The 57671-nt window shown below is 44.4% G+C and carries 50 protein-coding genes, 1 rRNA gene and 2 pseudogenes (1 of these 53 running past the window's edge); 36 read left to right on the top strand and 17 right to left on the bottom strand.

Annotation, left to right across the window (positions count from 1 at the left end; translation table 11 throughout):
• Both ileS and NBH03_RS06970 read left to right on the top strand, forming a co-directional pair.
• On the top strand, positions 1 to 1284 hold the 3' portion of the coding sequence (gene ileS, locus NBH03_RS06975) for an isoleucine--tRNA ligase (RefSeq protein WP_015514958.1). Its footprint begins 1866 nt before the window's first position; 1284 of the gene's 3150 nt are visible here — the last part of the coding sequence; the start codon falls outside the window, past its left edge; the stop codon is at positions 1282 to 1284.
• Positions 1285 to 3759 carry a glycogen/starch/alpha-glucan phosphorylase gene (locus tag NBH03_RS06970; protein WP_015514959.1) on the top strand — a complete coding sequence of 825 codons (2475 nt, stop codon included), beginning with the start codon at positions 1285 to 1287 and terminating at the stop codon, positions 3757 to 3759. It abuts the gene before it with no gap.
• Between the two features lie 77 nt (positions 3760 to 3836).
• On the opposite strand, the gene NBH03_RS06965 is transcribed toward NBH03_RS06970, so the two are convergent.
• The 3 genes from NBH03_RS06965 to NBH03_RS06955 are packed head-to-tail and all read right to left on the bottom strand — an operon-like array spanning position 3837 to position 4453.
• A complete protein-coding gene (locus NBH03_RS06965) occupies positions 3837 to 4055 on the bottom strand; it encodes a hypothetical protein (protein WP_250798506.1) in 219 nt (72 codons plus the stop codon).
• 28 nt (positions 4056 to 4083) lie between these two features.
• A complete protein-coding gene (locus NBH03_RS06960) occupies positions 4084 to 4257 on the bottom strand; it encodes a hypothetical protein (RefSeq protein WP_250798504.1) in 174 nt (57 codons plus the stop codon).
• A gap of 34 nt (positions 4258 to 4291) precedes the next feature.
• On the bottom strand, positions 4292 to 4453 hold the full coding sequence (locus NBH03_RS06955; protein ID WP_250798500.1) for a hypothetical protein: 162 nt from the start codon (positions 4451 to 4453) through the stop codon (positions 4292 to 4294).
• 443 nt (positions 4454 to 4896) lie between these two features.
• Here NBH03_RS06955 and NBH03_RS06950 point away from each other — a divergent pair, with 443 nt between their 5' ends.
• The 14 genes from NBH03_RS06950 to NBH03_RS06885 all read left to right on the top strand — a co-directional run bounded on the left by NBH03_RS06950 (position 4897) and on the right by NBH03_RS06885 (position 21252).
• A complete protein-coding gene (locus NBH03_RS06950; RefSeq protein ID WP_250798495.1) occupies positions 4897 to 6150 on the top strand; it encodes an AfsR/SARP family transcriptional regulator in 1254 nt (417 codons plus the stop codon).
• Complete coding sequence (locus tag NBH03_RS06945) at positions 6138 to 6575, top strand: hypothetical protein (RefSeq protein ID WP_117528344.1); 438 nt, start codon at positions 6138 to 6140, stop codon at positions 6573 to 6575. Before NBH03_RS06950 ends, NBH03_RS06945 begins: the two co-directional genes overlap by 13 nt.
• 437 nt (positions 6576 to 7012) lie before the next feature.
• Positions 7013 to 7210, top strand: coding sequence for a hypothetical protein (locus NBH03_RS06940; RefSeq protein WP_215690351.1), 198 nt, complete (start codon positions 7013 to 7015; stop codon positions 7208 to 7210).
• Entirely contained in the window at positions 7203 to 11729 is a 4527-nt protein-coding gene (locus tag NBH03_RS06935) for a DUF7604 domain-containing protein (RefSeq protein WP_250798487.1), read from the top strand. Before NBH03_RS06940 ends, NBH03_RS06935 begins: the two co-directional genes overlap by 8 nt.
• Positions 11730 to 11826: 97 nt before the next feature.
• Positions 11827 to 13251 carry a SpaA isopeptide-forming pilin-related protein gene (locus NBH03_RS06930; RefSeq protein ID WP_250798483.1) on the top strand — a complete coding sequence of 475 codons (1425 nt, stop codon included), beginning with the start codon at positions 11827 to 11829 and terminating at the stop codon, positions 13249 to 13251.
• Between the two features lie 138 nt (positions 13252 to 13389).
• Positions 13390 to 14337, top strand: a complete 948-nt coding sequence (locus NBH03_RS06925) for a class C sortase (protein ID WP_250798481.1) — start codon at positions 13390 to 13392, stop codon at positions 14335 to 14337.
• Positions 14338 to 14343: 6 nt separating this feature from the next.
• Positions 14344 to 15219: a class C sortase gene (locus NBH03_RS06920; RefSeq protein ID WP_250798478.1), complete on the top strand. Its 876-nt coding sequence runs from the start codon at positions 14344 to 14346 to the stop codon at positions 15217 to 15219.
• 30 nt (positions 15220 to 15249) lie between these two features.
• Entirely contained in the window at positions 15250 to 16236 is a 987-nt protein-coding gene (locus NBH03_RS06915; RefSeq protein WP_250798475.1) for a DUF5979 domain-containing protein, read from the top strand.
• Between the two features lie 16 nt (positions 16237 to 16252).
• Positions 16253 to 16771, top strand: coding sequence for a hypothetical protein (locus NBH03_RS06910; protein ID WP_015514968.1), 519 nt, complete (start codon positions 16253 to 16255; stop codon positions 16769 to 16771).
• A 13-nt stretch (positions 16772 to 16784) separates the two neighbouring features.
• The gene (locus NBH03_RS06905; RefSeq protein ID WP_250798471.1) at positions 16785 to 17531 is read left to right on the top strand and encodes a hypothetical protein; all 747 of its coding nucleotides are present in this window, start codon (positions 16785 to 16787) and stop codon (positions 17529 to 17531) included.
• 15 nt (positions 17532 to 17546) lie between these two features.
• Entirely contained in the window at positions 17547 to 18341 is a 795-nt protein-coding gene (locus NBH03_RS06900; protein WP_250798468.1) for a hypothetical protein, read from the top strand.
• A gap of 1 nt (position 18342) precedes the next feature.
• Entirely contained in the window at positions 18343 to 19365 is a 1023-nt protein-coding gene (locus tag NBH03_RS06895) for a MucBP domain-containing protein (RefSeq protein WP_250798466.1), read from the top strand.
• Positions 19366 to 19446: 81 nt separating this feature from the next.
• The gene (locus NBH03_RS06890) at positions 19447 to 19977 is read left to right on the top strand and encodes a signal peptidase I (RefSeq protein ID WP_250798463.1); all 531 of its coding nucleotides are present in this window, start codon (positions 19447 to 19449) and stop codon (positions 19975 to 19977) included.
• A 207-nt stretch (positions 19978 to 20184) separates the two neighbouring features.
• A complete protein-coding gene (locus NBH03_RS06885) occupies positions 20185 to 21252 on the top strand; it encodes a PDDEXK nuclease domain-containing protein (RefSeq protein WP_250798461.1) in 1068 nt (355 codons plus the stop codon).
• Between the two features lie 89 nt (positions 21253 to 21341).
• Here the strand turns inward: NBH03_RS06885 and NBH03_RS06880 are convergent, their stop codons facing one another.
• From NBH03_RS06880 to NBH03_RS06840, 9 genes and pseudogenes are all read right to left on the bottom strand, one after another.
• On the bottom strand, positions 21342 to 22397 hold the full coding sequence (locus tag NBH03_RS06880) for a type IV pilus twitching motility protein PilT (protein ID WP_250798459.1): 1056 nt from the start codon (positions 22395 to 22397) through the stop codon (positions 21342 to 21344).
• 28 nt (positions 22398 to 22425) lie between these two features.
• Positions 22426 to 23028 (bottom strand): hypothetical protein, encoded by a 603-nt coding sequence (locus NBH03_RS06875; RefSeq protein ID WP_250798454.1) that lies wholly within the window; start codon positions 23026 to 23028, stop codon positions 22426 to 22428.
• The gene (locus tag NBH03_RS06870) at positions 23025 to 23492 is read right to left on the bottom strand and encodes a hypothetical protein (RefSeq protein ID WP_250798452.1); all 468 of its coding nucleotides are present in this window, start codon (positions 23490 to 23492) and stop codon (positions 23025 to 23027) included. Before NBH03_RS06870 ends, NBH03_RS06875 begins: the two co-directional genes overlap by 4 nt.
• Positions 23493 to 23522: 30 nt before the next feature.
• Entirely contained in the window at positions 23523 to 24008 is a 486-nt protein-coding gene (locus NBH03_RS06865; protein WP_250798448.1) for a DUF4860 domain-containing protein, read from the bottom strand.
• Positions 24005 to 24340: a hypothetical protein gene (locus NBH03_RS06860; RefSeq protein WP_015514977.1), complete on the bottom strand. Its 336-nt coding sequence runs from the start codon at positions 24338 to 24340 to the stop codon at positions 24005 to 24007. The genes NBH03_RS06865 and NBH03_RS06860 overlap by 4 nt, the downstream gene beginning before the upstream one ends.
• Before the next feature lie 16 nt (positions 24341 to 24356).
• Complete coding sequence (locus tag NBH03_RS06855) at positions 24357 to 25409, bottom strand: type II secretion system F family protein (protein WP_250798442.1); 1053 nt, start codon at positions 25407 to 25409, stop codon at positions 24357 to 24359.
• A 70-nt stretch (positions 25410 to 25479) separates the two neighbouring features.
• Complete coding sequence (locus NBH03_RS06850) at positions 25480 to 26514, bottom strand: transglutaminase-like domain-containing protein (protein WP_250798441.1); 1035 nt, start codon at positions 26512 to 26514, stop codon at positions 25480 to 25482.
• Positions 26515 to 26689: 175 nt separating this feature from the next.
• Positions 26690 to 27852 (bottom strand): annotated as a pseudogene (locus NBH03_RS16200) (RNA-guided endonuclease InsQ/TnpB family protein).
• Positions 27800 to 28462, bottom strand: a complete 663-nt coding sequence (locus NBH03_RS06840; RefSeq protein WP_250798436.1) for an IS607 family transposase — start codon at positions 28460 to 28462, stop codon at positions 27800 to 27802. Before NBH03_RS06840 ends, NBH03_RS16200 begins: the two are co-directional and overlap by 53 nt.
• Before the next feature lie 355 nt (positions 28463 to 28817).
• Here NBH03_RS06840 and asnS point away from each other — a divergent pair, with 355 nt between their 5' ends.
• Both asnS and NBH03_RS06830 read left to right on the top strand, forming a co-directional pair.
• Positions 28818 to 30212, top strand: coding sequence for an asparagine--tRNA ligase (gene asnS / locus NBH03_RS06835; protein WP_015514980.1), 1395 nt, complete (start codon positions 28818 to 28820; stop codon positions 30210 to 30212).
• A 30-nt stretch (positions 30213 to 30242) separates the two neighbouring features.
• Complete coding sequence (locus NBH03_RS06830) at positions 30243 to 31199, top strand: AEC family transporter (protein ID WP_250798431.1); 957 nt, start codon at positions 30243 to 30245, stop codon at positions 31197 to 31199.
• Between the two features lie 13 nt (positions 31200 to 31212).
• Here NBH03_RS06830 and NBH03_RS06825 read toward each other — a convergent pair whose 3' ends face one another.
• A complete protein-coding gene (locus NBH03_RS06825) occupies positions 31213 to 32025 on the bottom strand; it encodes a TMEM164 family acyltransferase (protein ID WP_250798428.1) in 813 nt (270 codons plus the stop codon).
• 440 nt (positions 32026 to 32465) lie between these two features.
• Between NBH03_RS06825 and NBH03_RS06820 the strand changes: the two genes are divergently transcribed.
• The 9 genes from NBH03_RS06820 (at position 32466) to NBH03_RS06780 (ending at position 42563) form a co-directional block, all read left to right on the top strand.
• Positions 32466 to 33464: an ABC transporter ATP-binding protein gene (locus tag NBH03_RS06820; RefSeq protein WP_215690417.1), complete on the top strand. Its 999-nt coding sequence runs from the start codon at positions 32466 to 32468 to the stop codon at positions 33462 to 33464.
• A 3-nt stretch (positions 33465 to 33467) separates the two neighbouring features.
• Positions 33468 to 34433 carry an ABC transporter ATP-binding protein gene (locus tag NBH03_RS06815; RefSeq protein ID WP_117540681.1) on the top strand — a complete coding sequence of 322 codons (966 nt, stop codon included), beginning with the start codon at positions 33468 to 33470 and terminating at the stop codon, positions 34431 to 34433.
• A 111-nt stretch (positions 34434 to 34544) separates the two neighbouring features.
• Positions 34545 to 36191 (top strand): ABC transporter substrate-binding protein, encoded by a 1647-nt coding sequence (locus NBH03_RS06810; protein WP_250798424.1) that lies wholly within the window; start codon positions 34545 to 34547, stop codon positions 36189 to 36191.
• A gap of 232 nt (positions 36192 to 36423) precedes the next feature.
• Positions 36424 to 37443: an ABC transporter permease gene (locus NBH03_RS06805; protein ID WP_227081278.1), complete on the top strand. Its 1020-nt coding sequence runs from the start codon at positions 36424 to 36426 to the stop codon at positions 37441 to 37443.
• The gene (locus NBH03_RS06800) at positions 37444 to 38280 is read left to right on the top strand and encodes an ABC transporter permease (RefSeq protein ID WP_015514988.1); all 837 of its coding nucleotides are present in this window, start codon (positions 37444 to 37446) and stop codon (positions 38278 to 38280) included.
• A 432-nt stretch (positions 38281 to 38712) separates the two neighbouring features.
• Entirely contained in the window at positions 38713 to 40152 is a 1440-nt protein-coding gene (locus NBH03_RS06795) for an FAD-dependent oxidoreductase (protein WP_250798422.1), read from the top strand.
• 94 nt (positions 40153 to 40246) lie between these two features.
• Positions 40247 to 41323 (top strand): M24 family metallopeptidase, encoded by a 1077-nt coding sequence (locus tag NBH03_RS06790; protein WP_250798418.1) that lies wholly within the window; start codon positions 40247 to 40249, stop codon positions 41321 to 41323.
• 170 nt (positions 41324 to 41493) lie between these two features.
• On the top strand, positions 41494 to 42078 hold the full coding sequence (locus NBH03_RS06785) for a peptidylprolyl isomerase (protein WP_117528730.1): 585 nt from the start codon (positions 41494 to 41496) through the stop codon (positions 42076 to 42078).
• A 38-nt stretch (positions 42079 to 42116) separates the two neighbouring features.
• A complete protein-coding gene (locus tag NBH03_RS06780) occupies positions 42117 to 42563 on the top strand; it encodes a GNAT family N-acetyltransferase (protein WP_250798417.1) in 447 nt (148 codons plus the stop codon).
• Positions 42564 to 42799: 236 nt separating this feature from the next.
• On the opposite strand, the gene NBH03_RS06775 is transcribed toward NBH03_RS06780, so the two are convergent.
• From NBH03_RS06775 to NBH03_RS16110, 3 genes and pseudogenes are all read right to left on the bottom strand, one after another.
• The gene (locus tag NBH03_RS06775; protein ID WP_250798414.1) at positions 42800 to 45040 is read right to left on the bottom strand and encodes a DNA gyrase/topoisomerase IV subunit A; all 2241 of its coding nucleotides are present in this window, start codon (positions 45038 to 45040) and stop codon (positions 42800 to 42802) included.
• An 11-nt stretch (positions 45041 to 45051) separates the two neighbouring features.
• Entirely contained in the window at positions 45052 to 46974 is a 1923-nt protein-coding gene (locus NBH03_RS06770) for a DNA gyrase/topoisomerase IV subunit B (RefSeq protein WP_250798410.1), read from the bottom strand.
• 64 nt (positions 46975 to 47038) lie between these two features.
• Positions 47039 to 47766 (bottom strand): annotated as a pseudogene (locus tag NBH03_RS16110) (KilA-N domain-containing protein).
• A gap of 231 nt (positions 47767 to 47997) precedes the next feature.
• Between NBH03_RS16110 and NBH03_RS06755 the strand changes: the two are divergent.
• From NBH03_RS06755 to NBH03_RS06735, 5 genes are all read left to right on the top strand, one after another.
• Complete coding sequence (locus NBH03_RS06755) at positions 47998 to 49077, top strand: 6-phosphofructokinase (RefSeq protein ID WP_250798406.1); 1080 nt, start codon at positions 47998 to 48000, stop codon at positions 49075 to 49077.
• A 25-nt stretch (positions 49078 to 49102) separates the two neighbouring features.
• Positions 49103 to 50689, top strand: a complete 1587-nt coding sequence (gene dnaX, locus NBH03_RS06750; RefSeq protein ID WP_250798402.1) for a DNA polymerase III subunit gamma/tau — start codon at positions 49103 to 49105, stop codon at positions 50687 to 50689.
• Positions 50690 to 50830: 141 nt separating this feature from the next.
• The gene (locus tag NBH03_RS06745) at positions 50831 to 51175 is read left to right on the top strand and encodes a YbaB/EbfC family nucleoid-associated protein (protein WP_015514996.1); all 345 of its coding nucleotides are present in this window, start codon (positions 50831 to 50833) and stop codon (positions 51173 to 51175) included.
• The gene (gene recR / locus NBH03_RS06740; protein WP_015514997.1) at positions 51175 to 51771 is read left to right on the top strand and encodes a recombination mediator RecR; all 597 of its coding nucleotides are present in this window, start codon (positions 51175 to 51177) and stop codon (positions 51769 to 51771) included. Before NBH03_RS06745 ends, recR begins: the two co-directional genes overlap by 1 nt.
• A gap of 168 nt (positions 51772 to 51939) precedes the next feature.
• On the top strand, positions 51940 to 52863 hold the full coding sequence (locus NBH03_RS06735) for an RpnC/YadD family protein (RefSeq protein WP_250798396.1): 924 nt from the start codon (positions 51940 to 51942) through the stop codon (positions 52861 to 52863).
• A gap of 76 nt (positions 52864 to 52939) precedes the next feature.
• Here the strand turns inward: NBH03_RS06735 and NBH03_RS06730 are convergent, their stop codons facing one another.
• Entirely contained in the window at positions 52940 to 53482 is a 543-nt protein-coding gene (locus NBH03_RS06730) for a DUF1256 domain-containing protein (RefSeq protein WP_250798391.1), read from the bottom strand.
• Positions 53483 to 53668: 186 nt separating this feature from the next.
• Between NBH03_RS06730 and NBH03_RS06725 the strand changes: the two genes are divergently transcribed.
• The 4 genes from NBH03_RS06725 to NBH03_RS06710 all read left to right on the top strand — a co-directional run.
• On the top strand, positions 53669 to 54838 hold the full coding sequence (locus NBH03_RS06725; protein ID WP_250798388.1) for a LysM peptidoglycan-binding domain-containing protein: 1170 nt from the start codon (positions 53669 to 53671) through the stop codon (positions 54836 to 54838).
• Between the two features lie 107 nt (positions 54839 to 54945).
• Entirely contained in the window at positions 54946 to 56076 is a 1131-nt protein-coding gene (locus tag NBH03_RS06720) for a DUF5711 family protein (RefSeq protein ID WP_250798383.1), read from the top strand.
• A gap of 55 nt (positions 56077 to 56131) precedes the next feature.
• The gene (locus NBH03_RS06715; protein ID WP_250798382.1) at positions 56132 to 56824 is read left to right on the top strand and encodes a CvpA family protein; all 693 of its coding nucleotides are present in this window, start codon (positions 56132 to 56134) and stop codon (positions 56822 to 56824) included.
• A 475-nt stretch (positions 56825 to 57299) separates the two neighbouring features.
• A 16S ribosomal RNA gene (locus NBH03_RS06710) occupies positions 57300 to 57671 on the top strand; the annotation flags it as partial.

The raw sequence follows: 57671 nt of genomic DNA, 5'->3' as shown, positions 1-57671 counted from the left end.
CGCTGGTATTTCTATTCCAACTCCGCACCATGGCTGCCGAACCGTTTCCACAAGAAAGCCGTTCTTGAAGGCCGCAGCAAGTTTATGGGAACACTGTATAATACGTATGCATTCTATGTACTGTATGCTGAGATCGACCAGTTTGATCCGATGAAATATACACTGGATTACGGCAAATTATCTGTTATGGATAAATGGCTTTTATCCAAACTGAATTCTACAGTGAAGGCCGTTGACGCCAACCTGGCTGCTTACAAGATCCCTGAAACAGCCAAAGTTCTGCAGGAATTTGTGGATGATATGAGCAACTGGTATGTCAGAAGAAGCCGTGAAAGATTCTGGGCAAAGGGCATGGAGCAGGATAAGATCAATGCTTACATGACACTTTACACAGCACTTGTTACAATCTGTAAGGCTGCTGCACCGATGATCCCATTCATGACAGAAGAAATCTACAGAAACATCGTTGTGAATGTAGATAAGAATGCGCCGGAAAGTATCCATTTCTGTGACTTCCCTGAAGTGAATGAAGAATGGATCGATACAAAGCTTGAAGAAGACATGGATCATGTTCTCCAGATCGTTGTACAGGGCCGTGCCTGCAGAAATACAGCCAACATCAAGAATAGACAGCCGATTGGCAAGATGTATGTCAAGGCTGCATTTGAACTGTCTGATTTCTACAAAGACATTATTGCAGATGAATTAAATGTCAAAGAAGTTGTCTTTACAGATGACGTCAGCGCATTTACATCTTACAGCTTTAAACCGCAGCTGCGTACAGTTGGTCCGAAATACGGCAAGAAACTGAATGCTATCAGACAGTATCTTGGCAGTGTTGATGGCAACGCAGCCATGAACGAACTGAAGACAACAGGCAAACTGACATTTGATGCAGATGGTGATCAGGTCGAACTGCTTGAAGAAGATCTGCTGATCGATGCCGCACAGATGCCGGGTTATGTTTCCGATACAGAGTACGAGACAACCGTTGTCCTTGATACTAATCTGACACCTGAACTGGTAGAAGAAGGCTTTGTCCGTGAGATCATTTCCAAGATCCAGACTATGCGTAAAGAAGCCGGATTTGAAGTAATGGATCATATTCGTGTTTATTTTGCTCAAAATGATAAGATCAAAACTCTGGTTGACAGCAACAATGCCGAAATCAAAGATGAAGTATTGGCAAATGAAATCTGCTTTGATACAATCAAGGGGTATAATAAAGAGTGGAATATCAACGGCGAAACCGTTGTGATCGGTGTAGAAAAGGAGAATGCCTGAATGAGTGATATAGCAGCAGTTGGTGAAAAGAGAGTATTCGAACCATTTGATAAAGAAGCATTTAAGAAGGAAATTCTGAACAATATCAAGTATCTGTTCAGAAAGACACCTGAAACAGCCAGCCAGCAGGAGATTTTCCAGGCGGTGGCTTATGCATCAAAGGATATGATCATTGATGAGTGGCTGAATGCCCACAAGGAATACGAGAAACAGGATGCCAAGACCGTTTATTATCTGTCTATGGAGTTCCTGATGGGCCGTGCCCTGGGCAACAATCTGATCAATCTCTGCTGTTATAAAGAAGTGGCAGAAGTCCTTCAGGAGATGGGACTGGATATCAATGTCGTGGAAGACCAGGAGCCGGATGCGGCTCTTGGCAATGGCGGCCTTGGTCGTCTGGCGGCCTGCTTCATTGAATCCCTGTCCACATTGAATTATCCGGCTTACGGCTGTACTATTCGTTATAAATACGGTATGTTCAAGCAGCAGATCGTGAACGGCGAGCAGGTAGAGATCCCGGATGACTGGCTCAAGAACGGCAATCCATTTGAGATTAAGCGTCCGGAATATTCTCAGGAGATCAAATTCGGCGGTTATGTCAGAATTGAATACAATGAGAAACTTGGGCGCAATGTGTATGTTCAGGACGGCTATCAGTCTGTCATGGCTGTGCCTTATGATCTGCCGGTTGTGGGATACAACAACGGTATTGTCAATTCCCTGAGAATCTGGGATGCAGAGCCGCTGGTACAGTTCAATCTGGATTCCTTTGACAAGGGTGATTATCAGAAAGCGGTTGAACAGGAGAATCTGGCCAAGAGTATTGTTGAAGTCCTTTACCCGAATGATAATCATTACAGTGGTAAGGAACTGCGTCTGAAACAGCAGTATTTCTTCGTATCAGCCAGCCTGCAGCAGGTGATCAAGAAGTTTAAGGCAACACATGATGACATCCATCAGCTGCCGGATAAGGTTGTTTTCCAGCTGAATGATACCCATCCGACGGTTACTGTGCCTGAATTGATGCGTATTTTGATCGATGAGGAGAATCTGGAATGGGATGATGCATGGGATATCACATCAAGATGTTGTGCTTATACGAACCACACCATCATGGCTGAAGCCCTTGAAAAATGGCCGGTTGACCTGTTTATGCGTCTGCTGCCGAGAGTTTATCAGATCGTGGAAGAGATTAACCGTCGTTTCCTGATCCAGGTTGAAGAGAAGTATCCGAACCAGTATGATAAGATCCGCAATATGGCGATCCTCTATGAAGGTCAGGTGCGTATGGCGAATATGGCGATCATTGCAGGCTTCTCTGTCAATGGTGTAGCCAGACTGCATACACAGATCCTGGAAGAAAGAGAACTGCATGATTTCTATGAGATGATGCCTGAGAAGTTCAACAACAAGACAAACGGTATCACTCAGAGACGTTTCCTGCTTCATGCGAATCCGCTGCTGGCACAGTGGGTAACAGATAAGCTTGGTACAGACGAATGGATCACGAATCTGCCATTGCTGAAAGGCCTGGCTCCGCTGGCGGATGATTCCAGAGCCCGCAAGGAATTCCAGGAGATCAAGTATCAGAATAAGCTGCGTCTGGCCAAATATATCAAAGAGCATAATGGTATCGATATCAATCCGGATTCCATTTTTGATGTACAGGTCAAGCGTCTGCATGAATATAAACGTCAGCTGATGAATATTATGCACATTATGTATCTGTACAATCAGCTGAAAGACAATCCGGATATGAAGTTCTATCCGACAACATTTATCTTCGGTGCCAAGGCTGCAGCCGGCTATAAGACAGCCAAACAGACTATCAAACTGATCAATGCTGTTGCGGATGTGATCAACAATGATCCGGCTGTCAATGACAAGATGAAAGTTGTCTTCATTGAGAACTACTGTGTGTCCAATGCAGAGATCATCTTTGCAGCCAGCAACGTTTCAGAGCAGATTTCAACAGCCAGCAAGGAAGCTTCCGGTACAGGCAACATGAAATTCATGCTGAACGGTGCCATTACACTGGGTACAATGGACGGCGCCAACGTGGAGATCGTTGAGGAAGTCGGCAGCGAGAATGCCTTTATCTTCGGTATGAGCTCCGATGAAGTTATGGGCTATGAAGCCAACGGCGGTTATAATCCGAGAGAGATCTATGAGCAGGATGCAGATATCCGCAGAGTCATGGATCAGATGGTGGACGGCACATATTCCAATGGCGATACAGAGACTTTCCGTGAACTGTTCAATTCTCTGATCAACCAGGATGTTTACTTCATTCTGAAAGACTTCAGATCTTATGCCGAGGCACGTGCGAAGATCAATGAAGCTTACAGAGACAGCAAGGCCTGGAACAGAATGGCCATTCTCAATACGGCATGCTCCGGCAAGTTCTCCTCTGACAGAACCATTGAAGAGTATGTAAGAGATATCTGGCATCTGAAGAAAGTATTCGTGAAATAAATATTCAACTATTAAATCCCTGCCAAAGCAGTCCAAAGACTGAGTTGGCAGGGATTTGTATTAGGGTTAAGTGTGCTTTAGAGTGCGCGGATGGCTTCTTCAGTAAGTCCGGTTTCAGCGGCAATCTGTGCGATTGGTGTATGCCTTGCTAATAATTGGTAAGCAGAAATGATACGGTCTTTCTCGGCAAGTTTTTCTGTAAGTTCTTTGGCATGCTTGGCGTTTAGTTCTTTAGTAACTTCTTTAGTAACTCTTGCGGCGGTTCTTTCTTCAATGCCTTCACCTAAATTGGACATAATATAGTTGCCTTTCTTTATTGTATAATCAGTGTAAAGATACAATGGAGTTATTGATAATCTCTTCAATTTCAGAAATGTCTTTCTTGACGATATCAGCAATTTTTTCTAATGAAAGACCATATTTGTGCATATTTAAAATAAGTTCCTTTGTGGTTTTTTCTATAGCCTTTTCTTCAATCCATTCACCTAAATTGGACATAGCATGCTCACTACTTTCTTTGTGTTTATTATAATCAGCATAAAGGTGCAAGAGATCTATTGATAATCGCTTCGATTTCTGAAGTATCTTTTTCTGTCATGTTAGCAATAAATTTTAAATCGCAGCCTTCTTTATACATTTTCAAAATGACTTTTTCAATGGCTCTTTCCTCAATGCCTTCACCTAAATTACACATATCGTTCACTCCTTCCTCTAACTCTACGCTTAATGGAATATGGTATTCGGTTTCTATGATTGCAAGTTTCTGTGTTACGGTCAATTCTGCAGATAACAAGGTGCCGATCAGGCGATGTAATTCATACTGCCCTTATTATATCCAAGAGAATTTATGGAATCAACCCAAAATGAGTATGTAATCGTGCATCAACGTTGATAGATTCATTATAAAGTAACAATAGAATCTTAACAAATATCAATGTTCGACAATTCGACGTTAAAAATCGACAAAAATAGTCAGAAAGTCGAGCAGTTTTAGGGCATTTTAACTGTACAAATATTGACAAAGACCTTAGAAAAGGGTTATCATTTTGTTATGGATGTAGGGGATAAGCTGATACGAAGATGGCGGAATACCGTGCGTTATAGATTGTATGAAGAGATCAGAGGAGTGTGGCGCGTATGAAAGACAATTTGCCGATATTGGAGGTAAAGGCCCTGGGTGGCTTTTCGATGAGATATGGAGAGAAAACGATTTCGATTGGCAGTGGGAAATCGACAAAGGCAGTGAAGCTTTTGCAGATTCTGGTATGCAGCGAGGGACGTACTGTTTCCAGAGAACGATTGTTGGATATGTTGTATGGGAATGAAGATATCACGGATGCTGCGAATAATCTGCGCGTGACTACATTTCGCCTGAAGAAGATGCTGGTGACGGCGGGGCTTCCTCAGTATGATTATATACAGATCAAGAGCGGCATGTATTCCTTTGCTGCACCGATGGAAGTGGTGCTGGATGCAGACGGGTTTGTGTCACTGTGCGACCAGGCAGATGAGACAGAGAATGCAGAAGAGAAGATCAATCTGCTGAAGAAGGCCTGTCAGTTATACGGCGGGGATTATCTTCCGGATTTTATCTGTGACGGTGTGGTCCTGGCGAAGAATTCTAATTACAAAGAGAAATATACAAATGCATTGAATACATTGTGCGAATTACTGATGGACAGAGGCGAATATGAGACAGCCATTGAAGTCTGTGAACCGGCCTGCAGAATGTATCCCTTCGATGAGTGGCAGGCTATTCAGATCGACTGCCTCATGCGCATGAAGAAATACGATGAGGCTCTGAAGGAGTATGAGAATACGGCCAAGATGTTTGTGGATGAGCTGGGGGTGTATCCGTCAGAACGAATGATGAAGCTTTTTGAGCAGATGAATGGGCGGATGAACTTCAAGACCCAGTCACTGCCGGAGATGGAGAAGCGTCTTAAGGAGACGGACAAGGGCAGTGGCGCTTATTTCTGCAGTCTTCCGGGATTCCGTGATACATACCGCCTGCTGGCCAGAATCGTAGAACGTAACGGTCAGTCCGTTTATCTGATGCTCTGCAGTATTACCAACGGCAAAGGGCAGCCGATGAAGAATGAGGAACGGCTGGATATGATGGGCAAGGAGCTGCAGGACACACTGGCGCATTGCCTGAGAAGAGGTGATTCTTATACACGGTACAGTAAGTCACAGTATTTGCTGCTCCTGGTGGGAACCAACAGAGAGAACTGCAGTCTGATTTTTGAGAGAATCCAGAAGTATTTCTCAAGAGAGCATAAGACTTGGAGTAAGTATCTGGAATATGCGGTATCATCCGTGGCGGACAGCGGATTTAATAGTGAAGATAATGAGAATAAATGGAAATGGGGCAAAACATGGGACAAATAGTAAGACAGCAGAATTTCCAGCGTTCTCCCAACCTGATCAGTATTTGCGTGGATGAGATTCGGAATGGTGAATTGTCAGGGCGTCTGTATCATTGCTACAGCGAAGAAGCCTGTCCTTTCTCAAATGTGGCTCATCTGATCGAGTTGGCAGAGAATTTATTTGACCAGATTAAGTTTCCGCAGGCATCGACACAGATGCGGACATTTACAGATAAGAGCCGGAAGACGGTACAGCCGCCTGAGAAGAAGAAATCAGCAGAAGAGCTTGAGAAGGAGCGCGGCAAAAAGGGGACGATGTTGCTGTACGTGCAGTATCGTCAGCGGTCAACCTGGCAGGGCGTGGTCAAATGGGTAGAAGGCGATCAAGAATGGAAATTCTTCAGTGAATTGGAACTTTTTAAGATTATTAATCAGGCGATACAGTAATAAAGCCAACAGAACGAATGTAATAACAGACATTGATAAGCAGAGGGTTTACTAAATCTTCTTCGACATGACAAAACGACAAAGAGGCGGACATCCGGATTGATTAAAGGATGCGCCTCTTTTTGTGTTCAGAAGGGGAAACAGGGCAATCTTCCGGATGTAAAAAAGATAGATAGAATTAGGATGATTTCAGGAATATTACGTCATGCACCCGCATATAATGGTTGAGATGACGGATCGGCCGAACATTACACAAAATATAATCGTCACAATGTCGAATAATGAAATAATCATTGGAATGTGTCGGGAAAATACATTAAGGGAAAATTAAAAAAACTGCAAAAAATGTAGTTTTGTAATGGTTGGCGTAATGGGTGATTCGCTATAATAAAACTACAATAACGGAGTAATCCAGAAAGGACGATGAAGGTACTGTCATGAAAGGAAGAGCGAAGAAAGCAGATACGTTTCTGGTCAAGATTATGGATCATGAGCATGCAACATGGCAAGGGAAAGTGACATGGATTGAAGGACAACGTGAACAGTACTTCAGAAGTGCACTGGAACTCATCAAACTGATAGATGACGCTGTTGAGAAAGAGCAGGAAATGGAAGGAGGAAATGATGTTGAGTAAGTTTAATAATAAGAAGCATAGACGATTGACAGCCTTGTTGCTGTGTGTAGCATTGATGCTTGGCAGTGTAACCTCTGTTTCCGCAGATATCTCTGCAGCAGATTCAGAGACAGAAGTTCAGAATTATGCAGAAGAGCCGACGACAGAAGCGGTTTCCTATGGGGCACCGGAGGCTCAGACAGAAGTTCAGGAAGGGACACCTGTTGCAGAGGAGACAGAAGCACCTGCAGCAGACACTCAGCAGATAGAGGCCCATACCGAAGCTGCAACAGAAGCCCATACAGAGACGGCAGCTGAGACACAGGCGGCTGAGACAACAGCTGAGCAGCAGGTTCAGAAAGAAGCTTCAGAAGAGACAAAGGTATCTGAAGAAGTTCAGCTGACACAGGATATGAAGAATGCAGAAGGCAAGACAATCTGCAAGGTTATTGCTGATCTTCCGGAAGGTGCGTTCAATGCGGATGCATCTGAGATTACTATGGAAGTGAAAGCTGTTTCATCAGAAGATGAAGAAGCAGTTGTTAAGCTGATCAAGAATGCATTAACAGAGAACACCTCTCTTGGCAACTTTGTGATGTATCATGTGTCATTTAAAGTGAACGGACAGGATGCTGAGCCACAGAAGGCTGTTTCAGTTACTTTTAAGGATACAGAGCTGGATGTTCAGGATGTGAAGAATGCAACAGTTTTCTATTACAATCCAGCTAACTCAGATGCGGGCAATAAGGATGCAGAGTTGGTTCCAATCATCCAGAGAGATGAACTGATTAAGGATTTACAGAAGGAAGAACAGGAAATCCCAGATAATTTCGATGAGATTTACGATACATCAGAGATTACATTAACAGATAAAGGTGCTGCTGATGAAATTCAGATGGACGCTTGGAAGAATCGCATTTATGGCTGTTATGTAACAGAGACAACAGCAGGTGATACCGATGCTGATGAGACAGCAGCAGAAGAGCCGAAAACAGCGATTAATGCAATTGCAGCAGTTGCGGAAGATTCAGCGAATAATGGTAATGTTACTCTGACAGAGTCTTATGGTAAATTGACAGCCAGTTATACAGGTAGCATGAGTGCTTCTGATTATAAATATGTATGGTATAGAAGCGTAAACGGCGGTAATGCTGAAGTTCAGAAACCGGTTCAATATCAAGATGTGAACACAGGAGCCGATCTTGGCCAGGATATCAGCACAGATGGCACCGAACTTTATATTGCATTAAACGGCGGGGCTCTTGGATACAATGGCAATACAAGTGTTTCCTACTATGTAAAAGTGTTTGAAGCTACTGATGTAAATAGTGATGGCACACCGAAGACAGGAGCCAACGCATTAGCAACAAGTCAGTCTGTGAGTGTTACATCTTATTACGAACTCCAGAATGGTAGTTTTGAGAAGCCTGTATTTGCACAGAATTGGGTTCAGATTGCAAATGATAGTTATAAAAAGTATGATGGTGTATGGCAGACAACGGGCGTCGATGGAGCAATAGAAGTTATTAATGTTGATTATCCGATGGATTCGGCCTATCGATGGTATGGTAAAGCAACAGCAGCTGAAGGTAAACAATTCGCAGAATTAAACTGTGAAGCAGAAGGTTCTTTGTATCAGGATGTTTTGACGACACCGGGAGAAACTTTGAACTATCAGTTGGCACATAGAGCAAGGGGATTAAAGCAAAACTCAAAGTCAGAAAAAGATACAATGTATGTTGTAATCATGCCTACTCAGACGGCCATTGAAAAGAATGTGACAACACAGACTCAGGTACAAGATGTTATTAAAAATCAGGAAAAATATCCTGGCGCCATGGTTGTTAAATATACAGACAATGACCAGCAGTGGACGACGCATCAGGGAAGTTACACTGTTACTGCATCAGGACAGTATTCGACAAGATTCTTCTTTGTTGCTGGAGAAACAGCAACTAACAATGTTAAAGAGGGAAATTTCCTGGATGATGTGAAGTTTACAAGGAGCAAATTGACACCAGTTGAAGGTACAGCGAATGTAACTGTTGAGAAATCTATTGTTGGCCTGGAGTATGTAACTGCATTTAATCTTGCACAGACTTTGACATTTAAGATTGGCAGCAAGACAGTTAAGGGCAGTGATATGAACTGGACATGGAGTAATGATGGTAATACACTGACAGGTTCTACGATTGTGACACTTAAACGGAGTGAATGTGGAACAAATTTGGGAGTAGAAGAAACTGCGACAGGTTCGCTTGATGTGGCTAATTACACAAGATTAAGTTCAGTGACTGTTGACAGAACAACAACAAACGGAACATCAGGGACTCTTTCAATCAGGAGTGGAGATTCTAAGAGTGTTGCTTTCAGAAATGTCTACACAACTAACGGTGGTGGTTCAGACAATGAACCGGAAGGAACGCTTTCTCATGAGAAATATATCAAGAGAAATGAAGATGGTACATATGACATCACATTAAATGCATCCGGTACAATCGGTTCCAAGACAAATCCGGCAAAACTGGATATTGTATTGATTGTAGATACATCAGGCAGTATGAAGAATGATGGCAAATTGCAAACCACAAAGGATGCGGTCAAAGCATTAGTGGATGTATTTAATGCAGAAGATAAGAAAGATTCAGTAGATGTTCGATATAAGCTGGTGACATTTTCAACTTATGCATCTGTTGAAACCCAGCAGTGGGTTGATGGCGATAAACTTTATAATGATTATGTAAAGTGGCTTAGCGCTGATGGTGGTACTAATTATGACCAAGGATTCCAAAAAGGTAAAACAGCGATTGACAGCGCCAGAGCAGAGGCTAAGAAAGTGGTTATTTTCCTTACGGATGGTCAGCCTACATATTATGGTACGGGACCTTCTGGGTGCGGCCAAGATACAAGCACAAATGTTATGACTAGTGCTATAAATTCGGCGGCAAAAATTACATGTAGTGATTTCTATGCAGTGGGTATTGGATTACCGAAGAGTGTTAGTGTATATCAGTCTGATGAGCATACATGGTGGAATCATGATGGTGATTTGGATTCGAATTATAAGAATCTTACTGGACAGGGTGTTCTTGATAAAATCAAAGACAGTGTTCATGCAGCCAATAAAGAGGCTTGGAATCTTACCAAAGATGCAAATGGCCAGTATTCTCAGCTGACAGACAAATTCAAGCAAATCGCAGGTGAGACATTAAGAGCAGCTTGTACAGATGTTGTGATTACAGATCAGTTGAGTGATTATGTAGATGTTACAGATAATAGTAAACTGAGAGTGAAAGTTGCTGTCAGGGATGCCAATGGTACTTATAAAGATAAGTATTCAAATGATTTTGAATTAGCCGATGGTGGTGATGTAACTGTTGATGGTAAGAAAATTGCGACAGTAAGTTATGATGATTCTAAGAAAACTGCAACGTTAGATTTTGAAGACAGTTATAAGCTGGAAGATAACTATTATTATTATTTGTCCATTACGAATGTTATTCCAAATGCAACAGCATTTAGCGAATATGCAAAGAATAATTATAGTTATGGTACAACAGTTGGTGATGCTTCAACGGATGAAGGTACTGACGGCTATTTTGCAACAGATGATGCAAATCGGGCAACAACAGGTGAAATTACATCTTCTCTTCAACCAGGATTTTTCTCCAATGCAAAGGCGACTGTCTCTTATAAGAAGAAAGATTCAGGTTCGACCATAACAGAAAATTATGCAAAACCAGTTGTTCAGGTTCAGATTCAGACAATTCCTGTCAAGAAAGTTTGGTCTGGTGTAGCACCAGACGATGGCACAAAGATTCTTGTTCAGTTAGTTGATCAAAAAGGCACTCCAGTTGATGGAAAGATTCTGGAACTGAGTGAAGACAACGATTGGCAGGACAAACTGGTTGTAGAAAAAGCATCCAAGTATGATAGCTACAGTTATAGAGAACTTGTAGCAGATGAAAAGGGCTCAATTGAGTATAAGGGTCAAAAATATTCAATGGCTGATGACAATTCGGATATTGTCATTAATCATACGAGTTACAAAGTTACCTATTCATATGAAGATGATACACGAGTCATTACGAATACAAAGAATGATCAGTTAATGAAGATTGTGAAGAAAAATAATTCAGGTATCAATCTTGAAGGTGCGACATTTACTTTGAAGGATGCTCAGAATCAGTCAACAGAATATACATCTGATGCAAATGGTATCGTCTTTAATAACAATATTAATTACGGTACATACACTTTAAAAGAAATTAAAGCACCGAATGGATATGCATTATTAAATGCCGATATTACAATTACTGTGGATCAGAATGGTGTTACAGTATCTGGAAGTGAAAAAGCTTCTGTTAGTCAGGAAGAAGACGGTACTTATACAATCATTGTAAAAAACGATATGTTGTATAGTCTTCCATCAACCGGTGGTTCCGGTATTTACTGGTTCTCAATCTGTGGTATGCTGCTCATGATGGCAGCGGCTTGGATTATTTATAAAAACAAGTGCAGGGAGGTGCTGGTGAAATAGAGGGATGAACTTTAAAACCAGCAGTCCCTGGACTGCCAGGATAAAACCGATGGAACATGTCAACCAAATAATATCTAAGAGAGAAAAGGAGAATATTATGAAGAAATTAAAGAAATTATTTGCAGTGATGTTATCACTGGTTATGGTACTCGCAATGGGTATTACAAGTTTTGCAGATAAGGTTACAAATGAGTATACGAATACAATTACGGTTAGTAACTTGGCAGAAGGTGTAAATACAACTTTAAATGTTTATAATATCATTTATCTTGATCAGAATGCTGAAGGCAATCAGACTTGGGTAGTTGTTGACTGGGCAAGACCTTATGTAGAAGAAGATGCAGCTACAGGTAAATTTACTATCACAAATGCAGAGGGACTGAGAGATGCTGCAGATAAGCAGAGCTCAGCAGATGTAACGGCAACAGAATCAGGAACAAGTCACGAGTTTACAAAGCTTCCAATTGGTGCGTATGTTATCCGTGCTTTTGATACAAAAGGTACTTATAGCTTAATGGTAGCCAATACATATGATGAAGATGGCAGATATATGGCGAGTGAAGCAGCAAGCGTAACTGCCAAAATGGAAAAATATAATGTTAAAAAGGAAGCAGATGACAAGTTCGTACACAGAGGTCAGACTGTAAACTTCACAATTACAACGCAGATGGCTCCAAAAACAAGTGGAGAAGGAGAAAAGAAGAAGACATTAACAAGCTTTAAAGTAAAAGATACTTCTAAAGGTTTAAAAGCAAATAGCTTTGTACTGGGTAAAGTAACAATTAATGGTGTAGAACAGACTGTTGATGCAAGTAAAGCAGTTGTAGCTGAAAATACTGATGGTACTGTCACATATACAGTTGATTTAAGTGATTTTATTGCTAGTACAGCATCAGGTTCAACAATCGTTGTAAAATACAGCGCAGTTGTTGAAAATGACCATACATACAACAACAGCGCTACAGCATCAGCAGAAACAGTTGGTTATAAACCAGCTAGAGTAGATGGTTTTGAAGGTAGTGTAACACTGAAGAAAGTTGATACAAACCACAATGTACTGAATGGCGCAGAATTCCAGTTATTAAAAGTAACTCCTGCTAAAGAAGAAGGCGCTGAAGCAACAAAAACACCTGTTTCTGTTGTACCAGTAAAAGATGCATCTGGTAAAGCAATAGCAGGTGAATATAAAGTAGCACTTGAGGGAGAAGAAGGTGCAACAACAACGCTCGTTGCAACAAATGGTACATTAAAGGTGACAGGTCTTGATGAAGGCAATTATGAATTCAAAGAGACAAAGGCACCTACAGGTTATTCAGTAAATAGTGAAAATAAAGCATTTACTATTACAGCAAATGAAGAAAAAGAAGTAACTGAAGATGCTGGTGAATTTGTGAATACAAAGCTTTCCGCTCTTCCAGCAACTGGTGGTATCGGTACAACTATCTTCACAATCGTTGGTTGTGGTATCATGATCGCAGCAGCAGGTTTATTCTTCGCTAGCCGCAGAAAAGAAAACAGATAAGTCATAAATAAGTCTTTTGGTGAATTCCGGGGCGTTACCCGCCCCGGAATTTATCAGATTAAAGGCATTTTTTCAGAAACCCTTTAACCCATCTCTTTAGGAGAGACAGATACGTATACAACAATAAGGAGAACCCGGATGAAGAAGAAAACGTACAAAATTTTAATAGTCATTATATTTTTAGCCGGTTTGTCCTTGCTGCTGTATCCATTTGTAGCGAATCAGTGGAACAACTACAGACAGAAACAGCTGATCAGTGATTATGATTCTATTGTTTCTGCTGAAGATGCCGCAGGTGAGATTGATTATGCAGCAGAGCTTGAAAAAGCAAGGGCATACAATGAAGCATTATTACCGAGCATCCTGCCAGACTCCTTTGCCATTGCAGAGGCGACGGAAGGGGAAGACAAAGCCTATATGGATTGTCTGAACATTGCAGGTGACGGTATTATGGGTATCGTGGAGATTCCGAAGATTGATATCAAGCTTCCAATCTACCATACCACCAGGGAAGATGTCTTGCAGGTGGCAGCCGGACATCTGGAAGGAAGTTCCCTTCCGGTAGGCGGAGCCAGCACCCATGCAGTTATTTCAGCTCACAGAGGCCTGCCGAGTGCATCCCTTTTCACAGATCTTGACAAACTGGAAGAGGGCGACCATTTTCTGATCCATGTTTTAAATGAGACGTTGTGTTACGAAGTGGATAAGATTTCAGTGGTCAAACCGGAGGAAACTTCCGGGTTGGCAGTGGAAGAAGGCAAAGATTTGGTGACACTGCTCACCTGTACACCATATGGTGTCAACACGGAGCGATTGCTTGTCAGAGGACACCGTGTGGAATATGTGGAGCAGGAAGTCGAAGCAGAGAAGACGATTTTCAGCGGTATCAGCATACACACCAATTATTTGTTGTGGGTAATCGTAGGATTACTTGTGACGGTAGCATTTATTGTGGTATTATATAAGAAAGAACAGAAGTTAAAGAAGCGCCGTGCCGAACAGGCAGCAGACGGACAGGAGGCACCGGTAGTCCAAGACAGGACAGTGACCGGGGATGCCGATACGGAGACTGAGAAGAAGGAGTAGAAGCTCATGAAGAAAAAGATTTCCGTCATCCTGTTTGGGCTATTGTTTCTGGTGGGATTTGGCATTCTGATCTATCCGACGGTATCCAATCAATGGAACACTTACAGACAGAGTCAGCTGATCAGCAACTATCAGAGTGTCGTGCAGGATATGACACCTGAGGACTTTACACAAGAGTGGGAAAGGGCCGAAGCCTTCAATGCGACAATCACCCAGAACAACCTATACAGTGATGTGTTTGGCGAGAGTACAACAGATTTACAGAGTACGGAATACTGGAAGGTATTGAATGAAGCCGGAGACGGCATCATGGGTTATCTTTCTATTCCGAAGATCAATATCAAATTGGCGATATACCATGGGACAGCCGATGATGTGCTGCAGACAGGTGTGGGACACTTAAACGGCACAAAGCTTCCGATTGGCGGTGAGAGCACCCACTGCGTGGTAGCTGCTCACAGAGGACTTCCCAGTGCCAAGCTATTTACCGATATTGACCAGTTGAGAAATGGTGATAAGTTTTATATCCATGTGTTAGATCAGGTTCTGGCCTACGAGGTGGATCAGATTCTGCCGATGGTGGATAAGGATGATCATGAGACACTGGAGAATGCATTGAAGATTGAGGAAGGCAAAGATCAGGTCACATTATTTACCTGTACACCGTATGGTGTCAATTCCCACAGACTCCTTGTCAGGGGAACGAGAGTGGCTTACAACGGTGAGGAGGACAAGGAGGCGACGATTTCCGAGTCCATGGTCGAATCGATTAAGAATTACTATATGATCTATACAATTCTTGGTCTGGCCGTCACCTTACTGATGATCCTGCTTTTGAGATATTTATCAAAAAAGAAGAAAAATAAACAACCTAAAGAGTAATCTGGATTTGAAGAGGGAGGTTATGAAGCGATGATGAAAAAGAGTATAAAAAAGAGCTGCGCATTATTGATCGCATGTGCCCTTACGTTATCAGCATTTGCGGTTCTGCCGAAAGCAAATGCGGCGAATATGGTGGACACCGGCAAAAAGGATTGCTCCATAGATTTTAAGACCGGCGGTGATGACAAGGTCAGTGCAGATCTGGGTACAACAACGGTGGATGTGAAGCTGTATAAGGTGGCGGATATCAGTGAAGTCGGAGATTACACCGCATCCGGAGATTTTGCACAGCTGGACGTTTCCGCGCTGGATGCATCCGATAGTACATCCGCAGATGAATGGCTGAAGCGGGCCACAGAGGCGGCCGGTATGGTGACAGACAGTACGAAGCCGACAGCAGAGGTTTCGCTGACAGATGGTGAGGGAAAAGCCGGGGATCTGGCCACAGGACTTTACCTGGTAATGGCAGATAAGGCACAGACAACGAATTATGAGTACACATTTACACCGTATCTGATTTCCCTGCCGAATAATTATTATTATCAGACAGGTGATGATGAATGGGTATACGAATTGTCAGAAGTAGTTCTCAAGCCGGAACAGACACCGAGATATGGTTCTCTGGTGATCGACAAGACGTTGAGAGATTTCAATGCCACATCCGGTGCTCAGGCAACATTTGTTTTCCAGATTGATATTACAACCCTGGAGGGTAAGACAGAGAGCAGAGTTGAAGCGATGACCATGGGAGCCGGTGAGGAATCACAGCAGCTGACCATTGATCAGATTCCGGCAGGTGCATCAGTCAGAGTCAGAGAGACCTACAGCGGCGCAAGCTACACACAGGTTTCCGATGATCCGGATGATGTGACGATTTTTGCAGATGAAGCGGTCCGCGTTTCATTTGAGAATGCACACGATGGCCGTCCAAACGGCGGTTACGGCGTGAAGAATAATTTCAAACTTGATGAAAACAAACAGTATCAGTACACTGGCGATAATGTCAGCACAGACTAGGAAGGGGGAACGATAAATGAAAAAGCAATTGAAGAAGCCGTTTTTGATGATGGCAGTGACAGCGCTTGTTCTTGTGGGTACCCTGAAGGTGGGCGGTGCGATGGCTTATTTCACCACCTATTCAACTGCCAGCGGTTCTGTTCAGATGAATATGGGATTTACACAGACAATCCCGCATGAAGAAGTGGACAGCAGAGGCAAACATGTTTCAGTTGAGAATACAGGCGATTATGATTGTTTTGTCCGTGTGAGAGCGTTTGCGCCATCTGATATCACGCTGAGTTATCAGCCGGAGGATTCAGGATGGACAGACGGCGGCGATGGTTTCTGGTATTACGATCAGATCCTTCCGGCAGGTGAGACAACGGCAACGAAGCTGAATGTCAGCTACACGTTCCCGGCAACAGACAGTGAGGATGCACCGGCAGAATTCAATGTCATTGTTGTGGAAGAGTGTACACCGGTGCTTTACAAAGCAGACGGAACCGCTTATGCAGACTGGAACAATGTGATCACAGCAGATACAGCAGAATAGAAGGAGGGCTATCATGAAGAAGAATAAGATTTTATTTCCGAAAAAAGTTGCCCTGCTTCTGGGAGCAGCGGCAGTACTTTTGCTTGGCAGTACAGTAGGCAGCACAAGAGCGGCGCTGACTTACTACAGTGAGAACTATTCCGCACAGATGAATCTGAAGCATATCGGTGTTTCTCTGGTGGAGAACGGCCAGGTTGTCAGCAGCAGAGATTATGTTTCCGGCAATGAGTGGAGCGGCAATACAGAAGGCAAGCTTCTGGCCAATATGCTTGGTGAGAATGAGAAGTTTACACCGGGCAAACAGTATGATGAAGCCATCAGCGTGACTAACAGCGGCGATATTGATACATTTGTCAGAGTCATTATCACAAAGAGCTGGAAGGACAAAGAGGGCAGGAAGAATGCAGAGCTTTCACCGGATCTCATTGAACTGAATGTTCCGGAGAACAGCGGATGGGTGGTTGCCGAGGATCAGTCCACACCGGAACGTATGGTGCTTTATTACACAAAGGCACTGGCACCGGGAGAGAACACACCGGGACTTTCCGATACGATTCGTATCGATGAGTCCGTGGCACAGCAGGTGAACAAGGTGACAGATGGTTCCACCGTTACTTATCAGTACAAATACGACGGTTATTCATTCAATCTGGATGCAGAAGTTGATGCGGTTCAGACACACAATGCCAAAGCGGCTATCAAGAGTGCCTGGGGCGTGGATGTCAGCGTATCCGATGATGAATCCAGCATTGGTTTTTAATAGGAGGTACAGAGTATGAAGAAGAAGATTTTGTGCCTCATGATGGCAGCGGTTCTGGCAGTTGGGGCACCTCTTACAGCATTTGCCAGAGATTATCAGGGCGCTGACGGATGGCAGGCAACATTTGACGGCAGCAAGCTGAACAGTAATTTCAAGGATGAAGATGTGACGGATTCTATGTCTGAGATCCAGCCGGGTGACAGTATTACACTGCATGTTCAGCTGACGAATCAGGACAGCAGCAATACAGACTGGTATATGACCAATGAAGTCCTTCAGACATTGGAGGATGCACAGAATTCCGCATCAGGCGCGGCTTATGAGTACCGTCTGACCTATGTGGACAGCAAGAACAAAGAAACAGTTTTATATGACAGCAGCACCGTGGGCGGCGAAGGCAGTTCCGCAGCCGGTGAAGGTCTGAAACAGGCGGATGCCTCACTGGATGAATATTTCTATCTTGGCAGACTGGCCAAGGGTGAAAGTGGTACTGTTTATCTGAAAGTCGGCGTGGAAGGCGAGACAGGTAATAACGGCTACCAGCAGACACTGGCGAAGCTTCGTATGACTTTCGCAGTTGAGAAGGTCAAAGAGGGCCAGACCATTAAGAAGAACACAGTGATCGAGAAAAAGGTGCCTCAGAAAAACAATCTGACAACCTCCAGAAAAGCCGTTAAGACCGGTGATACATCCAATTTGCTGATGTATTCGGTGATCGGTCTTGTAGGCGGTCTGATCTTCCTGATCGCAGGCATTATCCTTTTGAACAATTCCAGAAAAACAAGACAGCACAGGGAAGGAGAGAACTAAGATGAAAAAATATAAAAAATTATTTGTATCTCTTCTTGCAGCAGCAGTGCTGACGGTTGGTTCTGCATTCAGCGTTATGGCAGCAGATACATATACCTACAAGGTAACGGTATATGCGGGCAATAAAGGCACGATTGACGGACAGGAACAGAAAGAGATCACAGGTCTTTCCCTTGGTTCACAGGTTATCCTGGACATCAACAGCGTCAAGGTAACGGATGACAAGTATTATGTTAAAGGCTTCCGTCTCAGCGGACGTGACAATGAAGAAGCCCTTGCCACACCGACGATCGAGGTGGACGGCGATGTGGATTACGTTATTGCATACGGCATCAAAGGCGATATGGTGGCTTACACAGTGAACTATCAGGATGCCAATGGCAAGACCCTTGCCGACAGCCAGACATTTTATGGCAATGCCGGTGATAAGCCGGTGGTTGCTTATAAGTATATTGAGAATTATATCCCTCAGGCCCTTGCATTGACCAAGACTTTGAGTGATAATGAAAGCGAGAATGTATTTACATTCACCTATACGCCTGGTGAGACAGATCGTATTGTTGAGACAACAACAACTGTGACAACCATTGTTCCGGGTCCAACAACGACGACAACGACAACAGGAACCACCGGTACAGGTACAACAGGAACCGGCACGACGGGAACGGGTACAACCGGTACGACAGGTACAGGAACTGGTACAGCTGCGAATGGTACAAACGCAGCGAACAATGCGGCAGGCGACAATACGGCCAATGGTGCCAATACCAATGCAGGCGGTACGACAGACAATCAGAATAACGGTCAGGATGCCGATAATCAGGATAACCAGACGACAGATATTCCGGATAATCAGGTACCGGAGACACTGGTAGACCTGGATGACGAGGAAACACCAAAGTCCAATATTGATGCAGAAGACGGCAGCAATACATTGCCGATGGTAGGCGGTGCAGCCATTGGTATTCTTTCTGTAGCAGCGTTGGCAGCATTGTTTGTTTATCTGAAGAAACGTTCAAGATAGACATTATTGAAAGACAAGTAACAGCAGGCAGTACTGTTTGGAATAGAACAGTACTGCCTGCTGACAAAGGAGAATTTGATTTTGGCTAGACGCAACAGGCAGAAGAAAAGCCCGGTGGCTGCAGTATGCAGCGTACTGGGCACTCTTTTATTAATCATCATTGTGGCGGCATATCTTCCAATTACGATTCCGAAAGCTTTCGGCTATGAGATTTACACAGTGATCAGCGGCAGTATGGAACCGGCGATACCGACGGGCAGTCTGGTGTATGTGAAGTATATCCAGCCGGAAGAGATCCAGACAGAGGATGTTATTGCTTTCTATGGAACGGATGCGGATGGTTCTATTGTCACTCATCGTGTGGTATCCAACAGTGCGGCTATGGGTAATTTTATCACGAAGGGCGATGCCAACAGTGATAATGACATGAATCCAATCCCATATGCGAATTACATAGGAAAGGTGCAGTTGTCTGTGCCGAAACTGGGAGGCATCTTCCAGACGATCACCGGTACAAACGGCAAGATTGCAGCGGTTTCCATGATCGGTTTGGCCATCGTGCTGGAGATACTGGCGGCGGTGCTGCAGGGTAAGAGAGAAAAAGAGGAATAGAATATAATGAGGTCCGAACGTTTTTGATAAGTGGCGTTTGGACTTTTTTAGCAGAAAAATTGACAAAAAGTCCGAAATTACACCCGTTGCCTAATTCAGAAGAGGTATGTATAATTGGAGATAAGAATAGAACATTGCTGGCTGGTATAATGATTAGAATAGATATGACTGCGGGACGTTCAGTATTCAGAAGTATGTGGAGTGAGTATGGATAAAATAATAGAAATAGATGAACAATATAAGAAATGGATTTCAGAAGTGAGTAAACGCTTTCGGCAGAGTCAAATTAAAGCAATGGTAAAAGTAAATGATGAAATGCTTCGATTTTACTGGCAGCTAGGTAAAGAACTTCATGACAGAAAGGATAGTTTTTCATATGGTCAGGGCTTTTACAAAAAGATTAGCCGTGATTTGCGTAAAGAATTGCCCGATGTAAAATCATTTTCGGAAACAAACTTACGATATATGCAGAAATTTGCTGAATTATACAGCGAAATTTCAAACCTTCCCCAAGTTGGGGAAGATTTCGGAAATGGAGAGGTAGAGACAATTTTTGCCATTCCGTGGGGACATCACAAGCTTATTATAGATAAGTGTAATGGAAATCGGAGAAAAGCATTGTTTTTTGTAAATCAAGTGCTTCAAAATGGGTGGTCGCGAGCAGTATTGCTCAATTTTTTGGATACGGATCTCTTTGAACGACAAGGAAAGGCGATTACAAATTTTAGTCAGACACTTCCGGCTATTCAAAGTGATTTAGCACAGGAAATTACGAAGGACCCTTATAAATTTGATTTTATTACACTGACGCAAAGTTATAATGAAAAAGAACTGAAAGATGCGCTGATGGATAATATTCAGAAATTTTTATTAGAGCTAGGTAATGGCTTCGCTTTTGTAGGACGCGAATATCGGATTGAGATTGGAACGACAGAAAATTTTATTGATATGTTGTTTTATCACATTCGTCTACATTGTTATGTAGTAGTTGAAGTAAAGGTTACGGAGTTCGAATCGTCTTATGCCGGGCAGTTGGGAACCTATGTAGTGGCGGTTAATCATCAATTGAAAACAGAAAAGGATGAGCCTACATTGGGATTACTTGTTTGCAAATCAAAAGATGATATAAAGGCACAATATGCATTAGAATCGAGCAGTCAACCTTTGGGAGTATCTGCGTATGAGCTGTCAAAGTTGATACCAGAGAATTTTAAAGGTTCATTGCCGTCAATTGATGAAATAGAGAGCGAATTACAGAAAGATGTAAAAAAGTGATTTGAAAGAATTTAGATTATTTAGGCCGGACTTAAAGCAGATATTTTTAGTCCGGCCTTTTTTATTATGCCGCGGAAAGGCATTCTGCTTTATAGCCTTTTTTTCAGCATTTCCGGATTGGATGCGTAGGTCAGCGCAGTTTCCTTTGTAATGATGCCCTGTTTACAGAGGTTCATCAGACTCATATCCATGGAGATCATATCATCTTTGGCCGATGTGGCAATGAGGCCGTCGATCTGGTGGACTTTGTTGTCGCGGATCATATTGCGGATGGCCGGTGTGACGCTCATAATCTCGAAGGCAGGTACCATTTGTCCGTCTACCGTCGGCACAAGCTGCTGTGAGATGACGGCATTTAAGACCATGGACAGCTGAACGGCGATCTGATGCTGCTGGTTTGGCGGAAAGACATCGATGATCCGGTCGATGGTATTGGCTGCTCCGATGGTGTGCAGCGTGGAGAAAAGGAGATGACCGGTCTCGGCGGCTGTCATGGCAACGCTGATGGTTTCATAGTCACGCATTTCGCCCAGCAGGATAATATTCGGGCTCTGGCGAAGGGAGGCTTTCAGAGCGGTGACATAATTGTCCGTATCAATCTTGATCTCTCGCTGACTGACAATGCTCTTGTTGTGACGGTGCAGGTATTCCAACGGGTCTTCCAGGGTAATAATATGCGTATTTCGCGTGTTGTTGATGCGGTCGATCAGGCAGGCAAGGGTAGTGGACTTGCCGCTGCCGGCGGAGCCGGTGACAAGGATCATGCCCTTGGTGTGATCGGCAAACTGCATAACAGCTTCAGGAATGCCAAGTTCCTGTGGATTCGGCAGCTGGAATGTGATGACACGGATAACGGCTGACAGAGCGCCGCGCTGTTTGTAGGCACTGACACGAAAACGGGAAACTCCGGGTATGGCAAATGAGAAATCATCATCACCATGAACCAGCAGATTCATCATATCACGGTCTCCGGCCATGCCATAGATCTCATTTAATAATGCTTCAGTTTCTTTCGGGAAGAGTTTTTCTTCCTGTGTCTGAATGATATTGCCGTTTTTTCTGCATGAAACAGGAAGTCCGGCTACGATAAAAATATCCGAAACATCTTCTTTGACGGCCTGTTCAAGTATTTCTCTGGCGTTCATAAAAATCTCCTTTGGTTTTTGCTAAATCTTATTTCATTAAATTCAAAGTCTGATCGCCCTTCCACTCACCGGAAGACTGAACCTGCCACTGTGAAATGCGGTAGTAAGCCTCCCCCTTGGCAGGCGCTGCGGTCAGTGTCAGCGTGACACAGAGGTTCTGTTTGTCATCGATGGCGACAGCATAAGAAATGGTTGGTTCACTCTGTGTAAAATCCATGGAGAGCTGCAGCTGTTCGCGGCTATCGAGTGCTGTCAATTGGGTCTCGATTTCAGTGAAGACAGCAGCAGTGTCGCTGCTTGTCGAGTCAGGCTGGCTGCTGTCGTTGCTTGTCGAGTCAGGCTGGCTGCTGTCGTTATTTATCGAATTCTTGCTGGTGTCGGTGTCTGACAGCTGCCAGGCATCGGCCAGGACGGCATCAATCTCATCCAGGGTGCTTTCTGCCGTATTGCAGGCCGCATAGTAGTTCGTTTTGTGATGGGCCAGTTTCTCTGCAAAGTCGGCATCACTTTTGGCGCTGGTCAGTGTCAGGATGGCAAAGGTCACCAGACAGAGGATCAGGAAGATGACAAGGAGAGAAGAGGCGCCGATATTAAAAAAAGGTGCTGGAGCTTTTTCTGACTGTTTTCTCATGATTCGGCCCTCCTTTGTCGGTGCTTAGTGACATCCAGTGTGTAGATATTCCGGTTGTCAGCGATAGTATCCATGGAAATATGGGCCTTCAGAAGGGTATTTTCCGGTTCATAATGGACGGTCAGGACATAAACGGCATCTGCTTTTTCACAGGATGCATAGCCGCTGTCATAGTAGGCGGCGGCATCCTGCAACGAATCGTCGGGCATCTGTGTGGACGGATCAGATGCTGTATCATCGGATGAAGCCGCTGTATCTGAATGCAGAGTGCCGGCTGAAATCTGTTCGGCCATACTGCTGACTTCATTGACGGCGAAATTCAGATCCCTGGCATCCTGGCTCATCAGATGGGCTTTGGTAAAAATCTGGATGCAGAGGGCACTTGCAACGGAAAAAAACAGAACGGCAAGTATAAGTTCCAGAAGAAACAGACTGGATATATTATTGTGACGTTGATATTTCATATGAATCCTATTCCTTTCCCGTGACAGGTGCTATGACTCACTGTGGATGCTGATATAGGACGCAATGGTGTGTCCCTGCGCATCGGTACATGTCAAATGCAGGAGATCCGATTGAGACATCTCCATATCCAATGACTGCAGCGGCAGAATGACTTTGCCTGAGCCGACATCGACATCTGCACTGCTTTTGGTGTACAATTCCATCAGATTTCCCTCACTGACATAAATATAAGTGACATATTCCGTGTCGTTGTAATGCTGCTTCAGAATCAGTGCCTGATGACCGTCAAAACTGCCGATAGATACGGCACCTTCGGTATCGTTCTGGTGAATTTTCTCAGTAATATAGGAAAGAGAAGTGTTGGCGTTAAAGTTCAAAGCCGAGTTCTCAGTGGTTGTACGGTAAACATTCGTGGCCAGCAGAAGCACTGTCAGGGCCGATACAGTGAAAACAAAATACAGGGAGATGGGAAACAAAATATCAATGATATGATGTTTCCTGGATTGAAATCTCATTTGCCTGCCCCCTTTTCAATGATGGTCACATCCGGATAAATATTGGCACCGACGGTCTGATAATCTACGAAAAAGAGGTCTTCGTCATAGGTCAGACCATAATGCGCTTTCAGGTCTTCCAGACTTTCGGGATAGGTGCCTTCCGTTGCATAGCAGTAGACGATGCTGCGGTTTAATGCCCGTTCCAGGCTTTCTTTCTGATGACGGCGGGTGCTGTCCGAAAATGAATCAATGCCGGAGATAAAAAGCAGAAGAATGACCAGAAAAACACAAATGGACAGAAAAACCCGGCGGTTTTTCCGGCTTTTCTTTTGATTTTGAAATCGTACCATAAGTGGGCCTCCTGACTTAGATGCTGGACATGATTCCGACGAGCGGAAGCATAACGGACAGTAAAATGAAACCGACAACAAGTGAGAGCGCAATGACAAGGGTTGGCTCTAAGATGGATAATGTATTGCTCATACGGTTATCTAGATCCTCCTGATAGAGTTCGGCAATATCGGACATCACCTGATCCAGTGAGCCGGTTTTGAAGCCGATGGAAGCCATACGGGCATAGACGCCGGTGAAAATACCTGTCTGATGGAGTGCAGCTGTAAAATCTGTACCGTTTTCCAGTAATTGTTCGCATTCGGTCAGCTCTTTCTGAAAGGCTTCATCATCATTTAATTCGCGGACAAGGCTCAGACATTCTTCGGGAGCCATGCCGCTTTTGAGAGTCAGCGCCATGCCGCTGGCAAACCGGCATGATGCAATATCATGATGCATGCGTCGGATGGCAGGAATATGGCTGCCGAGCCCTCTTAAGAAAGCGGCACCTTTGGCGGTGTGGTTGTAGGCGAAAAAGCCGATGACGATGACTGCAAGAACCGCAATGAATACAACGGAATAGCGGTTGATGGTATTGCCGAGGTCCATCAGAACTCTGGAAAATCCGGACATTTCCGAACCGAGCTGAATGAAGACCTGGTTGAAGATCGGCATGACTTTGATGATCAATACGAGGATAACAACGATCATCATGCTGATAATGATCATTGGATAAGTGACAGCGCTCCGGATCGTTCGGGCAATGGTATCTTCACGGGTATAGTGGTCGCCGAGGGCGGCCATGACATCGTCCAGTGTTCCGGTTTCTTCACCGATCCGGACCATATGTGTCATATAAGCCGGAAAAAGCTGTGTCTGTTCCAGTGCGCCGTTTAGTGTACCTGTTTCCTGTAGATTCTCTGAGAGTGCGTTGAGAATGGCTTTCTCTTCCTCTGAAGATGCATCCTCCAGCATGATAGAAATCCCTTCCAGAGCAGAGATACCGGAACGCAGGATCAGAGATAACTGGCTGCTGAAAGAAGAAAGTTCCGGATTGGAAAGTGGTTTTAATTGTGGTGATTTGTTCATGATCATTCCCTCCATAAATGCAGGATATTGTATAGATCCACAGATTGACAGGAAAACTGTGAATGCAGGATTAATAAGAGTATTTCACAGTGTATTTGCTGCCGTCTCCGATATATTTGGCTACGGCTTTGGAACTGTTGTTGGCAGCCAGGGTCGGATCCATGAGTACCCAGTCTTTGCCGTCAAATTCGATAATATTGTCCACCCATCCGGATTCCGTGAGGTAAACGCTGATCCAGGCATGATAGGCTTCACCGGAATAACCGACTTCCAGTTTTGTCGGAATGGACTGGGAGCGCAGCAATGCGGCCATCAGAGAGGCATAGTCGAAGCAGATGCCTTTCTTTTCTTCCAGTATCGTGTCAATATCCGGCACATAGTCGGTGGGTGTATTCTCGGCTTTATCGTTGTCATAGGAAATATTCCGGATCACATAGTAATAGCTGTTCTGCACGTAGTCCAGATCATCGGCAGACTGGTCGGATAATTCTCTGCCCAGGGCGACGACCTGGGAATCACCGGTGAACCAGACATATTGATTCGGATAGAGAAATGGCTTGAATTCATCGCTGAGGCTGACGGAGAGATCCTTGGAAAAGGCAAGGGCGTAACTGTTGTCAACTACCCATTCATAGACTTTGAGGGTGTAATCGCCATTACCGCCGGTCAGCGGAAAAGTGTTGTAATCGCTGCCTTTGATGGTGTATGTATAGACGGTACCGTCGGGAATGGTGATCTGGGCCTTGGCTTTCTCGGAGCGGCCTGTGTAGCGGATCATCACATACCCATCGGAAATGTTGGAGGCGTCAATGGAAACACTGTCATCACCATAGCATGTCTCACCGGATGCGGTGGGAACAAGGGAGGCATAGGCATCGGCACGCTTTTGGCCGGAACTGTCTGCATCTGAGCCGGAGCCGTCTGCGTCTGAACCGGATCCGCCGGAGCCATCTGTATTCGAGCCGCCGGAGTGGCCGGCGTTTGCCTCTGCCTTCGATGAGGTGCCGCCTGAACAGCCGGTCAGAAGGCAGGAACTGCCAAATAGCAATATCAATAGCAGGAAGAACAGGGATGCACAGTATGTGTGCTTTGATCGATTGTGCATGCGTGAACCGTTACTGAAAACTTATAAAAAGTTATAAACTTCCATGTTTCATTCCTATTTCAACGAGTATGCTTTTGATGATATAAATATCTATCTACTCACAAGTTCTTGTACTCTCCATAGGCGTAAATTCCGGACTAACGTATCCGTACATATTTGCATTAACGTTTCAGTGTTAGCTTGCAAATCGTTCTCCATAAGCCTTGAGATTTATAGATGCCTGGAAATCTCTGTCAATCATATTCCCACATTCACATCTATAAACCCTGTCAGATAACTTCAAATCTTCTTTGATGTTTCCACAGCAGCTGCAAAGCTTTGATGATGGATAAAACCGATCAGCCACAATAAGCTGAATCCCTTTATCATTGCATTTGTATTCGAGCTGTTTTCTAAACCAAAAAAATCCTTGTTCCTGTACTGCTTTGGAGAGATGTCTATTTTTCATCATTCCGCTGACATTCAGATCTTCAATACAAATAAATCTTGGCTTTCGATTTACGATCTCAGATATGGTCTGATTCAAATAGTTTTTACGGATGTTTGTTAATCTGTGATTTCGTTTTAATAAAAGTTTTTCCTTTTTGATTACATTATTTGTTTTACAGTAACTTTCCCCTTTCTTATTTTTCTCGTAAGAACGAGAGATACTACGCTGTAATCTACGTTTCTGTTTTTCTAGTTTCTTTACTTTCTGACTCTTATTGATGTTCTTATACTTAACGGCATCAGAGCAGACAGCTAAGTCTTTAATCCCTTAGTCTATGCCAACTCCATCATCATTAAATGTTTCCTTGCAGTCAGGAAATTCTACACATACACTGATCCACCAGTTCAATCCATCAAAGGATATTCTCGGATTCATATATTTAACATCTGTTGGAATACGTCCATGTTCTGCAAGTCTTACCCAATTCTTTTTTGCTTATTTGCTTTCCTGCTGGAAGAAAATCCTTCAAGCTTAACGTGGGTATTACTGAATTGTATCTTAACGTTGTCCTGATAGAACTTCGGCATTGATCTCTTTCTGGACTTGAATCTTGGGAATTTTTGCAAACCCTTGAAAAAGTTCTTATACGCAGTACAGGCATCTTTGATTGCCTGTTTGGTTACATTATTTGAAATATTTAATAACCATGCGTATTCATCAGAATGTCTAAGCTTTGTAAATTCTTTTCTGAGTTCTGAATCTGAAATGAATCTGCCACCTTTTTCGTAACTTTCTTTTTCCCTGGCCAAAGCCCAGTTATAAGCAAATCTAGAAGCTCCTGCGTACTGAAACATCTTAGTTTTCTGTACGTTGTTTGGTATCAACATTACTTTTATGGCTTTTACCATCTGTTTCCTCCTGCTGCATCAATTCTCGGATAAGTTTCTTAGCTTTGTTCGCTCGTTTTCCTTGTAATTTGCAACTGAATACTGTGATTATTTGAACCAGATCTTCAACAAGTTCCTGCTGTTCAGATTTTTCAGTATTATCAATAATCTCAATCTCACAATTATAAAGTGAAGCGATATATTCTATCAACTCAAAACCAAGTCGCAATAGCCTGTCTTTATATAAAACAACAACCTTTTCAACCTGATTTTGAGAGATTCGTCTGATCAATTCCTGAAGCCCTTTTTTCTTATAATTAACCCCAGAACCGATATCACTTATTATCTCAAACGGCTGCCCTTTTGCCAGAAGATATGTCTTGACATTATCAATCTGTCGTTCCAAATCATCTTTTTGTTTATGGCTTGAAACGCGACAATATCCAATTGTAATGCGATTTTTAGGCTTTACATTTATTACTTGGTTGAGTTGCTCATCGGAATAATATCTATAGCCACTTACTGTAGTATGATGCGGATGAAGTTTTCCATTGGCATCCCAATTTCGTAATGTCTGAGCAGATACGCCTATAATTTTTGAAAATTCATGTATAGAATAATATTTACTCAAAGTATCAACTCCTTTCAATAATATTCTACTCTAATATCTTATAAAACTCAGCACCGACTTATATGATTTTATAATTTATATTTAACTGTTAACAACCTCCTTCGGATGATTTTTCATTAAAACTGTTATCAGTATACCATATATTTAATATGAAAACATCTCTGTTTTTTTGTGTCAGAAAATGTAAACGACGCATTTTTTATGAAAGTAAAGGCAGGTATCTCTTTTTTGTGGGAAAAATTGTAAATGCCCCATATAGACGAAATAATAGCATAGTATTTTGCGGAAAGCTGTGGTAGAATAAAAGTAATTGCGTATTATCATCTATTTTAAAATCAATTCGGAGGAATTTTATATGCAGAAGTTAACAACAATCAGAGAGATTTTCAGAAATCGCGACAATTATCTCGGTCAGACAGTCGAAATCGGCGGCTGGGTGCGCAACATCAGAGATTCCAAGACATTTGGTTTCCTTGTTGTGAATGACGGTACTTATTTTGAGCCTTTACAGGTTGTTTTCCATGATGCTATGGCGAATTTCAGCGACATCTGCCATCTGAACGTAGGTGCAGCTGTGATTGTTAAGGGCCAGCTGGTGGCTACACCGAAGGCGAAGCAGCCATTTGAGATCCAGGCTGAGACAGTTGAGATCGAAGGTGCTTCCACACCGGATTATCCGCTGCAGCCGAAGAGACATACATTTGAATATCTTCGTACACTGACACATTTAAGAGCGAGAACCAATACATTTGAAGCTGTGTTCAGAGTGCGTTCTCTTATTGCTTATGCGATCCATCAGTTTTTCCAGGAGAGAGATTTTGTATACGTGCATACACCGCTGATCACAGGCAGTGACTGCGAAGGTGCCGGCGAGATGTTCCAGGTGACAACGATGGACCTGAACAACGTACCGAAGAATGAAGAGGGCAAGGTTGATTTTTCAGAGGATTTCTTCGGCAAACCAACGAACCTGACTGTCAGCGGTCAGTTGAACGGCGAGACATTTGCTATGGCATTCCGCAACATTTACACATTCGGACCAACATTCCGTGCTGAGAATTCCAACACAACCCGCCATGCGGCTGAGTTCTGGATGATCGAGCCGGAAATCGCTTTTGCTGATCTTCAGGATGATATGGAACTGGCAGAGAGCATGATGAAGTATGTTATCGGCTATGTATTGGAGCATGCACCTGAGGAAATGAAGTTCTTCAATCAGTTTGTGGACAAGGGCCTTCTTGAAAGACTGGAGCATGTGAGAACTTCTGATTTCGGCCGTGTGACTTACACAGAGGCCATTGAACTGCTGGAGAAGCACAATGATGAATTTGATTACAAAGTCAGCTGGGGCTGCGACCTTCAGACAGAGCATGAGCGTTATCTGACAGAGAAGATCTTCAAACGCCCTGTATTTGTGACAGACTATCCGAAGGATATCAAGGCATTCTATATGAAACAGAATCCGGACGGCAAGACAGTTGCTGCTATGGATATGCTGGTGCCTGGTATCGGCGAGATCATCGGCGGCAGTGAGCGTGAGAATGATTACGACAAGCTGCTGACACGTATGAAAGAACTGGGCCTGAAGGAGGAAGATTACAGCTTCTATCTTGATTTGAGAAAATATGGTTCAACACGTCATGCAGGTTTTGGCCTCGGTTTCGAGAGATGCGTGATGTACCTGACAGGTATGGGCAATATCAGAGACGTTATCCCATTCCCACGTACAGTCAACAACTGCGAATTGTAATTTTTAGTTCTTTAAAACAGGAGAAATGCTATGGGCGAAATGTTGAATGACCTGATTTTTAGTGTGAATACCATTCTGCCCGTTTTTATTGTTGTTGCGATTGGTTATTTTATGCGGCGGAGAGGAACCGTCGATGAGCATTTCGTCGGTTCTATTTCCAATGTTGTGTTTTATTATGCACTTCCGGCCCGGATGTTTCTGGACGTGGCCGGAAGTGATTTTACTGAGCTGATGAATCCCCGATTTATCCTTGTGACAGTCGGCGGAACCATCGGCGTTTTTCTTTTGGCGTGGCTGGTGATCAGCCATTGTATTCATGACGGCAGGAAGATTGCAGCAGCAGTACACAGTGCATACAGAGGCAATTATATTTATATCGGATTGCCGATCATCGAGAATATTCTTCAGACAGATCATGTGGCCTGTTCTGTGCTTGTGCTGACATTTATCATGCCGGTTTACAATATTTTGGGTGTTCTGATCCTTTCTATATATAGCGGCGATATGTCAGGCATGAAGCCGGGGAAGCTGCTTTTAAATATTTTAAAGAATCCGATGATCCTGGCGGTTATTTTTGGTGTACTCTATGCCATGACCGGGCTTCCGCTGCCTTATGCGGCTGAGAAATCCCTGACTTATCTCGGGGCCATCTCAACACCGATGGCACTGCTGATGATCGGAGCCAGAATGGTGGATAATTCGGTCAAGGGAGAAGGGAAAGCCATCCGTCTGGCGCTATTGTTCAAGTTGATCCTTGGGCCGGTTGTGATGACACTGTTGGCGATTTTCCTGGGTATGCCGACGGAAGAAATCGTGACGGTGTTCGTTCTGTTTGCAGTGCCGACGGCCATGAATGTGTTTATTATGACCAAGAGCATGGGCGGCGACGATGGCCTGGCGGCCAATGCCATACTGGCCTCAGTACCGTGTTCCGTTATTGTTATGACGATTGGTATTTATCTGATGCGGATAACGGGGATTGTATAACGGATGAAAAATATTAAAGTGATTTGGCGGTGAGACAGACAGCGGTAATCTTTCTGGCAACATTATGAATGAGCCAGGCGCCGGCAGCCATCGCAAGAATGTACAGGAGAATGCCTATCGGACGGCCGAGTATCCGATCGATATCGCCAAAGAGCAGCTGGGTGGACATTTCCCATGGGGAGATATAGAACAGGTTGGCGGCGCTGAAGCGATGCAGGATACCATTCAGAACTTCGGCTGCCAGACAGAAAAAGGCAAAAAGTGGCAGTGTCCGAAGGAAGCCTCTGGTTGTAAGATCGGCTTCGTGACTGAAAATAATGACGAATCCGACAAAAATCAACATCAGATGCCAAAGGATGCCATGCAGTGTCAGCATCCAGTACGGATGAAAAATACCGGAGGGGTCGATAAAGGTGGCAACAGCCCCCATCATATTGAAATCAAGCAAAAAGGTACAGAGAATTCTGTGCCTTTTTTCGTTATGTATCATGATCAACAGGGGACACAGATACATGGGGAGACTGCAAAGTTGAAATGGAAAAATCCACCAGTCATAAACGTGGCCATTGACAACATAAAAATTCATCAGCTGTTTATATAATTCGCCGATCAGAAGAATTACACCGGAAATCAGCATGATTCGGTCAAATTTCTGTTGATGAATACGAGTGTTTGTATTTGGATGATCTTTAGGGGAGAAAAGCCATGCAGCCCAAATAGCCGCAGCGCTTCCGCCAAAGGCTGCGAGCAAATGAAAAGGCCCGTAAAGAACCGGCGGTGTCATCGGCCAGGCTGTCAGTCGGAGAAGACATTCCAAAAAAGACATATAAATTCCTTCTTTCGGGATAGTTAGGTACCTCAATAAATAAAATATTCATTATGAATAAAATTTTATCTGTACATATACACATTTAGTATATCATAATTCAGACAATGTATTCTTCTTGTGAAAATACTTTTTAATATTTTGGGACTGTACTCAAAAAAGTTTTCATAAGTATTTCCTCTGGGAACACTAGGGGATTTTTTTATATTTGTGAAAGAATTGTGTTGAATTCTGAAATAAAGTATGGTATCTTTTTTGTTATACATATAAAAAACTGTAAAAAGATATACTTATAACGTATTGGCGCATCGAAGTACGAAAGCGATTTGGCGTACAAAGGCGTTTTAAAGTGTACAGTCACATTATGCAAAAGAAGACATTGACACGGTGTGAATAGATGATGCAGTTTGATGGATAAATGGAAGGTATGTGATCAGACCATGAATCAGAGTGAGAAAATATTAGAGATCAAAGATTTATGCGTGGAATTTAAGACTGTGGAAGGCACGGTCAAAGCCATTAATCATTTGAATTATACATTACATAAAGGTGAAAAGCTCGGCATTGTCGGCGAGAGCGGAAGCGGTAAGAGTGTTTCTTCTCTTGGTATTATGCAGCTGATCCCGAATCCTCCAGGTGAGATTGTCGGCGGAGAGATTCTTTATAAGGGACAGGATCTTGTGAAGAAATCAGAGAAAGATATGCAGAAAATCCGGGGGAATGAGATCTCCATGATCTTTCAGGAGCCAATGACTTCCCTGAATCCGATCATCAAGTGCGGCAGGCAAATTGCAGAGTCGCTTCGTCTCCACCGCGGAATGAATAAGAAGGAGGCCATGGAAGAGGCCATTCGTATGATGCAGGCAGTGGGGATTGCCAACCCGGAAGTGAGGGCCCATGAGTACCCGCACCAGATGTCCGGTGGTATGAGACAGCGTGTTATGATCGCCATGGCGTTGGCTTGCCAACCGCAGATTTTGATCGCCGATGAACCGACAACGGCCCTTGATGTGACGATTCAGGCACAGATCCTGGATCTGATCAGAGGTTTGAATGAGCAGATGAATACATCAGTTCTCTTCATTACCCATGACTTAGGTGTTGTCAGTGAGCTGTGTGATACGGTCATTGTTATGTATACCGGACGAATTGTTGAAAAAGCCCCTGTTCGAGAGCTTTTCAGTGATCCGAAGCATCCTTATACAGTCGGCCTGATGAGTGCGATTCCGAGAATTACAAAGGATCGTCCGCCCCTTGAGACTATTGAGGGCGTTGTGCCGAATCCGACAGAGCAGATTTCGGGATGCAGTTTCTGGCCGAGATGTCCGCATGCGACAGAACAGTGCAAGCAGGGCGAGCCGCCGGTTGTACAGCTGTCGGAAGAACGTCAGGTAAGATGCTGGCTGTATGCGGATGCAGCCGAGAAGAAGGAGGGTTAGCTGATGGCAGCAAATGACAAAGAAGTGCTGGTGAAAGCCGACCATGTCAAAGTTTATTTTAAAGGCAAGAAAAGGGGCCAGACAGTCAAAGCCGTTGATGATGTATCCTTTGAGATCATGAAAGGTGAGACCTTTGGTGTTGTCGGCGAGAGCGGATGCGGTAAGAGTACCCTTGGCAGGACACTGATCAGACTCCAGCAGCCGACAGATGGTCATATTTATTTAAACGGGACAGATATTGCAGGTTTGAAAGGTGCACAGTTAAAGGAAATGCGCAAGGAAGCCCAGATTATTTTCCAGGACCCGTCGGCCTGTCTCAATCCAAGAAGAACCATCAAGCAGATTTTGATGGAGCCTTTTGAAATTCACAACCTCAAAGGCAAGATTGATGTGGATGCGAAGATTATGGAACTGCTGCAGCTGGTGGGGCTGGACAGTTATCATCTGAGCCGATATCCGCATGAGCTTTCCGGTGGACAGAAACAGCGTATCGGTATTGCCAGGGCGCTGGCACTGGAACCCCAGATTATTATCTGTGATGAAGCGGTATCCGCACTGGATGTTTCTGTTCAGGCACAGGTATTGAACCTTTTGCAGGAACTGAAAGAGAAACTGGGATTAACCTATTTCTTCATTTCACATAATCTGAATGTTGTTTATCAGGTCAGTGACCGTGTCGGCGTTATGTATCTCGGCAAAATGGTTGAGATCGCCAATTACGATCAGCTTTATGAAAAACGCTATCATCCTTATACAGAGGCATTGCTGTCAGCGATTCCTCAGGTTGATCAGGAAGAACAGAAGGAGCGGATTCATCTGGAAGGTGAAGTGCCGAGCCCTTATGATCCGCCTTCAGGATGCCATTTCCACACAAGATGTCCGAAGGCCTGCGACAAGTGCAGACAGACGGCACCGGAACTCAAGGAAGTGGCGCCGGGACATTATGTGGCCTGCCATTTGTATGAATGATTTTTAATTTGATGATAATTGCGGAAACGGCCGACAAACAGGTAGGCATTACATAACGGAGTATTTCGCAATCACCATACATAAGAAATTTCTATTTAGGAGGTTAAGGTTATGAAAAAGAAATTTTTAGCAATGGCCCTGGGCATTGCTGTAGTCTTAAGCTGCACAGCATGCGGCGGCGGTTCATCTGACGCAGCAGCACCTGCATCAGGCGAGACAAATGCTGCTTCTTCAGAAGCTGGAAGCGATTCAGCAGCAGGCGGAAGCACAACAGTAACAGTGGCAATCGGTGCCGGATTCTCCACACTGGATCCAGGATATGTTTACGAGAAATATCCACCGCTTGTTATTAATGCATGTTATGAGAATCTTTTCAAGTTCTACAGCAATGACGGTGCAGCAGAACCTTGTCTGGCAGATTCTTATGAATTCTCAGAGGACAATAAGACTTTAACAGTTAAACTGAAAGAAAATGTTACCTTTGCAAGCGGCAATAAAATGACATCTGCCGATGTTGCTTTCAGTATTAATCGTTGCAAGAATCTTCAGGGTAATCCATCCTTCATCTGCGATACTATCGACAGCATTGAAACACCGGATGATTACACAGTTGTTTTCCATCTGACACAGCCTGACAGTGCAATCCTTTCCAAGCTGACATACAGCTCGCTGGCAGTTCTTGACAGCGCGGTTGTTAAGGAACATGGCGGTACAGATGCAGCAGATGCTTCTTCAACAGATACAGCACAGGCTTATCTTGACACAGCAAGTGCAGGTTCAGGTATGTACATCATGACAAGCTATACACCTGATTCTGAAATCGTTCTTGAGAAGAACCCTAACTACTGGGGTGAGTCTACAAATGTTGACAAATATGTCATCAAGATCCAGCCGGATGCCAATACACAGATGATGACATTATCTTCAGGTGACCTTGATATTGCCATGAACATGACAGATGATACAATGTCTGAACTGACAGGCGACAATGTTGCCAAGATCAACACTGCAACAAAGACAGTTGGTTTCCTTCTGATGAATATGAACGAAGAATACGGCGGCCCTGTTTCTAATCCAAAGGTACAGCAGGCTATCCGTAAAGCACTGGATTACACAGGTATCCAGACAATCGTCGGTGAAGGCGCAGAGACACCTTATTCCATCATCCAGGATGGTTTCATGGGTGCAAAAGGACAGCGCCCTGCAGATTACACTAATATTGACGAAGCAAAACAGCTTTTAGCAGATGCAGGCTATCCGGATGGTTTTGATATCGACATGCCTGTTTGTGACCTTGATATGGAAGGTGTTCTTCTGACAGACCTTGCTCAGAAGGTTAAAGATGACCTTTCTCAGATCGGCATCAATGTCAATATCGTTTCCCAGCCATGGGCAGCAGGTTTTGGCGATGATTACCGTGACGGCAAGATCGGTTTCACAGTTATGTACTGGTCAACAGATTACAACGATCCTAACGTACAGCTTGAATTCCTTCCAGGTCAGTCCGTTGGTTTAAGAGCAGGCTGGACAACAGATATGGATCCTGATCTGGCTCAGCTTTACGCAGATACACTGAATGCAACAGACAACGATGCACGTATTGCTGTTCTTGAAAAGATTCAGGACGATACATATGAGAACGGTCCATGGCTTATGATCGCTCAGGCACCTGCACATATTGCATACAACACAAGACTTGACGGTGTCGCTGCTTCTGATCCATATTCACTGGATCTGACACAGATCACAATCAAATAATCCATCATTTTCGGATGATTTCTCCACGGGGCGCGGAAATCGCTTCTGCGCCCTGTGGATTTTAAACAGGACGGCAACAGATGCTGCCGTGAGTCGGCTGGTTCAGGACATTTTTTATGTTCGGAGGCAACAGTTGACTGACGGAAATATCTGTTCATCAGATGTTTGGCGGCAGATAAGCGATGCGCAGTCTGCTGTCGGAAAGCTAAAACGAAAGAGAGAGAGGTGTCGTATGGAACGGCTGAAGTTTATAGGAAAAAGACTTGTATACCTTGTGATTATGCTGTTCGGTGTGGCGACGTTGGTTTTTATATTGACAAAACTGGTTCCCGGCGATCCGGTAACCGCCAATCTGAGCCAGAGAGCATTGGGTGATCCTCAAATTGTGGCCGCCTATAAGGCAAAATACGGACTGGATCAGCCGATTATTGTGCAGTATGTATACTACATGAAGAATCTGCTGCATTTTGATCTGGGTACATCTATCCGTACCAACAATGCAGTTTTAAGTGAATTGGCACGCTGCTATCCGGCGACGATCGAACTGGCAGTATTTGCCATCATTCTGGCAACCCTGTTTGGTATTTTATTTGGTGTGATTTCTGCGATTAAGAGAAATAGTATTCTTGATCAGATCGTGCGTGCGATTTCTGTTACAGGTGTCAGCCTGCCAAGTTTCTGGTTCGCACTGCTTGTATTGTATTTCTTTTATTACAAACTGCAGATCTTGCCGGGACCGGGCCGTCTTGGCAATGCATTCAGTGCACCGCAGACAGTAACAGGATTTTTTGTTATCGACAGTCTGCTTGAGGGTGATATTCCGAAGGCACTGGATGCCCTGAGACATCTGATTCTTCCGGGTACAGTTCTGGCTGCCTTTACCATGGGCCTGATCACCAGAACAACACGTTCCAATCTGTTGGATGTTATGTCCACAGATTACATCCGTACAGCCCGTGCAAAAGGTCTGTCAAATGTTCGACTGATCATCCATCATGCGCTTGGCAATGCACTGATTCCTGTACTGACGGTTATTGGTCTTGGTTTTGGCAATCTCCTTGGCGGTATGGTACTTGTTGAAACAATTTTCAACTGGCCGGGAGTTGGTCAGTTTGCGTATCAGTCCGTCCTGTCCAATGACTATCCGTCGATTATCGGCGTGGCGCTGCTGATTGCGCTGAATTATATGATTATTAATACAGTGGTCGATATCCTGTACGGTATCATTGACCCGAGAGTGAGGTGCAGTTAGATGTTACATTCTTTGAAAAAAATGTTTAAGTCCAATTATCTTTTCACTTTCGGCGTCATCATCTGTCTGTTTTGGATCATCATGGCTATTATCGCCCCTTTTGTGGCACCTTATGATCCGGTTGTCCAGGATCTGACCCTGAGATTAAAAGCGCCTTCAGCGGCGCATATCTTTGGTACAGATAACTTTGGACGTGACATTTTCAGCCGTGTGATCTACGGCGGACGTTATTCATTGCTGGCAGGCTGTCTGACGGTTGTGATCGCAGGCTGTATCGGTACGATTTACGGTGCTATTGCCGGTTATGTAGGTGGTGCTGTGGACAATGTCATGATGCGTCTTTCAGAGATGATTCTGTCTTTCCCGTCACTGATCCTGGCAATGATTATCAATGCAGTCATGGGTTCCAACCTGTTTAACACCATGTTTGCTCTTGTTATTGTTGCATGGCCGTCTTATGCCCGTGTCATGCGAAGCGTGGTGCTGAGCGTCCGTGAAAATGAATACGTTACTGCTTCGGAAGCGCTTGGTGCGTCAAGAATCCGTATCTTATTAAAGGAAATCATTCCAAACAGTATTACTTCTGTTTTGATCATGGCGACAACGGATATCGGTAATCAGATTCTGATGTTCTCCACATTGAGCTTCCTTGGTCTGGGTTCTGCTCCGCCAACACCTGAATGGGGTATGATGGTATCTGATGGTGTTCAGTACTTCAATAAATTCTGGGTGGCAGGATTCCCTGGATTGGCAATCTTTACAATGGCTGTGGGGGCCAACTTCATTGGTGATGGACTCCGCGATCTGCTGGATCCGAAATTGCGAAAACAGTTCTAAAATTATAATTGACGCTGCGAAACACAATATTTTACGAAGACCGTTGCCTATTCACAGATTCATAGCAGGCACACTTGCGTTGCCGATTGCTGGCAGCGGTACATAAGGTGGTAAAAGACACCACCTAAGTACCGACCGCAATCGCAGCACCTGCTATGAATCTGTGAATAGGCAGCGGTCTTTTTGATGTGTGTGTTTCGCAGCTGGCTATGATAATTTTGATGAGTGGAAGATGAAATTCCGCGGTATGCTTGGGCGTACTATGTTAGATATTTCTGCGTAATTGACAAGTTCAGACCTCACATGTATCATGTACTTAGTATCAAAAATGTACTGTAAAGATGGACTTTTATAAAGTGCTTTCAGATGGCTATTAGCTGGTGTATTTTTAATAAAAGTGCAGGAAATAAAATGACTACAGGAGGTTCTGACATGGAATTGAAGACAGAGATTTTGATTATCGGCGGCGGCGCGTCCGGCATGGCGGCGGCTGTTGCAGCAGCAGAGATGGGTGCAGAGGTAACGGTTGCGGAAGCGAATGCGGCGGTGGGCGGAAACGGCCTTTTCCCGAGAGGCATTTTTGGTGTGGACAGCAAGATACAGCGCAAGAAGCTTGTTTTTGCGGACAGAGATCAGATTTTCAGGGATTGTATGAATTATTCCCATTGGAAGATTGACGGCAGGATTATCCGTACACTGATTGACAAGAGTGGGGATACCGTCAATTGGCTGATGGACAGAGGTGTTGAATTCTGCGACGTGGTGCATCATATCCCGAACCAGATACCGGAGGTTTTTCATATTACAGAGGCTGAGGAGAATGTGGGGCATTGCGTCATCCGCAATCTGAAAAGAATCTGCGAAGAAAAAGGCGTGCGCATTCTCACAGGCGCCAAGGGTAAAACTTTACTTAAAGACGAAAAAGCCAGTGTCTGCGGCGCTGTGTGTGAGATGAAGGACGGCGAAGTGGTGATCAAGGCACAGAAGGTGATTCTGTGTACAGGCGGTTTTGCGGGCAACGATGAAATGGTTGAAAAATATTACCCAGGATTTAAGCGTGAACTGGTAGGCCAGGGCGGCGGCATGCGTCATCCGGGAGATGGTATCCGAATGGCGCTTGAGGCGGGTGCGGAAGTGGAAGGCAACTTTACCATGGAAGCGGCAGCACCGAAGATTAAGGGATATGATGCGCTGAATCTTTTCCTAGGCAAACCATACAATGTGTGGCTGAATCGTTTTGGTGAACGTTTTGCAGATGAAGGGATTGTGTATAATTTTGCAGTATCCTTTAATGCCTGCCTGCGTCAGCCGGATGGTCAGGTATGGGTTGTTTTCAATCAGGCATTGTTAGACCAGACCCTGAGCGACGGCAAGGATATGATTGAGACGATTCATATGCCGCCGAATGTGGAAGAAAGACTGGACACTACTATGGAGCAGGCCATTGCGGACGGTGTTCTCTGCAAAGCAGACAGTTATGAAGCACTGGCTGCGTTTATCGGCTGTGATGAAGAAACAGTGAAAGCGTCTATGGAGGAATACAACGGCTTCTGCAAGGAAGGAAGAGACGGTTGGTTTGCCAAGGATAAGCGTTATATGCTGTCTATGGAGGAAGGCCCTTATTATGCCATTAAGGCTGGAGAAGACATGCTGATCACCCATGGCGGTATTCGTGTCAATGAACGCTTTGAAGCTTTAGGCGGTGATTACAAACCGGTTGAGAATCTTTATGTAGCCGGTGTGGATTTCGGCGGCGCAGATGCGGACGTATACAATGTTGTCATGAGTGGACACGGTTTCGGCTTTGCGGTTAATTCAGGCCGAATTGCCGGAGAAAATGCGGTTAAAGCGTTGAAAACTTTGATGCGTTAATAATAAAATTTACGAAAGTCAGATAAACTATAGAAAACCACTATAGAAAGTGATATACTTGACGGCAGATGAAGATTTGAAAGGAGCATTTGCTATGAAGCAGAATAGAGTAGACAGAATTATGGCAGCCCTGAAGGAAATGGGACTGCATCAGATGCTGATCGTTGATCCGATGTCCATTTATTATCTCACCGGTGTTTATGTGTCACCTTTTGAACGTTTTTATGGTTTATATCTGAGAGAAGACGGCCATCATGCCTTTTTCCTGAACAGATTATTTACAGTACCTCAGGAAGTGGGTATTGAAAAGGTATGGTATTCCGACACAGATCCTGCTATGGAGATCGTGGCCAAGTATCTCGACAAAGATGCACCTCTGGGTGTGGATAAAGAACTGAAAGCAAGATTTTTGCTGCCGCTGATGGAGATGAAAGCAGCAGCCGGGTTTGTCAATGCTTCTCTGGCTGTGGACAATACAAGAGGCATCAAGGATGAAGAAGAGCAGGAACTGATGCGTATTTCTTCAGACATCAACGACAAGGCCATGGCACAGTTCAAGGCCATTATCCATGAAGGTGTTACAGAGAAAGAACTGGCAGACCAGATGCTGAAGATTTATATGGATTTGGGTGCGGACGGTTACTCCTTTGAACCGCTGGTTGCTTTTGGTGCCAATGCAGCAGACCCGCATCATGAACCGGACAATACGGTATTGAAGGTGGGTGACTGTGTTCTCTTTGATGTGGGATGCATCAGAAAGGGCTATTGTTCTGATATGACACGTACTTTCTACTTCAAGGAAGTGAGTGACGAACATCGTCATATTTATGAAACAGTCCGCAAGGCGAATGAAGCGGCCATTGCCAAGATCAAACCGGGCATTCCTCTTTGTGAATTGGACAATACAGCCCGTCAGCTGATCACTGATGAAGGCTACGGTCCGCAGTTTAACCATCGTCTGGGTCATTTTATCGGACTTTCAGAGCATGAGTTTGGTGATGTTTCTTCTGTGAATACAGACAAAGCCGTTCCGGGTATGATTTTCTCTATTGAGCCGGGTATTTATCTGACAGATGATACAGGTGTCCGTGTGGAAGATCTGGTGCTGGTGACAGAGGATGGCTGTGAGGTGCTGAATCACTATCCAAAGGAACTTCAGATTATCGGTTAATTTGTTGGCGCTTGTCCGGGCTTGCATCAGATATTGAAGAATGATACAATGAATAAGTGAGAAAATAAGAGAAAGTGTACTTTGCATCTGAGAAGATGTGAAGTACGCTTTGTTGGTTTAAAGGAATATGCCGAGGCACATTCTTTGTTTTATTATGGAGGCAAATACCTATGAATACACATCCTACAGCGACTTTACATATGGCCAACGGCAGTAAAATTGTGATTGAACTTTTGCCGGAAGCTGCGCCGAATACTGTCAACAGTTTTATTTATGCGGCATCCCGGGGATTTATGGATCACCATGCGATTCAAAGAATTGTTCCGGGCAACTGGGTGGACGTGACGTACCAGGCATTTGGACACAAGGAGTGCCAGTATCTGATTCCGAATGAGTTTGAACTGCATCCGGAGATCGAACCGTTGGATTCCCATCCGGGCTGTGTCTGCATGGGCGGTTATGGTGAGGATGGACTGGCCAGCTGCGAATTCTTTTTCCCGCTGCGTGACTGCCCGGATCATAAGGGAATCTATCCTGTTTTTGGAAAAGTTATTGAAGGCATGGATGAGATACGGCGTCTTGAGAAAGTGAAGACAAGACCTGTTGATTTCCCGATTCCGGGGGTTGAGGTCAATGAACCGGTTGAGCCGGAAGTCATTGAGAAAGTCGAATTGGATTTGAAGGGACAGACATATCCTGAGCCGATTCGTATGAAAGTTCAGAATCTTCCGCCATGCTGGACGGATATGAGATAGAAATTGTTGTAGAATATAGAAGGAATGGGGGAAATAGTATGTTTAATATCCGAGAAATGAAACCGGAAGATAAAGCGGTCATTATGCCGATGGTGATTACCTTTTATCATAGTCCGGCAGTTGAACACGATGTAGACACAGCAGTGCTGGAGCGTACATTTGATGCGGCCACAGACCCGACGATGCCATATATCAGCGGTCTGGTGATGCTGGAAGATGAGAAAGTTGTCGGATATGGTTATGTGACCGGCTATTATGCATCGGAAGTCGGCGGAATGTGTATGTTCATGGAAGAAATGTACTTTACACCGGAATGCCGGGGAAAAGGGTACGGCACAAAAGCCTATCACTGGATTGTGGACCATTATCCGGAATACAAGCGCTTCAGAATCGAAGTCACAGAAAGTAATGTCAACGCCAAACGCCTTTATGAGCGCTGGGGCTTCAGATTCCTGGAATATAACCAGATGGTGCTGGATAGATAAGTGGGCAAGTTGTAATTTGTGCCTTAGGAAATAAAAGAGAGAAGAATAATATAAAATCAAACAGTTGGCTCCTGTAAACGTTTAGCGTAATTTTTGAAATTTTGCGAGCATAGCAACAGCTTCGAAGCAATGTCTGAGCCCGTAAGGGCGAGTTTTGCGCAGAAGCTGTTAATAATATGCGGTGCAGCAAAATTTCGAAAATGCTAAGGTTACAGGAGCCAACTGTTTGATTTAAATTAGATGCGGACTTTTGTGCCTTTTCCGCCTCTGTTGACAAGTTTCAACTTATTCAACAGTAATTCCTTTTCATTGTGGATAATGGTGCATTCCTGGCTGCTGTCCAGTGGATAAGCAGCTTTGACGCTGTCACCGGAACCGAGGCTGATGCCGCGGACGCCGATGGCAGTTTTCTTCATTTCAGGGATGTTCATCATCGGGAAGCGGATAAAGTAGCCGTTTTCAGTCTGAAGAACAAGTTGGTTGAAGTTGTCGGCAGTGCAGATGGCAATGATGCTGTCGCCGTCGGCCAGCTTGGTGGCGGCAACGGTTCGTTTGGATACATCAAATTCGCTGCCTTTGACCAGTTTCAACATACCGGTTTTGGTGGCAAATAACATCATGGAATCCTGAATGGATGCCAGATTGCATATATGAATGATATTCTCGCCGGAGCTGTCATAGTTGCCCAGGTTGTCCAGCGGAATAGATTTGTCACGGAAACGTCCGAACGGCATATCAGTAATCTTGATCAGATGAAGACGTCCGGTATCGGTGAAGATGCAGGCCTTATCTGTATTCATACAGCTGATGACATATTTGCTTTCGGAGAGTGCGGCTTCCTTGTTGCGCTCAAAAGTAGCCTTATCTATGGTCTTAGCATAGCCAAAACGGTCAATCAGAGCAACGACTTCCATAGCTTCGGCTTTCTTTTCTTCATAGACAGCGGCACCCACATTCTCGATAGAGGTTTTACGCGGTGTGGCATAAGTCTTCTTGATCATATCAAGGTCATGACTGATGACCCGGGACATGCTCTTATGATTCTCAAGGATATCCTTGTAGGAAGCGATATTCTTCAAAGTAGCATCATGATCTTTCAGCAGGGCATCCATTTCCAGACCGATCAGCTTGTACAGACGCATCTCGAGGATTGCAGTGGCCTGACGTTCTGTAAAATCAAGGGCAGAAGCGGCTCTTTCAGAGGCCTTGCTCTTGAAGCGAATGCCTTCGGTAGTGCCTGTCATCAGGCAGGCTTTGGCCTGTTTGATATTCTTGCTGCCACGCAGGATTTCGATGATCAGGTCAATGATATCGGTGGCACGCATGAGACCTTCCTGGATTTCCTGTTTCTCCAGTTCCTTGGCAAGAAGCTTCTGGTACTTGCGGGTGGTCAGGTCATACTGAAAATCAAGGAAATATTCAATAATGCTCTTGAGACCAAGTGTCTCCGGGCGTCCGTCGGCGATGGCCAGCATATTCACGCTGAAAGTATCTTCCAGACGTGTCTTCTTATAGAGAAGTGCCAGCAGATTGTCCACGTCTGTCTGTTTCTTCAGTTCCAGAACGATACGAATTCCTTCCTTGGAGGACTGATTGGAAATATCGATGATGTCCGTTGTCTTCTTGCTTTCTACAAGGGCATAAACATCATTGAGAAATTTGCCGATATTGGCACCGATCATTGTATAAGGAATCTCGGTGATGACAAGGCGAAGCTTGCCGCCTTTGTCCTGCTCAATCTCAACACGACCCCGAAGCTTGATCTTGCCGCTGCCGGTTTCGTAAATATTCAGTAATTCGTCTTTGTTCGTTACGATACCGCCGGTAGGAAAATCCGGTCCCTGGATGTACTGCATCAGGTCAGCGGTGGTCAGTTTGTCATTCTTCATGTAGGCTTTGACAGCATCGATGACTTCGCCGAGATTATGCGGCGGGGTACTTGTCACCATGCCGACAGCGATACCGTCAGAACCGTTGACAAGGAAATTCGGCAGACGGACAGGCAGAACCGTCGGCTCTTTCTCTGTCTCATCAAAGTTCGGCATAAAGTCTACAACGTCCTTGTCAAGATCCGCCAGGAAAACTTCCTGAGTGACTTTCTGAAGACGCGCTTCAGTGTAACGCATGGCGGCGGCACCATCACCTTCGATGGAGCCGAAATTGCCGTGGCCGTCTACCAGGGGCATGCCCTTCTTGAATTCCTGGGCCATAACAACAAGGGCATCGTAAATGGAGCTGTCACCGTGAGGATGATACTTACCCATTGTATCACCAACGATACGGGCACATTTACGGTATGGCTTGTCGTATCGGATAGCCAGTTCATACATATCATATAGCGTACGGCGCTGAACGGGCTTTAAGCCGTCCCGGATATCCGGAAGTGCTCTGGATATAATAACGCTCATGGCGTAATCTACGTAGGATTTCTGCATGACTTCTGCATAATCCGTGCGAATAATCTGTTCCTGCATCATGCATTTCCTCCTTAAATATCAAGTTCGGCATCATGGGCATGCTTGTAGATGAATGCCTTTCTCGGCGGTACATCAGGACCCATGAGCAGGCCGGTAATATCGGATGCAATTCGGGCATCTTCAATCTCGACCTTCTTCAGGATACGGGTTTCAGGGTTCAAAGTTGTCTCCCAGAGCTGTGCAGCATCCATTTCACCAAGACCTTTGTAGCGCTGCAGGGTGAAATTGCCCTTGTGGGTCTTGCGGTACTGCTCAAGGGCCTTATCATCATAGAGGTATTCTTCCCTGCCCTTGGACGGCATGGCCTTGTACAGCGGCGGCATGGCGATATAGACATGGCCTTCATAAATCAGCTCCGGCATAAACCGGTAGAAAAGTGTCAGAAGCAGGGTGCTGATATGCGCACCATCCACATCGGCATCGGCCATAATGATAATCTTGTTGTAGCGCAGCTTGCTGATGTCAAAGTCGTTGCCGTATCCTTCTGAAAAACCACAGCCGAAGGCATTGATCATGGTCTTGATCTCGGCATTGGCAAGAATCTTGTCGATGCTGGCCTTTTCTACATTCAAAATCTTGCCTCGAATAGGCAGGATTGCCTGAAAATGGCGGTTTCTGGCGGTTTTGGCAGAGCCGCCGGCAGAATCTCCTTCGACAATAAAGATCTCGCAGATATCGGCATTGCGGCTTTCACAGTTGGCCAATTTGCCGTTGGAGTCAAAGGAGAATTTCTGCTTGGTCAGCAGGTTGGTACGGGCCTTTTCCTCGGTCTTACGGATCTTGGCTGCTTTCTCTGCACAGGAAAGCACAACCTTCAAGGTATCCAGATTCTTGTCGAAATAACGAACGACTTCTTCATTGACAATCTTGCCTGTGGCACGGGCAGCATCCTGGTTGTCCAGTTTGGTCTTGGTCTGACCTTCAAAACGCGGGTCCGGATGCTTGATGGAGATGACGGCTGTCATACCGTTTCGTATATCAGCACCGGTAAAATTGCCGTCTTTCTCTTTCAAAATGCCTATTTCACGGGCGTAAGCGTTCATAATGGACGTGAAAGCGGACTTGAAGCCGGTAATGTGGGTACCGCCTTCTGCGTTGTAAATGTTGTTGCAGAAACCAAGGACGTTCTCATGGAATTCATTCACATATTGAAAAGCACCTTCAACAGTGATGCCTTCAGACTTGCCTTTAAAGTAGACAATATCATGCAGTGCTTCTTTATTGCGGTTCAGGTCGCGGATGAATCCAGCCAGACCGTCAGGTTCATGATAAACTTCCTGTTCCTCAGGTGTGACACGTTTGTCTTCATATATAATAGTTAATTCCGGGTTAAGATAAGCAGTTTCATGGAGACGGCTCTTGATCTCATCTTCCTTGAACCATGTCTTTTCAAAAATCTCCTTGTCCGGGAGAAAAGAAATCGTGGTGCCTGTCTTGCGGGTGCGGCCGATGACAGGCAGAAGTCCCTTCTCCAGCGGAATGGTCGGTACACCGCGCTCATAGCGGTCGTGGTAAGTACAGCCCTCGCGGCTGACCGTCACATCCAGCCATTCAGACAATGCGTTGACAACAGATGAGCCAACGCCGTGGAGACCGCCGCTTGTCTTGTAGGCAGAATCATCAAACTTACCTCCGGCGTGGAGGGTTGTAAATACAAGACGCTCCGCGGAAATGCCTTTCTTGTGCATGCCAACAGGGATACCTCGGCCATTATCAGAAACAGTGGCGGAGCCGTCTTTGTTCAATGTCACATGGATCTCACTGCAAAAACCTGCCAGATGCTCGTCCACAGAGTTGTCAACAATCTCGTAGACAAGATGGTTCAGGCCCTTGCGGGAGACACTGCCGATGTACATGCCGGGACGCTTGCGGACGGCCTCGAGACCTTCCAGCACGGAAATACTGTCGGCATTATAAGAATTGGTTGGTGCCATAATAAAAAATCCTTTCAAAAATATTGGGATAGAGAGTGACGATTGTAAGTTATCCGGCTGCAATTTAATCTTTCTGTGCGTTTATTCCTAATCTGGGGAGACTATTTAAACTCACGCTCTCTAATGTTTGTAATTGCTGTATTGCTAACTGACGCAACAACTCCATTCGTTCTTTTTGCGTTTTCCCTTGGTTAATCAAAATAGCATTATAACTTTCAAGATTTGCAAGTACTAATAATTGATTCAGTGTTGCTTCATCTCGCATATTTCCATTGACAGATGGATGTTCATTTTTCCACTGTTTTGCAGTTTGACCAAAAAGAACAACGTTCAACATGTCTGCTTCATTTGCATAAGTAAAAGAAATCTGAGTCGGTGTTAATTCTGGCGGAAGCAGATTTTGTTTGATTGCATTTGTATGTATTCTATAGTTCAGTTTGGAAATTTCTCTATTTAAATTCCAGTTCAAGGATAATCGACTATTTTCGTCAGTTTTTAATCTGCGGTAATCTTTCATTTTCTAGGCGACATTGTAAATGCATTGGCTCCTGCTTGTTTTCTAAACCCCTCGAATTCGAGGGGTTTAAAATCAGGATTGTGAAGTCTTTCCCATAGCCCCAGAAATTCTATAACATCTCGATTTCTCATCCAATTTTGTATTACTGCGGTTGGATCATCGCTTTTATATCTGGCGATATCAGTCAATGAAATAAATTCATTTTCAAAGTCTTGCGTATAAATACCAATATCTACTCCGTTGGCATGAAGTGTATCTTTAATAACTTTGCCCATTGCACTCGCACATCCTTCTCGAATAATCATAAAGAATATTTGCTATAACTTAGAAGTTCTTTTATCTTATACCATGTGAATTGCTCATGTCAAGTAGAAAAATAGAACATATATTCGTGAAAAATGTAGAACATGTGTTGTGAGGATGATTTTCTGGTTGAATTTCTGCTTATTTTACTATATAGTATAACAAGAGAAGAGGACGTATTCTAAACAAAGGAGATGGCGTGAATGATGAGAGTAGGTATGCTGACAAGTGGCGGCGACTGTCAGGCTTTGAATGCAACAATGCGTGGTGTTGCGAAGACACTGTATAACGCGGATCCTGATACACAGATTTTTGGTTTTGAAGAGGGCTACAGAGGTCTGATGTATAATGACTATATTTTGATGAAGCCGAATGATTTTTCCGGTATCTTGACAAAGGGCGGAACGATTCTGGGTTCTTCCAGACAGCCGTTTAAGCTGATGCGGGTGCCAGGTGAGAATGGCTTTAACAAGGTTGAGGCGATGAAGGCAACTTATCGCAATCTGAAGCTTGACTGCCTTGTGATCCTTGGCGGCAATGGGACTCAGAAGACAGCGAATCTGCTCAGCGAAGAAGGTTTGAATATTGTTTCTCTGCCAAAGACTATTGACAATGATATTTACGGAACGGATATGACATTCGGTTTTCAGAGTGCAGTGGATATTGCAACGAATGCCATTGATTGTATTCATACAACAGCGGCATCCCATGGCCGTGTATTTATTGTAGAGCTGATGGGGCATAAGGTTGGCTGGCTGACATTGCATGCAGGTATTGCGGGCGGTGCGGATATTATCCTTTTGCCGGAGATACCGTACAATTTTGATGCGGTACTGATGGCGGTGAAACAGCGCAACAAGGCTGGCAAGAGGTTCAGTATTCTTGCGGTTGCAGAGGGCGCGATTTCCCAGGAAGATGCACAGCTGTCCAAGAAGGAATACCAGAAGAAGAAGGCGAACAGCCCGTTCCCGTCGGTTTCCTATGAACTTGGCAAGAAGATTCAGGATGCCCTGGGTCAGGAAGTACGAATTGTTGTGCCGGGTCATACGCAGCGCGGCGGCAGTCCGGATGCCTATGACCGTGTGGTAGCCACTCGGTTGGGAGCAGCGGCAGGTCGAATGATCCTTGAGGGTAAGTATGGCTGTATGGCAGCATTTAAGAATAATGAGATCATGCCGGTACCATTGAAGGAAGTGGCCGGAAGACTTAAGACCGTTGATCCGAAGTCGGATATTATCCGCGAAGCAAGAGATATGGGTATCAGTTTCGGTAATGAACTATAATGAATTTAGATAGAGGCGGTAGATTATGGCTTATCAGGCATTGTATCGTAAGTGGCGTCCATCGAATTTTGACGAAGTCAGAGGACAGGATCATATCGTTACAACATTGAAAAATCAAATAGAGATGAATCGTATCGGACATGCCTATCTGTTTTGCGGTACAAGAGGAACCGGTAAGACGTCCATTGCCAAGATTTTTGCAAAGGCAGTGAATTGTGAACACCCTGTGAATGGCAGCCCGTGCAATGAATGTGCCATGTGCCGTGCGGTCAATGAGCAGCGTTCTATGAACGTAATCGAGATTGATGCGGCTTCCAACAACGGTGTCGACAATATCCGTGAGATTCGAGAGGAAGTGGCTTATTCTCCTTCAGAAGGCAAGTATAAGGTTTATATCATCGATGAGGTGCATATGCTCTCCATTGGTGCTTTTAACGCACTTTTGAAGACATTGGAAGAACCGCCGTCATATGTTATTTTTATTCTGGCAACGACGGAAGCGCACAAGATTCCGATTACCATTCTTTCAAGATGTCAGCGATATGATTTCAGACGTATTTCCACAGGAACCATCGCCGGACGATTGAGGGAACTGGCTGATGCGGAAGGCATTGATGCAGAAGATGCAGCGCTGGCTTATGTTGCCAGAATGGCGGATGGCTCCATGCGAGATGCTTTGAGCCTTTTGGATCAGTGCAACGCATTTTATATTGGACAGAAACTGAAGTATGAGAATGTGCTGGATGTCCTTGGCGCAGTGGACACCTCTGTTTTCGGCAGTCTTTTGAAGAGCATCTGCGGTCAGGATGTTTCAGGGGTTATTCATCTGATAGATGAGATCGTTATGCAGGGACGGGATCTGACGCAGTTTGTTGTCGATTTTACATGGTATCTGAGAAATCTTCTGATGGTGCAGAGCTCCGGTGATCTGACAGATCTGGTGGAAGCCTCTGCGGAACAGCTGGAAGTGATGCGTCAGGAGGCATCAGGTATTGATGCGTCGGTACTGATGCGGTATATTCGTATTTTTTCGGATCTTTCAGGGCAGGTGCGTTATTCTACCCAGAAACGTGTCCTTGTGGAGGTGGCATTGATCAAGCTCTGTCATCCGGCCATGGAGCGGAATCTGGATGCAGTTCTGAACCGGTTGGCTATTCTTGAACAGAAAGTAGCGAAGGGGATTGTGGTGTCTTCACAGTCCTCGGGCGGCGGTGCAGCCGGAGGAGATGCCGATGGCATAAGCGGTCTGCAGTCTGGGAATGGGGTACAGGTGCAGCCGGAACAGAAGGCAGTCTCGGAAGATCTTCGGATGATTATCGATCGTTGGAAGCAGGTGACCGGTGATCTGACACCGAGTATGGCAGTGATGCTCAGAGGGGCTGTCATTTCAGAAGGGCCGGACAATCAGCTGATCATTGCGCTGGCGGATGATATGCGATATGGTTATTTCGCGGAAGAGAGTCATCGTCAGGCTCTGGAGAATGCCCTCAGTGAGCGTGTTGGTAAGCTGGTGAAGGTGAATGCAGTACCTTTGAATAAGACCGAGAATGCCAGTCAGTTTATTGATCCGGTACAGGCATTTCAGGGAATTGACATTGTTTATGAGGATTAGTATGGCGTAATTCGGTTGTTTGTGAGATAATCGGAGAGAGTGCTGATTCATTCATATAAATATATATTGTTCAGAGACAGTTGGGTTTAAAGCTGGCTTTGAGTGATGATCAGATAGTATCTTATAACAGGAGGAAGAACAATGGCTAAAAGAGGCGGTTTCCCAGGTGGTATGCCTGGTAATATGAACAATTTAATGAAGCAGGCGCAGAGAATGCAGCGTCAGATGGAAGAGGCTCAGAAAGAGCTGGAAGAGAAGGAAGTTGAAGCAGCAGCAGGCGGCGGTGCTGTTAAGGTAAAGGTTTCTGGCAAGAAGGAAATTGTTGCTGTAACAATTGACCCTGAAGTGGTTGATCCGGAAGATGTAGAAATGCTGGAAGATTTAATCATGGCAGCAGCCAACGAAGCCCTTCGCAAGATGGATGAAGTATCTCAGTCATCAATGGCGAAGATTACAGGCGGCCTTGGCGGAGGCTTTGGATTTTAATGGATGCTTACAGCAATCAGATTAACAAGCTGATTGAAGAATTATCGAAACTGCCGGGAATCGGTGCCAAATCCGCACAGCGACTGGCGTTTCACATTATTAATATGCCAAAGGATCAGGTGCAGAACCTGGCAGGAACCATTGTTTCAGCCAGAGAGAAGATTCGCTACTGCAGCTGCTGTTGGAATCTGACAGACAGTGAACTGTGTCCGATTTGTGCTAATCCGAAGCGGGATCATCATGTCATTATGGTTGTTGAGACTCCGAGAGATCTGGCAGCTTATGAGAAGACGCAGAAGTATGAAGGTGTCTACCATGTCCTGCATGGGGCTATCTCGCCGATGCTTGGCATCGGTCCGTCGGATATTCGTCTGAAGGAATTGATGACAAGACTTCAGGGAGATGTGACGGAAGTGATCATTGCGACCAATTCCACCCTTGAAGGTGAGACAACAGCGATGTATATCAGCAAATTGATCAAGCCGACGGGCATCAAGGTGACAAGGATCGCCAGCGGTGTGCCGGTAGGCGGAGATTTGGAGTATATCGATGAGGTGACGCTGCTGAGAGCCCTTGAGGGAAGAACTGAACTATAAGATAAGCCAATAATTTTTATCTGGGAAGGATAAGAATTATTGGCTTTTTTCGACATTAAAAATAATTTATTCGACTACACGTTGTGACAAACTTTTTAAGAGAATCGATTTATAATAGTTGCACCACCGGTGAGTTTTGATATAATTAAAGGAGATTCTATTGATATAATGTGTATGCAGGATAATACGAATTATAACCGTAATTATAAGGACAGTCTTTTCAGATTTATTTTCAATAATAAAGAGGCGGCACTTTCGCTTTATAATGCCGTCAATGACAGTGATTATCAGGATGCAGATGCGATTGAATTTTATACGATGAGTGATTTCCTGTACATGGGGATGAAGAATGACCTTTCTTTTCTCATTGATTGGAATTTGAATATATTCGAGCATCAGAGTACCTATAATCCGAATATGCCGCTGCGTGGTTTTATTTACACGAGCTCGGCTTTTAAGAAATATATTGAAAAGAATCATCTGGATATGTATGCCAGTAAGCAGTTGACGATTCCCGTTCCTCGTTATTATGTCTTTTATAATGGTCTGAGAAAGTCTGAGGACGAAATAATTCTTCGGTTAACAGACAGTATGGCAGGTACAGATGTTGTTGGAAAATCTTCTGCAGAATTTACGGCCCATATGGTAAATATTAACGCTGGACACAGCACAAAGATGATTAAGCGTTGCCCATTGCTTCATCAGTATTCACTGTTTGTGGCGGTTTTGCGTGAAAATATTGCGGAGGGTTTGCCGCTTAATGATGCTATTGAGTCAACAGTTACGGATTGTATAAATCAGGGTGTCCTTGCAGAGCTTTTACGTGCACACAGAGCGGAGGTTACCAATATGTTATTTAAAGAATATGATAGTGCCGCACATATTGCTTCGGAAAAGGAAATTAGTTATGAAGAAGGAGTTCAAAAGGGACGTCTTATTGAACAGGAAATGACACAACGTGAAAAGAAGCGTGCGGATAAATTGCTTAATGCATTGGTTCTTGCTTATCATGACCAAGGAAAATCTATAGAAGAAATTGCGGCTCTTTGTGAAGTGGCTAAGAGTGATGTTGAAAATATGTTAGGAAAATAAAGAAAAAATCTCCGACAAACTTCTGGTATGAAATGAGCTATTCTCGCGAAAGTTTGTCGGAGATTTTTCATTGCCGTTAAAAGAGTGCCGGACGGTGGGAAATAGCGACCTCATTCTGCAATGACAAAATAGCGTATGTGAGTGGATAACAAAACGCTGGCAGGAGTGTGAGGGCAGAGGGATGGGTGAGATTGTCAAAGACACCTGTTATATGGAGCTGACCAACGGGCGGCAGCTGTCTGCGAAGGGCTGAACCGGGGAAGAGTGCACCTTCTGTCAGCGTGAGATGACCGCTTTGCGCCGGATTTCCGATGGCGGCATCTATGGCGATGAGGCAGTATTTTTTTTCAACTGTTTTTAATAACGGCATGTTATGGGGCAATGTCAGGGCATTCAGCGGCCATTCCATTGTTCCATAAACATTTGGAAGCCCGTGTCTGGTGAGGATGGTCCCCATCAATGGCCCGAGGCTGTCGCCGGGAACGTTGGCAGATCCGATGCAGGCAAAGGCCAGTGGTTTTCCCCGAGGGTTGACACGGTTAAGTAAATATCGCAGATTTCGACTGAAAATATCAGCAGCGTCAGGCTGTGCGCTGTTGATCCATATAGATGAATACATGGGAAAAATCCTTTTTTTATCTTGATTAAAAGGAGTTTTTCCTTTTTTTTATATTTTATACCGGAGATAAAGAAGCGGCATTGGATTAACAGTATTGTCTATCATTTGTGAGCGGCAGCCCGACAGCCTTTGATAAAAAATCACATCTGCTTATGCTAACATAGGGAAGTGAAAAGGAGGCACAGCATGGTTGAGATTAAGAGTGAGGAAAATAATACTGTTCAATTGCCGAATAATATTCGTCAGGTAGGTACACCCGGGGAAAAAATAAAAATATATATAGAAGATTATGTGATGACGTATCTGAATCAGATGACGGGAGAGAAGCCTGCTCTTCAAAAAGCAGCACTTCTTCTTGGTGAAAAGGTCAAAAAGGAGAGTACGGATATTTACTTTATCAGTGCGGCAGTTGCTGTAGTGCCGATGGAGTGGAAAGAGGATCGGTTCAAATTATCGTCGGATGAATGGACAGCCTTGTATGACAAAATCAATCATTATTTTAAAAACAGGCATATACTGGGGTGGTTTTTGTCGAGACCGGGGCAGGCTGCAGCTGCGGACGGAGAAATAGAAAAAATACACAGTGACAATTTTAAAGATAAAGGACCAATTTTTTATACGGCTGATCCATTAGATCGGGAGGATGCCTTTTATCTTTATGAAAACGGACATTTATTCAGACAGCATGGCTATTACATTTACTATGACAGAAATGAAGCGATGCAGAATTATATGATTGAGATCAGACAGGAAAACCAGGAGATGCGTGAAGGAACGCCGGGATTTCAAAATAGACTCTATGAGAAAAAAACAGATCATCATATACGACGGGAAGCGGTGAGTGGGAAAAGCAAAAACAGGAATATGAAATGGATACCGCAGGCGGCTGTGCTGGTGCTGATTCTTGTGGCCATCGGTATAAGGCGCAATATGCCCGGCGGCATTTTGCCGGTTGTGCAAAACCGGGTTGCTCAGGAGACACAGATAGAAACCGCAGCGGCAAATAATGCCGAACATTTTGATATTGTGGAAAGTATTGTGCAGCAGGCGGAGCAGTCAGCAGCAGAAAAAGATATCCGGGATACTGAGGATGCAGATCAGAACGGTGTAGCAGAATCTTCGGAAGAAAATCAATCAGAGGAGCAGGATGATGCAGCAGAGACAACAGTTTCGTCAACAGGGACGGCGACTGCAGGAAAAGTCTATCAGCAGTATACTGTCAAAGAGGGGGATACATTACTGAAAATAAGCCGGAATTATTATCAGGACGCAGAGCATGTGAAGGCCATTATCCAGCTGAATCAGATTGAGAATCCTGATTATATTTATCCGGGAATGGTTCTTAAACTGCCGTAAATTGGGACTGAATTGCTGTGTCCCTGCAGGGCTTTTCCGGAGTATGTTAAAAAGGTTGACGGCCAAAGGATTTTTCACTATACTGAATGTATTATCGGAGGAGTAAAATGGAACAGCAAAATAAAGAAAAACAAAAGTTGAAGATGAACCGGATGCAATGGACGATTGCGGCAGGGGTGTTGATTCTTGCTGTTGTTCTGGTCTATGCATTGGTGAAGAACAATAAAGTGGCATCTTCCTATGAGGTTGTGACATCGATGTCCCGGGGTGACGATACGTCTGTTTACTATTGTATGATGCGTAAGGGCATGGTCAAGTACAGTAAAGACGGTGTTGCAATGACCAATAAGAGCGGTACAGTCCTCTGGAATCAGACTTATGAGATGGCATCACCGACGATGACGTCAGCCGGGGATTATGTGGCAGTTGGAGATATCGGGGCCAACACAATCTATATATTTAATGAATATGGGCAGCTGGGGCATGTGTCCACCGATGTACCGATTCAGGAGATACAGATCTCAGAGCAGGGTGTCGTTGCAGCGGTACTTTCAGATACATCCAGCAACTATATCAATTTATATGACAAACAGGGAAACAGCCTGGGAAGTATCAAGGCTTCACTTGAGAATACGGGATATCCGCTGGCAATCGCCCTTTCACCTGATGCGTCGAAGCTTGCAGTCAGTTATCTGATCGTGAAAAGCGGAAGTATGCAGTCAAGAATTGTGTCCTATGATTTTTCAGATGTGGAGGGCGACCATCTGCTGGATACGCAGGAACTGGAAGGATTATATCCAAAGGCAGCGTTTCTTGACAGCCGAGAAGTGGTTCTGTTCGGGGAGAAAGGCTTCGTGCTTTATCAGGCAGACAGCAAAAAGATAGAGACGCAGGAGAACTTTGAAAGTGAGATCAACAGTGTTTTCTGTACGAATCAGAAGTTAGGTTTTATCTTTAAGAATGAAGATGACAACGGCAAATACCGTATGGAAATTTATAATAAAGCAGGAAAAAAGAGCAGTACGTACTATTTTGACCTGGATTACAGTGGAATGACGGCAGATGATGATGAGGTGATTCTGTATAATGATGAAGAAATGCTGATTTATCAGATGGGCGGCAGAGTTCGCTTCAGAGGGACATTCAATACAGCGGTGACAAGCGTCATGCCGTCATGGGAGGACGGATTGTACTGGCTGATTGATGATCAGTCACTGAGAGAAATACGTATAAGATAAGCATACGAGGGAAATACGTACATAGGATAAGTATTTTTTGATTGAAGGAGACAGAATGAATATATTATCATGGGCGGCGTTGGCAGTGCTGGTATATTATGCCTTTAAAGGCTGGCGCCGTGGTTTGATCATGACAGTTTTTTCGATGTTTGCCACAGTGATCGCCATTGTGCTGGCGGCACAGTTGTCACCGCAGCTGAGTCAGAACTGGCAGAATACCGCGTATTTTGATGCGGTCAGTCAGCGGGTGGAAGCATCACTTTTTAAGAATCAGGATGAACAGGAAGATACAGACAAGGAGCATATGATTGATCGTCTGCCATTGCCGGATATTGTGCAGCAGGCATTGGCAAACAGTGATGATACACAGAAGGATGTTCTGGGGATTTCCGCATTTAAGGCCTACATAGCCAATTATGTGACAGAGCTCATTTTCAATGCGTTGTCTTTTGTATTGGTATTTTTTGCAGTATCTGTCATTATGAAGATTATTATCAGGTGTCTGAATCTTCTGAGCAGGCTTCCGGTGATCCATACCATGAACAAAATGGGTGGACTGCTTGTCGGCTTATTAAAAGGCATGATTATTCTTTGGATTCTCTGTATTATTATTACTATATTAAGCGGTACGGAACTGGGCGGTTATTTGTTTGCCCAGATTAATGAAAGCCTGTTCCTGAGGTATATTTATGATCATAACTACATTATGATGTTTATTAACGGTTTCAAAGACATTTTGTGGGGTTGATAACAGTGAAAACAAAACTGGGGCCGGGGCGTATTTTGTTTCGTACGCTCCGGCCTTTTAATGTGAAAGATGGTTGCATATTTCACAATAGTTATTTCCAGGATTCATTTTCGAGAGGGGTGGAATTTAACTTTGCAATTGAGGCAATTGAGGAAAAGGAAAAATTAAAAAACTTAAAAATAGGTGTTGACAGATGTTGGAAGAGATGGTATGATATACAAGCTGTCAGCGAGAATAACGCGAAACAGTACAGATTCATAAGCAGTTTGAAAATAACTTATTAGAAAAATTAAAAAAGTTGTTGACAAACACTTAGACATCTGGTAGAATAAACAAGTCGCTTGATGAGCGATGCATGAACTTTGATAATTGAACAACAAAACAATCCCGAAAATTCCTAAAAAGAATTTTTAAGAACACAAACCAAAGTAAAACGGGAAGAGATAACAGCTAGCTGTGAATCTTAACCAAAATCAAACATGAGAGTTTGATCCTGGCTCAGGATGAACGCTGGCGGCGTGCTTAACACATGCAAGTCGAACGGACGATGAAGAGCTTGCTTTTCAGAGTTAGTGGCGGACGGGTGAGTAACGCGTGGGTAACCTGCCTCATACAGGGGGATAGCAGCTGGAAACGGCTGATAAAACCGCATAAGCGCACAGCATCGCATGATGCAGTGTGAAAAACTCCGGTGGTATGAGATGGACCCGCGTCTGATTAGCTGGTTGGTGAGGTAACGGCCCACCAAGGCGACGATCAGTAGCCGGCCTGAGAGGGTGACCGGCCACATTGGGACTGAGACACGGCCCAAACTCCTACGGGAGGCAGCAGTGGGGAATATTGCACA

It is taken from the genome of Coprococcus intestinalis (assembly GCF_023656595.1).
In the GTDB taxonomy this organism is placed as follows: Bacteria; Bacillota; Clostridia; order Lachnospirales; family Lachnospiraceae; genus Coprococcus_A; species Coprococcus_A intestinihominis.
This window is presented reverse-complemented; position numbering and strand designations above follow the sequence as displayed.

Coding starts and splice junctions, on each gene's coding strand:
- NBH03_RS06920 (WP_250798478.1), top strand. CDS start 14,344: ATGAAGAAAAAGATTTCCGTCATCCTGTTTGGGCTATTGTTTCTGGTG.
- NBH03_RS06945 (WP_117528344.1), top strand. CDS start 6,138: ATGGGACAAATAGTAAGACAGCAGAATTTCCAGCGTTCTCCCAACCTG.
- NBH03_RS06875 (WP_250798454.1), bottom strand. CDS start 23,028: ATGAGAAAACAGTCAGAAAAAGCTCCAGCACCTTTTTTTAATATCGGC.
- dnaX (WP_250798402.1), top strand. CDS start 49,103: ATGGCTTATCAGGCATTGTATCGTAAGTGGCGTCCATCGAATTTTGAC.
- NBH03_RS06885 (WP_250798461.1), top strand. CDS start 20,185: ATGGATAAAATAATAGAAATAGATGAACAATATAAGAAATGGATTTCA.
- NBH03_RS06745 (WP_015514996.1), top strand. CDS start 50,831: ATGGCTAAAAGAGGCGGTTTCCCAGGTGGTATGCCTGGTAATATGAAC.
- NBH03_RS06855 (WP_250798442.1), bottom strand. CDS start 25,409: ATGAACAAATCACCACAATTAAAACCACTTTCCAATCCGGAACTTTCT.
- NBH03_RS06910 (WP_015514968.1), top strand. CDS start 16,253: ATGAAAAAGCAATTGAAGAAGCCGTTTTTGATGATGGCAGTGACAGCG.
- NBH03_RS06960 (WP_250798504.1), bottom strand. CDS start 4,257: ATGTCCAATTTAGGTGAATGGATTGAAGAAAAGGCTATAGAAAAAACC.
- NBH03_RS06900 (WP_250798468.1), top strand. CDS start 17,547: ATGAAGAAGAAGATTTTGTGCCTCATGATGGCAGCGGTTCTGGCAGTT.
- NBH03_RS06755 (WP_250798406.1), top strand. CDS start 47,998: ATGATGAGAGTAGGTATGCTGACAAGTGGCGGCGACTGTCAGGCTTTG.
- NBH03_RS06970 (WP_015514959.1), top strand. CDS start 1,285: ATGAGTGATATAGCAGCAGTTGGTGAAAAGAGAGTATTCGAACCATTT.
- NBH03_RS06880 (WP_250798459.1), bottom strand. CDS start 22,397: ATGAACGCCAGAGAAATACTTGAACAGGCCGTCAAAGAAGATGTTTCG.
- NBH03_RS06950 (WP_250798495.1), top strand. CDS start 4,897: ATGAAAGACAATTTGCCGATATTGGAGGTAAAGGCCCTGGGTGGCTTT.
- recR (WP_015514997.1), top strand. CDS start 51,175: ATGGATGCTTACAGCAATCAGATTAACAAGCTGATTGAAGAATTATCG.
- asnS (WP_015514980.1), top strand. CDS start 28,818: ATGCAGAAGTTAACAACAATCAGAGAGATTTTCAGAAATCGCGACAAT.
- NBH03_RS06780 (WP_250798417.1), top strand. CDS start 42,117: ATGTTTAATATCCGAGAAATGAAACCGGAAGATAAAGCGGTCATTATG.
- NBH03_RS06815 (WP_117540681.1), top strand. CDS start 33,468: ATGGCAGCAAATGACAAAGAAGTGCTGGTGAAAGCCGACCATGTCAAA.
- NBH03_RS06790 (WP_250798418.1), top strand. CDS start 40,247: ATGAAGCAGAATAGAGTAGACAGAATTATGGCAGCCCTGAAGGAAATG.
- NBH03_RS06870 (WP_250798452.1), bottom strand. CDS start 23,492: ATGAAATATCAACGTCACAATAATATATCCAGTCTGTTTCTTCTGGAA.
- NBH03_RS06965 (WP_250798506.1), bottom strand. CDS start 4,055: ATGTCCAATTTAGGTGAAGGCATTGAAGAAAGAACCGCCGCAAGAGTT.
- NBH03_RS06810 (WP_250798424.1), top strand. CDS start 34,545: ATGAAAAAGAAATTTTTAGCAATGGCCCTGGGCATTGCTGTAGTCTTA.
- NBH03_RS06955 (WP_250798500.1), bottom strand. CDS start 4,453: ATGTGTAATTTAGGTGAAGGCATTGAGGAAAGAGCCATTGAAAAAGTC.
- NBH03_RS06820 (WP_215690417.1), top strand. CDS start 32,466: ATGAATCAGAGTGAGAAAATATTAGAGATCAAAGATTTATGCGTGGAA.
- NBH03_RS06860 (WP_015514977.1), bottom strand. CDS start 24,340: ATGGTACGATTTCAAAATCAAAAGAAAAGCCGGAAAAACCGCCGGGTT.
- NBH03_RS06715 (WP_250798382.1), top strand. CDS start 56,132: ATGAATATATTATCATGGGCGGCGTTGGCAGTGCTGGTATATTATGCC.
- NBH03_RS06905 (WP_250798471.1), top strand. CDS start 16,785: ATGAAGAAGAATAAGATTTTATTTCCGAAAAAAGTTGCCCTGCTTCTG.
- NBH03_RS06785 (WP_117528730.1), top strand. CDS start 41,494: ATGAATACACATCCTACAGCGACTTTACATATGGCCAACGGCAGTAAA.
- NBH03_RS06770 (WP_250798410.1), bottom strand. CDS start 46,974: ATGGCACCAACCAATTCTTATAATGCCGACAGTATTTCCGTGCTGGAA.
- NBH03_RS06725 (WP_250798388.1), top strand. CDS start 53,669: ATGGTTGAGATTAAGAGTGAGGAAAATAATACTGTTCAATTGCCGAAT.
- NBH03_RS06775 (WP_250798414.1), bottom strand. CDS start 45,040: ATGATGCAGGAACAGATTATTCGCACGGATTATGCAGAAGTCATGCAG.
- NBH03_RS06830 (WP_250798431.1), top strand. CDS start 30,243: ATGGGCGAAATGTTGAATGACCTGATTTTTAGTGTGAATACCATTCTG.
- NBH03_RS06930 (WP_250798483.1), top strand. CDS start 11,827: ATGAAGAAATTAAAGAAATTATTTGCAGTGATGTTATCACTGGTTATG.
- NBH03_RS06850 (WP_250798441.1), bottom strand. CDS start 26,514: ATGCACAATCGATCAAAGCACACATACTGTGCATCCCTGTTCTTCCTG.
- NBH03_RS06735 (WP_250798396.1), top strand. CDS start 51,940: ATGTGTATGCAGGATAATACGAATTATAACCGTAATTATAAGGACAGT.
- NBH03_RS06940 (WP_215690351.1), top strand. CDS start 7,013: ATGAAAGGAAGAGCGAAGAAAGCAGATACGTTTCTGGTCAAGATTATG.
- NBH03_RS06720 (WP_250798383.1), top strand. CDS start 54,946: ATGGAACAGCAAAATAAAGAAAAACAAAAGTTGAAGATGAACCGGATG.
- NBH03_RS06825 (WP_250798428.1), bottom strand. CDS start 32,025: ATGTCTTTTTTGGAATGTCTTCTCCGACTGACAGCCTGGCCGATGACA.
- NBH03_RS06865 (WP_250798448.1), bottom strand. CDS start 24,008: ATGAGATTTCAATCCAGGAAACATCATATCATTGATATTTTGTTTCCC.
- NBH03_RS06925 (WP_250798481.1), top strand. CDS start 13,390: ATGAAGAAGAAAACGTACAAAATTTTAATAGTCATTATATTTTTAGCC.
- NBH03_RS06795 (WP_250798422.1), top strand. CDS start 38,713: ATGGAATTGAAGACAGAGATTTTGATTATCGGCGGCGGCGCGTCCGGC.
- NBH03_RS06915 (WP_250798475.1), top strand. CDS start 15,250: ATGATGAAAAAGAGTATAAAAAAGAGCTGCGCATTATTGATCGCATGT.
- NBH03_RS06730 (WP_250798391.1), bottom strand. CDS start 53,482: ATGTATTCATCTATATGGATCAACAGCGCACAGCCTGACGCTGCTGAT.
- NBH03_RS06805 (WP_227081278.1), top strand. CDS start 36,424: ATGGAACGGCTGAAGTTTATAGGAAAAAGACTTGTATACCTTGTGATT.
- NBH03_RS06895 (WP_250798466.1), top strand. CDS start 18,343: ATGAAAAAATATAAAAAATTATTTGTATCTCTTCTTGCAGCAGCAGTG.
- NBH03_RS06800 (WP_015514988.1), top strand. CDS start 37,444: ATGTTACATTCTTTGAAAAAAATGTTTAAGTCCAATTATCTTTTCACT.